Source organism: Litorerythrobacter xanthomarinus, assembly GCF_046254955.1.
Taxonomy (GTDB): domain Bacteria; phylum Pseudomonadota; class Alphaproteobacteria; order Sphingomonadales; family Sphingomonadaceae; genus Qipengyuania_C.
Genome location: NZ_JBJXRG010000002.1, coordinates 221,928 through 277,726 on the forward strand (window position 1 = coordinate 221,928; position 55,799 = coordinate 277,726).

Annotated in this window: 56 protein-coding genes (1 of these 56 only partly in view); 37 read left to right on the plus strand and 19 right to left on the minus strand. The window is 59.9% G+C overall.

The genetic code is table 11. From position 1 onward, the window contains the following. Nucleotides 1–180 precede the first annotated feature (180 nt). From ACEWMW_RS10360 to ACEWMW_RS10375, 4 genes are all read left to right on the plus strand, one after another. A complete protein-coding gene (locus ACEWMW_RS10360) occupies nt 181–357 on the plus strand; it encodes a DUF465 domain-containing protein (protein ID WP_409413857.1) in 177 nt (58 codons plus the stop codon). An 86-nt stretch (nt 358–443) separates the two neighbouring features. Next, on the plus strand, nt 444–1,667 hold the full coding sequence (nhaA, locus tag ACEWMW_RS10365; protein WP_409413858.1) for a Na+/H+ antiporter NhaA: 1,224 nt from the start codon (nt 444–446) through the stop codon (nt 1,665–1,667). A 98-nt stretch (nt 1,668–1,765) separates the two neighbouring features. Then, nucleotides 1,766–3,430, plus strand: coding sequence for a DNA repair protein RecN (gene recN, locus ACEWMW_RS10370; protein ID WP_409413859.1), 1,665 nt, complete (start codon nt 1,766–1,768; stop codon nt 3,428–3,430). A gap of 210 nt (nt 3,431–3,640) precedes the next feature. After that, nucleotides 3,641–3,838, plus strand: a complete 198-nt coding sequence (locus ACEWMW_RS10375) for a hypothetical protein (protein ID WP_409413860.1) — start codon at nt 3,641–3,643, stop codon at nt 3,836–3,838. A 22-nt stretch (nt 3,839–3,860) separates the two neighbouring features. Here ACEWMW_RS10375 and ACEWMW_RS10380 read toward each other — a convergent pair whose 3' ends face one another. After that, entirely contained in the window at nt 3,861–4,592 is a 732-nt protein-coding gene (locus ACEWMW_RS10380; protein ID WP_409413861.1) for a Crp/Fnr family transcriptional regulator, read from the minus strand. Nucleotides 4,593–4,696: 104 nt separating this feature from the next. Then, the gene (locus ACEWMW_RS10385) at nt 4,697–5,191 is read right to left on the minus strand and encodes a DUF2165 family protein (protein WP_409413862.1); all 495 of its coding nucleotides are present in this window, start codon (nt 5,189–5,191) and stop codon (nt 4,697–4,699) included. A gap of 59 nt (nt 5,192–5,250) precedes the next feature. Between ACEWMW_RS10385 and ligA the strand changes: the two genes are divergently transcribed. After that, nucleotides 5,251–7,314 carry an NAD-dependent DNA ligase LigA gene (gene ligA / locus ACEWMW_RS10390; protein ID WP_409413863.1) on the plus strand — a complete coding sequence of 688 codons (2,064 nt, stop codon included), beginning with the start codon at nt 5,251–5,253 and terminating at the stop codon, nt 7,312–7,314. Beyond that, entirely contained in the window at nt 7,311–7,817 is a 507-nt protein-coding gene (locus tag ACEWMW_RS10395; RefSeq protein WP_409413864.1) for a CinA family protein, read from the plus strand. The genes ligA and ACEWMW_RS10395 overlap by 4 nt, the downstream gene beginning before the upstream one ends. Here ACEWMW_RS10395 and ACEWMW_RS10400 read toward each other — a convergent pair. From ACEWMW_RS10400 to ACEWMW_RS10410, 3 genes are all read right to left on the minus strand, one after another. Further along, complete coding sequence (locus ACEWMW_RS10400) at nt 7,802–8,602, minus strand: enoyl-CoA hydratase/isomerase family protein (RefSeq protein WP_409413865.1); 801 nt, start codon at nt 8,600–8,602, stop codon at nt 7,802–7,804. The two genes, ACEWMW_RS10395 and ACEWMW_RS10400, sit on opposite strands and share 16 nt — an antisense overlap. 63 nt (nt 8,603–8,665) lie before the next feature. After that, entirely contained in the window at nt 8,666–9,565 is a 900-nt protein-coding gene (locus ACEWMW_RS10405; protein WP_409413866.1) for a sterol desaturase family protein, read from the minus strand. A gap of 107 nt (nt 9,566–9,672) precedes the next feature. Next, a complete protein-coding gene (locus ACEWMW_RS10410; protein WP_409413867.1) occupies nt 9,673–10,704 on the minus strand; it encodes an AraC family transcriptional regulator in 1,032 nt (343 codons plus the stop codon). Nucleotides 10,705–10,813: 109 nt separating this feature from the next. Between ACEWMW_RS10410 and ACEWMW_RS10415 the strand changes: the two genes are divergently transcribed. Continuing rightward, nucleotides 10,814–11,065: a hypothetical protein gene (locus tag ACEWMW_RS10415; RefSeq protein WP_409413868.1), complete on the plus strand. Its 252-nt coding sequence runs from the start codon at nt 10,814–10,816 to the stop codon at nt 11,063–11,065. On the opposite strand, the gene ACEWMW_RS10420 is transcribed toward ACEWMW_RS10415, so the two are convergent. The 4 genes from ACEWMW_RS10420 to ACEWMW_RS10435 are packed head-to-tail and all read right to left on the minus strand — an operon-like array spanning nt 11,062 to nt 14,227. Continuing rightward, a complete protein-coding gene (locus tag ACEWMW_RS10420; protein WP_409413869.1) occupies nt 11,062–11,739 on the minus strand; it encodes a DUF2459 domain-containing protein in 678 nt (225 codons plus the stop codon). The two genes, ACEWMW_RS10415 and ACEWMW_RS10420, sit on opposite strands and share 4 nt — an antisense overlap. After that, on the minus strand, nt 11,712–12,623 hold the full coding sequence (locus ACEWMW_RS10425) for a 50S ribosomal protein L11 methyltransferase (RefSeq protein ID WP_409413870.1): 912 nt from the start codon (nt 12,621–12,623) through the stop codon (nt 11,712–11,714). Before ACEWMW_RS10425 ends, ACEWMW_RS10420 begins: the two co-directional genes overlap by 28 nt. Continuing rightward, complete coding sequence (gene bla, locus ACEWMW_RS10430) at nt 12,613–13,527, minus strand: subclass B3 metallo-beta-lactamase (protein WP_409413871.1); 915 nt, start codon at nt 13,525–13,527, stop codon at nt 12,613–12,615. Before bla ends, ACEWMW_RS10425 begins: the two co-directional genes overlap by 11 nt. Then, the gene (locus ACEWMW_RS10435; protein WP_409413872.1) at nt 13,517–14,227 is read right to left on the minus strand and encodes an SDR family NAD(P)-dependent oxidoreductase; all 711 of its coding nucleotides are present in this window, start codon (nt 14,225–14,227) and stop codon (nt 13,517–13,519) included. The genes bla and ACEWMW_RS10435 overlap by 11 nt, the downstream gene beginning before the upstream one ends. Nucleotides 14,228–14,358: 131 nt before the next feature. Between ACEWMW_RS10435 and sdhC the strand changes: the two genes are divergently transcribed. The 6 genes from sdhC (at nt 14,359) to accC (ending at nt 19,343) form a co-directional block, all read left to right on the plus strand. Beyond that, on the plus strand, nt 14,359–14,739 hold the full coding sequence (gene sdhC / locus ACEWMW_RS10440; RefSeq protein ID WP_409413873.1) for a succinate dehydrogenase, cytochrome b556 subunit: 381 nt from the start codon (nt 14,359–14,361) through the stop codon (nt 14,737–14,739). Between the two features lie 10 nt (nt 14,740–14,749). After that, entirely contained in the window at nt 14,750–15,136 is a 387-nt protein-coding gene (gene sdhD / locus ACEWMW_RS10445) for a succinate dehydrogenase, hydrophobic membrane anchor protein (RefSeq protein ID WP_409413874.1), read from the plus strand. Beyond that, nucleotides 15,136–16,965, plus strand: a complete 1,830-nt coding sequence (gene sdhA, locus ACEWMW_RS10450) for a succinate dehydrogenase flavoprotein subunit (RefSeq protein WP_409413875.1) — start codon at nt 15,136–15,138, stop codon at nt 16,963–16,965. Before sdhD ends, sdhA begins: the two co-directional genes overlap by 1 nt. Further along, complete coding sequence (locus ACEWMW_RS10455; protein WP_409413876.1) at nt 16,962–17,408, plus strand: type II 3-dehydroquinate dehydratase; 447 nt, start codon at nt 16,962–16,964, stop codon at nt 17,406–17,408. The genes sdhA and ACEWMW_RS10455 overlap by 4 nt, the downstream gene beginning before the upstream one ends. A gap of 116 nt (nt 17,409–17,524) precedes the next feature. After that, the gene (gene accB / locus ACEWMW_RS10460) at nt 17,525–17,983 is read left to right on the plus strand and encodes an acetyl-CoA carboxylase biotin carboxyl carrier protein (RefSeq protein ID WP_409414448.1); all 459 of its coding nucleotides are present in this window, start codon (nt 17,525–17,527) and stop codon (nt 17,981–17,983) included. A gap of 10 nt (nt 17,984–17,993) precedes the next feature. Next, nucleotides 17,994–19,343 (plus strand): acetyl-CoA carboxylase biotin carboxylase subunit, encoded by a 1,350-nt coding sequence (gene accC, locus ACEWMW_RS10465; RefSeq protein ID WP_409413877.1) that lies wholly within the window; start codon nt 17,994–17,996, stop codon nt 19,341–19,343. A gap of 14 nt (nt 19,344–19,357) precedes the next feature. Here the strand turns inward: accC and ACEWMW_RS10470 are convergent, their stop codons facing one another. Further along, the gene (locus ACEWMW_RS10470; RefSeq protein ID WP_409413878.1) at nt 19,358–21,571 is read right to left on the minus strand and encodes a putative bifunctional diguanylate cyclase/phosphodiesterase; all 2,214 of its coding nucleotides are present in this window, start codon (nt 21,569–21,571) and stop codon (nt 19,358–19,360) included. 178 nt (nt 21,572–21,749) lie between these two features. Here ACEWMW_RS10470 and ACEWMW_RS10475 point away from each other — a divergent pair, with 178 nt between their 5' ends. The 3 genes from ACEWMW_RS10475 (at nt 21,750) to ACEWMW_RS10485 (ending at nt 25,204) form a co-directional block, all read left to right on the plus strand. After that, nucleotides 21,750–22,745 carry a C13 family peptidase gene (locus ACEWMW_RS10475; RefSeq protein WP_409413879.1) on the plus strand — a complete coding sequence of 332 codons (996 nt, stop codon included), beginning with the start codon at nt 21,750–21,752 and terminating at the stop codon, nt 22,743–22,745. 101 nt (nt 22,746–22,846) lie between these two features. Next, nucleotides 22,847–24,043 (plus strand): acyl-CoA dehydrogenase family protein, encoded by a 1,197-nt coding sequence (locus tag ACEWMW_RS10480; protein ID WP_409413880.1) that lies wholly within the window; start codon nt 22,847–22,849, stop codon nt 24,041–24,043. 24 nt (nt 24,044–24,067) lie between these two features. Then, a complete protein-coding gene (locus tag ACEWMW_RS10485; protein ID WP_409413881.1) occupies nt 24,068–25,204 on the plus strand; it encodes an acyl-CoA dehydrogenase family protein in 1,137 nt (378 codons plus the stop codon). A gap of 111 nt (nt 25,205–25,315) precedes the next feature. Here ACEWMW_RS10485 and ACEWMW_RS10490 read toward each other — a convergent pair whose 3' ends face one another. Then, nucleotides 25,316–26,695: a peptidylprolyl isomerase gene (locus ACEWMW_RS10490; protein ID WP_409413882.1), complete on the minus strand. Its 1,380-nt coding sequence runs from the start codon at nt 26,693–26,695 to the stop codon at nt 25,316–25,318. Between the two features lie 137 nt (nt 26,696–26,832). Between ACEWMW_RS10490 and ACEWMW_RS10495 the strand changes: the two genes are divergently transcribed. From ACEWMW_RS10495 to creD, 3 genes are all read left to right on the plus strand, one after another. Continuing rightward, nucleotides 26,833–27,222, plus strand: coding sequence for a BlaI/MecI/CopY family transcriptional regulator (locus ACEWMW_RS10495; RefSeq protein ID WP_409414449.1), 390 nt, complete (start codon nt 26,833–26,835; stop codon nt 27,220–27,222). Beyond that, a complete protein-coding gene (locus ACEWMW_RS10500) occupies nt 27,219–28,859 on the plus strand; it encodes a M56 family metallopeptidase (protein ID WP_409413883.1) in 1,641 nt (546 codons plus the stop codon). The genes ACEWMW_RS10495 and ACEWMW_RS10500 overlap by 4 nt, the downstream gene beginning before the upstream one ends. 143 nt (nt 28,860–29,002) lie before the next feature. After that, the gene (gene creD, locus ACEWMW_RS10505) at nt 29,003–30,409 is read left to right on the plus strand and encodes a cell envelope integrity protein CreD (RefSeq protein WP_409413884.1); all 1,407 of its coding nucleotides are present in this window, start codon (nt 29,003–29,005) and stop codon (nt 30,407–30,409) included. Between the two features lie 80 nt (nt 30,410–30,489). Here the strand turns inward: creD and ypfJ are convergent, their stop codons facing one another. Continuing rightward, nucleotides 30,490–31,353 carry a KPN_02809 family neutral zinc metallopeptidase gene (ypfJ, locus tag ACEWMW_RS10510; protein ID WP_409413885.1) on the minus strand — a complete coding sequence of 288 codons (864 nt, stop codon included), beginning with the start codon at nt 31,351–31,353 and terminating at the stop codon, nt 30,490–30,492. Between the two features lie 106 nt (nt 31,354–31,459). Here ypfJ and ACEWMW_RS10515 point away from each other — a divergent pair, with 106 nt between their 5' ends. From ACEWMW_RS10515 to ACEWMW_RS10530, 4 genes are all read left to right on the plus strand, one after another. Beyond that, nucleotides 31,460–32,215: a 3-hydroxybutyrate dehydrogenase gene (locus ACEWMW_RS10515; protein WP_409413886.1), complete on the plus strand. Its 756-nt coding sequence runs from the start codon at nt 31,460–31,462 to the stop codon at nt 32,213–32,215. A gap of 119 nt (nt 32,216–32,334) precedes the next feature. Continuing rightward, nucleotides 32,335–33,108 carry an SDR family NAD(P)-dependent oxidoreductase gene (locus ACEWMW_RS10520; protein ID WP_409413887.1) on the plus strand — a complete coding sequence of 258 codons (774 nt, stop codon included), beginning with the start codon at nt 32,335–32,337 and terminating at the stop codon, nt 33,106–33,108. Between the two features lie 59 nt (nt 33,109–33,167). Further along, on the plus strand, nt 33,168–33,566 hold the full coding sequence (locus tag ACEWMW_RS10525) for an MAPEG family protein (RefSeq protein ID WP_409413888.1): 399 nt from the start codon (nt 33,168–33,170) through the stop codon (nt 33,564–33,566). A gap of 174 nt (nt 33,567–33,740) precedes the next feature. Next, nucleotides 33,741–34,325 (plus strand): J domain-containing protein, encoded by a 585-nt coding sequence (locus tag ACEWMW_RS10530; protein WP_409413889.1) that lies wholly within the window; start codon nt 33,741–33,743, stop codon nt 34,323–34,325. On the opposite strand, the gene ACEWMW_RS10535 is transcribed toward ACEWMW_RS10530, so the two are convergent. Both ACEWMW_RS10535 and ACEWMW_RS10540 read right to left on the minus strand, forming a co-directional pair. Beyond that, nucleotides 34,322–35,137 (minus strand): NTP transferase domain-containing protein, encoded by an 816-nt coding sequence (locus tag ACEWMW_RS10535; protein WP_409413890.1) that lies wholly within the window; start codon nt 35,135–35,137, stop codon nt 34,322–34,324. The genes ACEWMW_RS10530 and ACEWMW_RS10535 overlap by 4 nt on opposite strands. A gap of 13 nt (nt 35,138–35,150) precedes the next feature. Then, nucleotides 35,151–36,551 (minus strand): MmgE/PrpD family protein, encoded by a 1,401-nt coding sequence (locus tag ACEWMW_RS10540; RefSeq protein WP_409413891.1) that lies wholly within the window; start codon nt 36,549–36,551, stop codon nt 35,151–35,153. Between the two features lie 154 nt (nt 36,552–36,705). On the opposite strand from ACEWMW_RS10540, the gene guaB reads away from it, so the two are divergent. The 4 genes from guaB to ACEWMW_RS10560 are packed head-to-tail and all read left to right on the plus strand — an operon-like array spanning nt 36,706 to nt 40,609. Beyond that, entirely contained in the window at nt 36,706–38,160 is a 1,455-nt protein-coding gene (gene guaB, locus ACEWMW_RS10545) for an IMP dehydrogenase (RefSeq protein WP_409414450.1), read from the plus strand. Nucleotides 38,161–38,163: 3 nt separating this feature from the next. Further along, the gene (locus ACEWMW_RS10550) at nt 38,164–39,345 is read left to right on the plus strand and encodes an RsmB/NOP family class I SAM-dependent RNA methyltransferase (protein WP_409413892.1); all 1,182 of its coding nucleotides are present in this window, start codon (nt 38,164–38,166) and stop codon (nt 39,343–39,345) included. 12 nt (nt 39,346–39,357) lie between these two features. After that, entirely contained in the window at nt 39,358–39,909 is a 552-nt protein-coding gene (locus tag ACEWMW_RS10555) for a tetratricopeptide repeat protein (protein WP_409413893.1), read from the plus strand. 22 nt (nt 39,910–39,931) lie between these two features. Then, nucleotides 39,932–40,609: a glutathione S-transferase family protein gene (locus ACEWMW_RS10560; protein ID WP_409413894.1), complete on the plus strand. Its 678-nt coding sequence runs from the start codon at nt 39,932–39,934 to the stop codon at nt 40,607–40,609. 5 nt (nt 40,610–40,614) lie between these two features. Here ACEWMW_RS10560 and ACEWMW_RS10565 read toward each other — a convergent pair whose 3' ends face one another. Together ACEWMW_RS10565 and ACEWMW_RS10570 are read right to left on the minus strand one after the other, a co-directional pair. After that, a complete protein-coding gene (locus ACEWMW_RS10565) occupies nt 40,615–41,103 on the minus strand; it encodes an RNA pyrophosphohydrolase (protein WP_409413895.1) in 489 nt (162 codons plus the stop codon). Then, the gene (locus ACEWMW_RS10570) at nt 41,100–42,053 is read right to left on the minus strand and encodes an alpha/beta hydrolase (RefSeq protein WP_409413896.1); all 954 of its coding nucleotides are present in this window, start codon (nt 42,051–42,053) and stop codon (nt 41,100–41,102) included. Before ACEWMW_RS10570 ends, ACEWMW_RS10565 begins: the two co-directional genes overlap by 4 nt. Before the next feature lie 196 nt (nt 42,054–42,249). On the opposite strand from ACEWMW_RS10570, the gene ACEWMW_RS10575 reads away from it, so the two are divergent. From ACEWMW_RS10575 to ACEWMW_RS10595, 5 genes are all read left to right on the plus strand, one after another. After that, nucleotides 42,250–44,202 carry a 2-oxoacid:acceptor oxidoreductase subunit alpha gene (locus tag ACEWMW_RS10575; protein ID WP_409413897.1) on the plus strand — a complete coding sequence of 651 codons (1,953 nt, stop codon included), beginning with the start codon at nt 42,250–42,252 and terminating at the stop codon, nt 44,200–44,202. A gap of 1 nt (nt 44,203) precedes the next feature. After that, the gene (locus ACEWMW_RS10580; protein WP_409413898.1) at nt 44,204–45,253 is read left to right on the plus strand and encodes a 2-oxoacid:ferredoxin oxidoreductase subunit beta; all 1,050 of its coding nucleotides are present in this window, start codon (nt 44,204–44,206) and stop codon (nt 45,251–45,253) included. A 189-nt stretch (nt 45,254–45,442) separates the two neighbouring features. Next, nucleotides 45,443–46,384, plus strand: a complete 942-nt coding sequence (locus ACEWMW_RS10585) for a metal-dependent hydrolase (RefSeq protein WP_409413899.1) — start codon at nt 45,443–45,445, stop codon at nt 46,382–46,384. 24 nt (nt 46,385–46,408) lie between these two features. After that, a complete protein-coding gene (locus ACEWMW_RS10590; RefSeq protein ID WP_409413900.1) occupies nt 46,409–47,797 on the plus strand; it encodes a cryptochrome/photolyase family protein in 1,389 nt (462 codons plus the stop codon). 38 nt (nt 47,798–47,835) lie between these two features. Further along, entirely contained in the window at nt 47,836–49,068 is a 1,233-nt protein-coding gene (locus ACEWMW_RS10595) for a class I SAM-dependent methyltransferase (RefSeq protein ID WP_409414451.1), read from the plus strand. Between the two features lie 6 nt (nt 49,069–49,074). Here ACEWMW_RS10595 and ACEWMW_RS10600 read toward each other — a convergent pair whose 3' ends face one another. The 3 genes from ACEWMW_RS10600 to purF all read right to left on the minus strand — a co-directional run bounded on the left by ACEWMW_RS10600 (nt 49,075) and on the right by purF (nt 51,723). Beyond that, nucleotides 49,075–49,416, minus strand: coding sequence for a PilZ domain-containing protein (locus tag ACEWMW_RS10600; RefSeq protein ID WP_409413901.1), 342 nt, complete (start codon nt 49,414–49,416; stop codon nt 49,075–49,077). A 112-nt stretch (nt 49,417–49,528) separates the two neighbouring features. Continuing rightward, nucleotides 49,529–50,251 (minus strand): SDR family NAD(P)-dependent oxidoreductase, encoded by a 723-nt coding sequence (locus tag ACEWMW_RS10605; protein ID WP_409413902.1) that lies wholly within the window; start codon nt 50,249–50,251, stop codon nt 49,529–49,531. Next, nucleotides 50,251–51,723: an amidophosphoribosyltransferase gene (gene purF / locus ACEWMW_RS10610; RefSeq protein WP_409413903.1), complete on the minus strand. Its 1,473-nt coding sequence runs from the start codon at nt 51,721–51,723 to the stop codon at nt 50,251–50,253. Before purF ends, ACEWMW_RS10605 begins: the two co-directional genes overlap by 1 nt. A gap of 135 nt (nt 51,724–51,858) precedes the next feature. On the opposite strand from purF, the gene ACEWMW_RS10615 reads away from it, so the two are divergent. From ACEWMW_RS10615 to dnaE, 5 genes are all read left to right on the plus strand, one after another. After that, nucleotides 51,859–53,100, plus strand: a complete 1,242-nt coding sequence (locus ACEWMW_RS10615; RefSeq protein ID WP_409414452.1) for a lipoprotein-releasing ABC transporter permease subunit — start codon at nt 51,859–51,861, stop codon at nt 53,098–53,100. Continuing rightward, entirely contained in the window at nt 53,093–53,767 is a 675-nt protein-coding gene (locus ACEWMW_RS10620) for an ABC transporter ATP-binding protein (RefSeq protein ID WP_409413904.1), read from the plus strand. Before ACEWMW_RS10615 ends, ACEWMW_RS10620 begins: the two co-directional genes overlap by 8 nt. 96 nt (nt 53,768–53,863) lie before the next feature. After that, complete coding sequence (locus tag ACEWMW_RS10625) at nt 53,864–54,391, plus strand: hypothetical protein (protein ID WP_409413905.1); 528 nt, start codon at nt 53,864–53,866, stop codon at nt 54,389–54,391. After that, nucleotides 54,388–54,867 (plus strand): glutathione peroxidase, encoded by a 480-nt coding sequence (locus tag ACEWMW_RS10630; protein WP_409413906.1) that lies wholly within the window; start codon nt 54,388–54,390, stop codon nt 54,865–54,867. Before ACEWMW_RS10625 ends, ACEWMW_RS10630 begins: the two co-directional genes overlap by 4 nt. Nucleotides 54,868–54,929: 62 nt before the next feature. Then, nucleotides 54,930–55,799, plus strand: the 5' portion of a protein-coding gene (dnaE, locus tag ACEWMW_RS10635) for a DNA polymerase III subunit alpha (protein WP_409413907.1). 2,640 nt of this gene lie beyond the right edge of the window; the window shows 870 of its 3,510 coding nt (coding positions 1–870); the start codon lies at nt 54,930–54,932; the stop codon falls past the right edge of the window.

Below are 55,799 nucleotides of genomic sequence, written 5' to 3' on the forward strand. Positions count from 1 at the left end.
CCAATCGGGCGGATGCGCATTTACTTATTGCGGACCGGGCCCCTCTGGCGAGCGCTGCAAAGCGTTCGTGATGTCGGACCGCATCGGATTGCCGATGCGTTGCTGACGGGTCTCCTCCTCCCTCCCGAAAGCACCATCGGCTCTCCGATCGACTTTGGCCTTCTACTAAGGAGACTATCGATGATGGCCCGACTTTATCGTTTGACCGAGATTCACCAGAAGATCGATGAGCATTTGCGGCTGGAACAGCGCAAGCGAGCACCGGATTCCCTGGAGATGACACGCCTCAAGCGTTTGAAACTCCGCATCAAGGACCGGATTCAGTGGATGCTGGCCCGCAGGGCGGCAACCGCCTGACTTGATCATAAGAAGGGGAGGTGCCCAAAAGGGCGCCCCCCTTCGCTTTTTGCATTTCACTGAGTCAATCGATTACCGAGAGTTACATGGTCACTGCTATTGCCCCAATGCTTCGCGATTTTCTGAAAAAGGAAAGCGCTGCAGGCCTCATACTGATGGGGATGGCCGTGCTGGCTGTCATCGTCGCCAATTCACCCCTTGCGGCTCTGTATCGCGATTGGCTCGCACTGCCTGTAGTTGCAGGGATTGGCGGGGCCGTAATCGATAAACCGTTGATCTTGTGGATCAACGACGGATTGATGGCGGTGTTCTTCTTCCTAGTTGGACTCGAAGTTAAGCGTGAAGTCCTCACGGGCCAGCTATCAAGCTGGCGCGCTGCTTCGCTTCCACTGGTGATGGCAGTCGGCGGGATGGCCATCCCGGCGATCATCTTCGCAGCACTTAACTGGGGGGATCCGGTTGCCATCCGTGGTTGGGCCATCCCTGCTGCGACCGATATCGCCTTTGCGCTCGGCGTGCTCGCGCTGCTGGGAAGCCGCGTACCTGTCGCACTCAAAGCGCTCCTGCTCGCTGTCGCTGTTATCGACGATATCGGAGCAATTGCGGTAATAGCTCTTTTCTACACGGAAGGCGTGCAGACGCAGATGCTGATCGGCGCCGCCATAACACTTGCCGCGATGATTGCGCTGAACCGGGCCCGTGTCGCCGACAGCTGGCCCTACGTATTGCTGACTGTCATTTTGTGGGTATTCGTGCTGAAATCCGGCGTTCATGCAACGCTCGCGGGTGTGGCTGCGGCGATGACGATCCCGCTTGAGGCACGCGGCCAGCAACCGCTAGAGCGAATGGAGCACGCGCTTCACTACTACGTCGCTTTCCTCATCATTCCGATCTTCGGATTCGCCAACGCAGGCGTATCACTGGCAGGCGTGTCATTTTCCGATCTACTCGCGCCGCTTCCCCTGGGGATCGCACTGGGTCTCCTGATCGGCAAGCAGCTCGGAATATTCGGCTTTGGTTGGCTGGCGATCAAGGCAGGCGTGACCGAGATGCCCGAAGAGGTGAATTGGAGGCAACTCCATGCGATGAGCCTGCTGGCAGCAATCGGGTTCACCATGAGCCTGTTTATCGGCAATCTTGCTTTCGCTGACCCGGCATTGATCAACCAGGTGAAGATCGGGGTGCTATCCGGATCGCTTATCGCGGCTGTTACGGGATACTTCCTGCTCAAGTCGGCATTGCCGGATCCCGCGCTTTCAACTGACCGCGCTGGACCCGACAAACAGCGCGCGCCGAGTTCATCAGGCTAGAAGGTCCAAAGCGCCGGCGCGAGCTCCTGCAAATGATCCACAAAGTGCATCGTGAGATGCGGTGACGGAGCCATCGGCTTGAGCTATTACCGGATGTAATGCTCACCCGCCTGTCCATTCGCAATGTTGTTCTTATCGAGGCACTCGACCTGGACTTCTCCGGCGGTCTAGGCGTGCTTACCGGGGAGACCGGGGCGGGCAAGTCAATCCTGCTCGACGCACTGGGGCTGGTGCTTGGAAACCGGGCCGACGGCAGCCTGATACGCGCTGGCGCGGAAAAGGCTTCGGTCACGGCCACCTTTGAATTCGCCCATATGCCGCCAGCCGTGGCGGAGCTTCTGGAGGATTCGGGGATCGAACTGGAACCGGGCGAGGCGGTGATCTTGCGGCGTAATCTCGCAAGCGATGGGCGCAACAAGGCCACGGTCAACGACCAACCAGTCGGTGTCGCGTTGTTGCGGCAATTGGGCGACCTACTCGTCGAGCTTCACGGCCAACATGACGATCGCGGCTTGGTCAATCCGCGCGGTCATCGCAAGCTCCTGGACCGATTTGCGGAAATCGATTCTGCAGCTCTTGAGCGTAACTGGGCGCATTGGCACGAAGCGAGGGCGCGCCTCGATGAGGCGAGACATGAAGTCGACCAGATCCGCGAGGATCAGGACATGCTATTGGCACATCTCACAGAGCTGACCGAAATTGCGCCCCAGGCGGGAGAAGAGGCCCGCCTCGCCGAAGCACGAGCGGCAATGCAAAAGGGCGAGCGGCTAACCGAAGACCTCGACGAGCTGCGCGCGCTTTGGGACGGTTCGGATTCACCTCTGGCAATATTGCGGAGCGCTGCGCGCAGGCTCGACCGGATTGCTCCAGAACACGAACTGCTTGCCGAAGCGCTGGCGGGCCTTGACCGCGCGATCATCGAAGCGGGCGAAGCCGAGGACAAGCTGTCACACGCGGCGCAAGCCTTGATTCACGACCCAGAAGAACTGGATCAGGCAGAAACCCGCCTGTTTGAGCTCAGGGCGCTGGCGCGAAAGCATCGGTGCGAGGTTGACCAGCTTCCGGAGAAGATGCGTGAGATGCGCACCGCGCTTGATGCCATCGAAGGAGGCGAAGCACAGCTCGATGCGCTCGAAGCAGCAGAACGCGAAGCTGGTGATGCATTTCGCGTCCTCGCCGCAAAAGTGCATGAAGCGCGGATCTCGGGTGCCAAGAAGCTCGATAAGATGGTGGCGCAAGAGCTGGCTCCGCTGAAGCTCGACTCCGCGAAGTTTCTCACTGCGATCGAGAAACTGCCAGAGGAGCGCTGGGGCGCCCATGGTATGGACGGCGTCGAATTCATGATCTCGACCAATCCGGGTGCCGATTTCGCTCCGCTTACGAAGATTGCCAGTGGCGGTGAGCTTTCGCGCTTTATCCTGGCGCTCAAGGTTGCGCTTGCGGAGCAGGGCGGGGCGGTGACCATGATCTTCGACGAGATCGATCGCGGTGTGGGCGGCGCGGTTGCTTCAGCGATAGGCGAACGGCTCGGACGCCTGGCGGATGGCGGGCAGGTGCTCGTGGTTACGCATAGTCCGCAAGTTGCGGCGCGGGGCGGCGCGCACTACGTGATAGCAAAATCGTCCGAAGGCACTGTGACACGAACCTCCGTCGCGCGCCTGGAAGCGGCGCAACGACAGGAAGAGATCGCCCGGATGTTGTCGGGCACTGCGACAACTGACGAAGCCCGGGCACAAGCCGAGAAACTGATGGAGGGAGTCTAGTACTCCAAGTCGATCGTTCAAATTGAACGGGTTTACCGACGTCATTCAGGAAACTGCGCAAATACTAACAAATGTGAATGCGAAGATCTGTCAAAGGGGTATCTAGGCAGCGTGGCCAGAGTCGAACCTGACGTGGCCCGAGGCAGTCTCTCACTTTTCGCTCGATTTGAGCAACCCGAGACTGCGTACAATCTGGTTGGAGGGGCCCGCATGAAGATTTACCGGGTGGTGCCCGCACTTAGCTCTACGGATGAGAATCCCGTGATCGAGTTTTTTGGCGATGAGCCGACAGAAGTATTCCAGTTGCTGAAAGATGCGCGACCCGATCGCCATTATCATCTGTGGGAAGGCGACCGATGCCTGGGCTTGTTGCGCAGGAATGGAAACGGTTTTTGGGAATTACGCTAGAGAGAAGTCCCGTTCGCGAGGCTTAGAAATGCTCGTCGAACCAATCCAGATCGAGATCCTCGTAACGGTTACGGAACTGGCCGATCTCCGTCAGGCGATCCCTGTCCAGGATTTCGATTTCACTCTTGTCCCGGCTTATCAGACCATCTTCATCCAAAGCGCGAAATAGGCGATTGACCTGGATCGAGGTCAAACCGATCGCCTCACCGATTTGGGTCTGTGTCAGGCCGATGTCGAATGCTTTGCCCGGATCCGGAACAGCGAGGCTGTGCCTGGCCTCGATTTCGAGGATCAGCGAAGCGAGCCGCGATTTGCCGCGCGTCCGGCCTACCGATACCAGTCGGTCATTCAGGATCGCGCTTTCAAGTGCTGCGAAAGTATAGAAGATCGCGGCGATCCTCGGCATGTCGGTGAAGGCTTCGATCAAATGGCGCCTGGGGAAGACGTAGATCGTCGAAGGCGCATTGACTGTGATCGTTTGCGTCGCGTGTTCGAAAGGAACGTTCGCCGTGCCGACAATGTCCCCCGCATAGTAAAGCCGCGTTATCGCCCGATCGCCGCTTGGCAATTCCAGCGACGCAAAGAGGCGCCCTTCCTCGACGATAAAGAGCTGGTCAGGTTCGTCGAAGTCTCCCGCGACGAGATCCTTGCCTGCTTCGCAAGTGACCTTCACCGAAGAAAGGTTCTCGATAACCTCTGTCTCATCCGACGTCAGGGGAGAAAGGGTGCCGTACTTCGCGAGCAAATTCTTCATGTGACTCAAATACCCCGTAAAGCAACGACTTGGGAACTTAGCAAATGCTAGTTTGGAAGTCGAAGGTAGACTTTGTGTCGGACGAAAACGCTTTGCCTATCTCTTCAATCTGCGTGTTCTTCGCGGATGCTGAGGTAGATCAACACGCTCATGCCCATCGCTCCGTAAAAGAACGAGCCGTAGAACGGACCTTCGCCCAATGGCATCTGCCACAGTTGATATCCGGCGACTGCCAGCCCCTGGAACAGGCCCCACCAGTTGATCACCGCGCAGCCCATCCCGATCTTGCCCCAGCGCTTTGCAGCCGCAAACTCGACCGCAGCGCCGTTCCGCGCGCGCCACATGGCCCAACCGCCGTACAAGCCCAGCAATCCTGCGGCGAATTCGAGCGCGAACACCAGCACCATCGCCGGGTAAATCAGGATGGCTGGCGGTACCGGCAGCAGCGTGACCGGATAGGCCTCCTGGTCGGCATGGCTGGTGGTGTAGACGAAGAAATCGAAAGCCTGCGGTAGGTTGGCGATGTTGTGCAGGACATAGAGCAGAGCCATCAGCCCCACGCTCGCCGTAATCAGAGCCTTGAGAATACGATCGGTCATGTGAATCTTCCCCCAATGCGCACTTTTCCCCGCACGCATGCTCATGCATAGCTGAGTCGATGGGAATCGAGCAAATCTCCGAAGCCGAGGCGGCTAATGAGCTGATGCGGCTGGCAAAGCAAATCGCGCATCATAACCGGCTTTACCACGCGAATGACGATCCGGAGATTACCGACCAGGAATTCGATGCGCTCGTACGCCGCAATGCGGAGCTGGAAGAGGCTTTCCCGCATCTGGCGCGCGAGGACTCGCCCAGCAAAGCGGTCGGCCATGAAATCGCGGCATCGGCGCTAAGCAAAGTGCAGCATGAGGTTCGCATGATGAGCCTCGACAACGCCTTCGACGACAATGAACTGGCGGAATTTTCCGCGCGGGTCAGGCGCTTCCTCAACTTGGCCGAAGACGAGCCGGTTGCCTTCACGGCTGAAGACAAGATCGACGGACTCTCGTGCTCGCTGCGGTATGAAAGCGGCAAGCTTGTCCGGGCGGCAACGCGCGGTGACGGACAAGTGGGCGAGGATGTTACCGCGAATGTCCGCCATATCGCCGATATCCCGCAGGAGCTGGCCGGGAACGTGCCGGAAGTCTTCGAAGTGCGCGGCGAAGTTTACATGTCGAAAGCGGATTTTGCTGCGCTCAATGCTGCGCAGCAGGAAGCGGGCGGCAAGCTCTTCGCTAATCCGCGCAATGCCGCCGCTGGATCGCTGCGGCAGAAGGACGCGAATGTGACGCGAGAGCGCCCGCTGAAGTTCTGGGCGCATGGCTGGGGCGCGGCGAGCGAAGTCCTAGGCGAAACGCAAGTCGACGTGGTGCGCATGATCGAAGGCTGGGGATTGCCAATATCGCCGCTGTTCAAGCGCTGCGAAACGCTTGAGGAAATGCTGCAACATTATCGCACAATTTCCGAAGCGCGCGAGCAGCTACCCTACGAAATCGACGGGGTGGTATACAAGGTCGACCGGCTCGACTGGCAGGAGCGGCTTGGCTTCGTCGCCAAGGCTCCGCGCTGGGCAATCGCGCGCAAGTTCCCCGCCGAACAGGCCGAGACCACGCTTGAAGCGATCGACATTCAGGTCGGCCGGACTGGCAAGCTGACACCTGTGGGAAGGCTCGCACCCGTGCTGGTTGGCGGGGTCACCGTCACCAACGTCACTTTGCATAATCGCGACGAGATCGCACGGCTCGGCGTGCGTCCGGGTGACCGGATTGTCGTCCAGCGCGCGGGAGATGTGATTCCGCAGGTGGTCGAGAATCTCACCCGCGATGTTGAGCGTGAGCCGTTTGTATTTCCCGATGCCTGCCCTGAATGCGGCAGCGAAGCCGTCGCCGAGGAGGGCGAGGTTGACGTGCGGTGCACCGGAGGATTGATCTGTCCGGCGCAGCGCACCGAGCGGCTCAAGCATTTTGTCAGCCGCGGCGCGCTCGACATCGAGGGGCTCGGCGAGAAGACCATCGACCAGTTCTTTGCCTTGGGCTGGCTTGAAAGCCCGGCGGACATCTTCCGCCTGAAGGACCGACAAGATGACATCCTTGCGCAGGAGGGCTGGAAGGAAAAATCGGTCGAGAACTTGCTTGCCAGCGTTGAAGCCAAGCGCGAACCCGACGCGGCGCGCCTGCTGTTCGGGCTGGGTATCCGCCATGTCGGCGCGGTGACTGCGCGTGATTTGATGAAGAATTTTCACGAGCTACCAACACTGCGCGTAATTGCGCAGGAAGCGCATGCGGGCGACGAAGAGGCCCAGGCCGCGCTTACCTCGATTGACGGTATCGGCTCGGCAGTCGTGGGCGCGCTCGGCGATTTCTTCCACGAGGAGCACAACGTCCAAGTCTGGGAGGATTTGCTCTCGCAAGTCTCGCCGCCGCCCTATGTGGTCGAAACCAAAGACAGCGCTGTAGCGGGCAAAACGGTGGTGTTTACCGGCAAGCTCGAGACCATGAGCCGCGACGAGGCTAAGGCGCAGGCCGAGCGATTGGGCGCCAAGGCCTCCGGATCGGTCAGCGCCAAGACCGATCTGCTGGTGGCGGGACCAGGCGCTGGATCGAAGCTCAAGAAGGCTGCCGAGCTCGGCATTGAGGTGATCGACGAAGCGGGCTGGGCCGAAATTGTGGCCGCAGCGGGATGAGCCTGCTGGCCGAACTCCACCCGCAGGCGCTGCGTATTGCCGCGCTCCTGCGCCGGCGCGAAGAGAAGGTGGCAGTGGCCGATGGGGCTACGGGTGGATTGCTGGCGGCGAGCCTTCTCACCGTACCCGGTGCGCTTGATTTCTTCGTTGGGGGAGGGGTGGTCTATTCACTCCGTGCCCGCGACGTGCTGTTCGATCTTCCGCGCGAGGCGTACAGAGGCATGCGCGGGACAAGTGAGGAGTATGCGGTGCTCCAGGCCCGCGCGATTCGCGATAACTTCGGCGCCGATTGGGGCCTGGCCGAAAGCGGCTCGGTCGGGGGGTCGACCCATCCCACCGGCGCTCCCGCCGGACGGAGCTGCGCCGCCGTGGCCGGCCCGCATGGTGAGTGGACGCAGGTCACCGAAACGAGCCTCGACGACCGCATCGCCAATATGGAGGCGTTCGCGCGGGCGACGCTTGGGCTTCTCGAGCAAACGCTCGAAGCTCAGTCCATCACATAGTTGGGCGGACGCCTTTCAAGAAACGCCTGCATCCCTTCGCGGAAATCCGGGCTGGCCGATGTCATCAGCTGGTTGCGGTTCTCGATCGCCATGGCAGCTTCGAGGCTGGGCGCGTCGACCGCAAGGCCAAGTCCTTCCTTGGTCATCCGCAGCCCCATGGGTGACGCGTTCAGCATCTCATCGACATAGCTCTGCGCAGCGGCCTCCAATGCATCATCGGGCACCACTTCGTTGACCAGCCCGACCGCAAGTGCACGCTCGGCATGGATAAATCGCCCGGTCAGCATGAGTTCGCTTGCTAACGAGAGCCCGACAATTCGCGGCAGGAAATAACTCACGCCCATGTCGCAGGAGGACAGACCCAGCTTGATGAAAGCGCAGTTCATCTTCGTGCTTTCGCCCGCGATACGAATATCGCTCGCGAGCGCGAAAGCGAAGCCTCCGCCGCAGGCTGCGCCCTGGACGCACGCGATGATCGGCTGCGGGCAGCGGCGCATCTTCACATAGACGTCGGCAAGATAGCCTTGGAAGCCGTAACCGCCACCGAAAGGAATGGTCTCGTCATTGCTGCCGTGCCGTTCCTTGATGTCGAGCCCGGCGCAAAACGCTTTGCCCGCACCGCGCATCACCACGATTCGAACCGAGCGATCGTTGAACAGGCTACCGAAATAGTCGTCCAGTTCCTCGACCATCTTGAGGTTGATTGCATTGAGGCTCTCGGGACGATTGAGGGTCAGCCAGTCGACCTCGCCGCGCTTTTCTACCGTGATCGTTTCGTAAGCCATGCGCAGAATCCTTTCGCCCGCCGCGATAGCACGCAGCGGGCGTCAGGCAATTGAATGACGGCGCTAGGCCGGGATCGCACCCATCACGCCGAGACCGCTCGAGAGGGTCATGACACTTGCAAACACTGCCATCGCAGAGACCGAGATCACCTCTGCCGGGCGTCTTGCGATCTGGATCGGCTTTGCAACGCGCCGGAACTCCTCCTTGTAGCGCGGGTGTTCGGTGCCCATCATCCGGTCCCACCAGGTGAAATAAAGGCCGAAATTGTGGCGCCCTTCACTGTGGTGCAGGTCGTGATGCGTGGTCGTCGTGAGCCAATCGAGCCAGGGCGTGTCGACCCAGCCTGCCGGATGGATCTCGACCCCCGAATGTCCGATAGCATTGCGAATAATCATCCAGGCAAGGAACACGAACACGACCGTACCGCCGTAGGCGATGCCCATCGTGCTGGTTGCTAGCAGGAATATCGGCATGAAGGCTGCTTCGGTCACTGCTTCGAACGCGCTGAAGCTGTAGGCCGCCCAAGGAGTTGGCGTGCGCGACTTGTGGTGATGCAGGTGCATCAAGCGGAATACGCTCTTGTGGTGCAGTGCACGGTGCATCCAGTAGAAGTATGCGTCATGGGCGACGATGATCGCTGCCAATTGCAGGGCGAAGACCCAGGCAGGGACCAGGTCCAGTTGGAGATAGACCAGTCCCGCCTCGATCATGAGAACTGTGGTGAGGCCCGTCACACCGAAGAAGAAGACTGTCCTGATCGAAGAGGAGATTTCGCGCAAGTAGTCTTGCCGCTTGGCGCGGCGGCTCTGGATGCGACGGGCCTCGCTCCACCGATGCGCCAGCCACAGGATGATCGTCAGTAAGCCTGCTGCGACCAGATAGCGGCCAAGGTCAAAGGTGAAGACGGCGATGAAATGCTCTTGCACAAGCGCGAGCCAGTTATCGGTGGTTTGGGGCTGCATGATACTCTCCAATCGGTTTCGATCTGGAGTGATGATGCTCGTTTGCGCCTGGGAATGCCTCGCAGCGGCGAAAAATGCCGTTCAATTGCGAAATTGTTCGGTGATTTTCAGTTCTGTTCGATGGAATCGCGGCGGAATTCTGTGGGAGTTGAACCGGTTAGCTCGCGAAAGGCGCGATTGAAGGTCGGGAGCGAATTATACCCTAGATCCATCGCGATTGTGAGGACAGGCAAGTCCACCTTGCTCCGATCGGCCAGAATCGACCGGGCTTCTTCAATTCTGTGCAGGTTGAGATAGGCCGAGAAGTTGCGATGGCCGAGTCGCTGGTTGATCAATGCCCGCAGGCGATGCTCAGGCGTGTCCAGCTTCTCGGCCAATGTGGATATCGTCAGACCCGGAGTGCGGTATTCGCCCGCTGCCATGGCCGCGTCTAGCTTCTCCTTGAGCACGATTTCGACCGGCGAGAGATCGCTTGCCTGAGGATTCGAAGAGGTCGACCGGGTGGTCTCTACTAGGAGTTCGGGATCGGTCCGCAGCAGGGCAGAACCGGCAAACAGAACCAGCGCAAGGATGGCCGTCACACTAATCAGTTGCAACGCCGGGAAGGGATTGTCCGATCCATATATCAGTTCGAAAACAAGCACTGCACCTGCTTGCACAGCCACAAGCACGGGGAGCCAAAGGCGAATGAGACGGCGGCGCTCGATAAGGTCGTCCGCGCGTCCCGACCACGCCGTAAACCCGACATCGATTAGCAAAGCCAGTGATACGGTGTGGTTGAGGATGAAACCCCAATAGTCCCACCCAGGGATGAAATGCGCCATGATCCAGCTTGCGAGATAGACGACGGCAAGAACCGCAAGCCACCTCTTGCCAACCGCTCGCTCGAACAACAATCTTGAGAATAGCCAGGTCCAAAATGGGGTCGTGATCGAAAACAGGTCGACCAATGGACGAATGCTGTCGGGTGCGCGCAGATCGGGAGAGCTGTTGAAAACGTAGCAAGCACCCCCAAGCAGCATACCTGATAGTGCGATCTGGAGAGGCCGGCGCACTGCGCCTGAATTGATCAGGACCAACAGCATTAGTGCCGCGCCGATCGTCATTAGTCGCAACGCAATCTGGAGATCGAATGGCATCGGTGAGCGCTTAGCGCAACCAATCCCCATCTTCCAAGCTCACTGCTGCGGGAACCCACTGCGAGGTCCTGCATTGAGATACCAGGGGGCCCGCTAAGGAGATGAAACCGTGGGACTTTCCGCTATTGCCAGCCTCCTTCTCAAATTCGGATTGGCCTTGGTGGTTCTCAACGAAATCCGCGGTATCATCATGGCGGCCCCGCTTATTTGGGGGCTCTACACCGCCGGCGGCAGCGCCTGGGATTGGTTCATCACCTTGTGCCTGCTTGCCGGGATCGCCGTTTCGGTGATCGTTCCGCTGATGCTCGCGGCATGGGCAAAGGAAAAACTCGAAAAGAAAAACGCGAGCGCCGCCGGCTAGGGCCGCTCGACCCATTTCATCACTCCGCCCGAGAAGGGCGTCCACAGCCCGATTTTCACTCCTGCAGCCGCTAGCATGTCTCCGGTCCATTGGTTGCAGGTATTGCCCACGTGATAACTGCCACCGGTTTCGTAGAACACGTCTTGAGAATAGTAGCCCGGGTACTTTGCGCGCTCCTCGGCAGGCAGAGACTGCGCCTCTATTGCTTCCACCAACCTGATGTACTCATCCGCTCGCAGGGTGATGGGCCTGAAGTTCTCGCCTGGAGCTGGGCGGACATAATGTGAGACGTGCATGAGTGCCTCACTACCAGTAATCGCATGCCAGACCGTGATCGGTTTGAGATCGGCCCATGTCGGGGTGTTTAGGAACACGTCACGCTGCCCCCAACTCACCGATATGTGTGTGTAAGGCCGGTCTTGGTGCTCCAGATCGCTCGCCGGGAATTCCCTGCGCCAATCCTTTTGCGGCGTCACCAGTGGCAACACCAGCTCGGTATGCACGCCGTTTGTCGCGGCCATGATTTCGATCCCGCTTTCCGGCTCGGTCCAATCCCCATTGCGCGGGACCGAAGAGCCAATCCAGCCTGCCAGCACGAACAGGCCGAGCGCCAGCAGCAGGACTGCGAGGGTGCGGCCAGCCAGGATCAGCGCAGGTTTCGTTTTCGCAGCCAAAGGATCGACCAGTCGCCGTTGACGAGGCGCGCCGCAAGGCGGAAGCCCGCCTTGCGATATGCTCGCCGGACCGCCGCTTCCTGCGTTTCGAGCAGGCCCGCCAGCAAGATCGAGCCGCCCGGTGCGGTCGCGTCGGAAAAGTCCGGTGCAAGTTCAACCAGCGGTGCGGCAAGGATATTGGCAATCAGCAAGTCATAGGGTGCGCGCGAGCGGAGCAGGGGATCATCCATTCCCGGCGCGATCACGGGTGTCATCTCTCCGACACCGGCGCCCGGGGTAATTCCATTCGATTCCATGTTGCGCAGGATCACCTCGAGGCAGACCGGATCGATATCCGAGGCCGTGGCTCTCGCAGAAGGCCACAGATACATGGCCGCGAATGCCAACAGTCCGGTGCCGGTGCCGATATCGGCAATGTCGCGTGCAACCACGCCGCGCCGCTTCATTTCGGTCAGCATCGCGAGGCAGCCCGCGGTTGTCGCGTGCTGCCCAGTACCGAATGCCTGGCTGGCGGGTATGCAGAATGAGCGGACTGATGCCTCGTCTGAGGGCGGAAAGTCAGGCGTATGGACGAAGAAATTGCCGGCGCGGATCGGCTCGACGCCTTTCTGGCTCTCGGTGACCCAATCGGTATCGGGTAGTTTCTCACTAATAATCTTTGGCGGATCACCCTTGAACAGCGCAGCGACTGTCTTGCGATCCTGGGCATTTGGCTTGCGCGGGATATAGGCATCGAGACGCCAATCGTCCGGCTTGTCATCGGCAATCTCGAAGCCGCTTACGACGATTTCGGGATCCCAATCGAGCGCTCCGCCATGCGTGTCCAGCGCCGCTTCGACTAGCGGTTTTGGCGCGAACGCGGTGAGTTTCCAGCTATCCGCCATTGCGCTCTTTGACGAGGCGCCGATCCAGTGCAGCGCCCAATGCTTCGGCGTATTCTTCGCATGCACTTGGCAAACCGAAAGTGCCGTCGCGCATCTTGGCTATCATCTTGCCTGACGAGGGGTGAGGCGTGACCAGCAAGTCGCACGGCAAGTCGCGCACCTTAGCAATGCTGGCGCGAAAGTGTGCCAGATACTCAGGGTGGTCGGAAAAGCGATACGCATCGGAAGAAACGGGAGACAGGCTGTCGACATAAGCGATCCGCCGGCAAATCGGCGGTTCGCCAGCAAGGTTGCACGCATTCCAGGTCCAGCTGATTGCACCCGGGGTATGGCCCGGGGTTGTGTGAGCCATTATCTTAATCGGCCCTAACTCGATCAGGTCTCCATCGCCCATGATCTTGCTGACGGATACGGGCGCCATATCGGGGTGGTTGGAAAGCGCTTGCGGGTCGGCCTTATCGACGACTCCGGATCGCAGCACCGAAGCTGCCGCGGCAGAGGCAACAACTTGAGCACCGGTAGCTTCGGTGATGGCGGCGTGACCGCCAATGTGGTCGAAATGCTCATGGCTCATCAGCAGGTATTGAACATCCTCAGGCTCAAAACCGAGTTCGCGGATATTGGCCAACACGTGTGCAGCGGCATTCTCCACTCCCGAATCGATAAGGATGTGGCCTTGTTCGCCTGTGATGAGCACCGCTGAGATACCGCAAGTGCCGACATACCAGCTGTTGCCCAGAATCTGGAACGGCGGTGCTGGTTTCGCCCAGTCGTCCCAATCTTCGCAAGTTTCGAGAAATGCCTGCGGATCTTTGGGACCCGGCAGGGGTGCATCGCCAACTGGAGCCGTGGCGCAGGATGCGACCAGAATTGAGGCAAGGGCGGCAGTGATCCTAGCGAACATAGCTCGCACCATTGGCATCGATCACTGCGCCAGTCATGCTAGCAGGAGCATCGAGCGCGCAGAATGTGGCTATGGTCGCGATTTCCTTGGGTGTTGCTACGTCGCCGAGGGGGATGTCTTTGAGCAGATCCGCGCCGCCACGGCTGTCAAGGTAATCCCCTGCCATCGATGTGTCGGTAAAGCCCGGCGCGACTGCGTAGCTGAAGATGTGTTCGCGGGCGTAGGCGCGGGCTATAGTCTTGTGCATCGCCAGCATCCCGCCCTTTGATGCGGCATAGTGCCAGTGCCACGGACTATCTCCGCGATGCCCGGCGCGGCTGGCGACATGAACCATCCGCCCACCGCGGCCCTCCTCGCGCCAGTGTTGGACTGCGAACCGCGAAAGCTGGGCCGAAGCGGTGAGATTGACGGTCATCGTTCGCTCCCACAATTCCAGCCAATCGGCATCATCCGAGCGCAAAGGATTGGCCTCGAAGATTCCCGCATTGTTAATCAGGATGTCGATCCTGCCGCCTGCCTGCGCGAGAGCATCGTCCCATAGCTGGCCCGGTGCCTTCGGGTCCGTGAAATCGGCCGTTATAGAGCTAACAGTACTCTGCTTGCTGGCATGCCCGATGACCGTGGCGCCGCGTTTCTCGAGCGCGGCGCGGATCGCAGCACCGATCCCTCTCGAACTTCCGGTGACAAGGACATTTGGCATAGCGCACCTTATTCTCAGTTTTGACAGGCAAGTCGAGCGTTTGGTGGCCAAACGCGCCTTGCCTCATGCGGCCCATGCGCTAAGGGAAAGCGCAATTCGTAGCAAACCACGCTGGAAATAAGGGCTATTTCATGGCTGAACGTCCCATCGCTCCGCACCTCCAGATATGGAAATGGGGTCCGCATATGCTGGTCTCCATTCTTCACAGGATCACGGGCGACGGAATGGCGATTGTCGGTCTGTTCGTGTTGCTATGGTGGCTCGGCGCTCTTGCGAGCGGACCGGATTATTACGCGACCTTTGCCGAGTGGATGACATCGCCGCTGGGCATGGTGGTGCTGGTTGGCCTGAGCTGGGCGTTCTTCACCCACATGGTTTCCGGCCTAAGACATTTCGTGCTCGATATCGGTGCCGGTTACGAGCTTGATACCAACAAGATGTGGTCCATCGCTTCGCCAATCCTCGGGATTGCGCTGACAGCGATCTTCTGGGCCGTGATGCTGAACAAGTAGGATTTGACCGATGGGTAACGGAACTTCGATCGGACGCGTGCGCGGGCTTGGCTCGGCGCATGAGGGTGCACATCACTGGCTTGTCCAGCGCTTCACCGCCATCGGCAATCTCGTGCTGGTCTTGTGGCTGGTTGGCAGCATCGTGCTGCTGCCCGATCTGGGCTATGCAACGGTGAGCGATTATCTTGCGCACCCGATCGCAGCGACCGCGATGGCGCTGCTGATCATCTCGACATTCTGGCACGCCAAGCTGGGGCTGCAGGTCCTCGCGGAAGATTATGTTCATTCCGCAGGCAACAAGTTTGCCGTCCTGACGCTGCTCAACCTTGCGACGATCGGGGGAGGGGCCTTCGGTCTCTTCTGCGTCGCCCGTCTCGCGCTTGGGGGTGTTGCCTGATGCCTGCTGATACTTTCGAAATCGGTGGCAAATCCTACCCCATCGTTGACCACACCTACGATGTTGTCGTGGTGGGCGCAGGTGGCTCGGGCCTGCGCGCTACGATGGGCGCTGCCGAAGCGGGCCTGCGCACCGCGAATATCTCCAAGGTTTTCCCCACGCGCTCGCACACTGTGGCCGCGCAAGGCGGGATCGCCGCTTCGCTCGGCAACAATTCGCCCGACCACTGGTCGTGGCACATGTACGACACCGTCAAGGGCTCTGATTGGCTCGGTGACCAGGACGCCATCGAATATATGGTGCGAGAAGCACCGGCTGCGGTTTACGAGCTTGAGCATGCCGGTGTGCCTTTCAGCCGCAACGACGATGGCACGATCTACCAGCGCCCCTTCGGCGGCCACATGCAGAACATGGGTGAGGGGCCTCCGGTGCAGCGTACTTGCGCTGCAGCGGACCGTACCGGCCATGCGATGCTGCACGCGCTCTACCAGCAAAGCCTGAAATACGACGCGGACTTTTTCATCGAATACTTCGCGATCGACCTGATCATGAAGGACGGCAAATGCGTCGGCGTGATCGCGCTGTGCCTTGACGATGGGACGATCCATCGCTTCCGCGCTCATGCAGTGGTGCTGGCAACGGGCGGCTACGGCCGCTGCTATTTCACCGCAACCTCGGCGCACACCTGCACCGGCGACGGCGGCGGCATGGTGCTGCGCGCCGGACTGCCATTGCAAGACATGGAGTTCGTCCAGTTCCACCCCACCGGGATCTACGGCGCCGGCGTGCTGATTACCGAAGGCGCGCGCGGCGAGGGCGGCTACCTCACCAACTCTGAAGGCGAGCGCTTTATGGAGCGTTATGCGCCCTCTGCGAAAGACCTCGCCTCGCGCGATGTCGTCTCGCGCTCGATGGCGCTGGAAATGCGCGAGGGGCGCGGTGTCGGCGAAGATGGCGATCACATCTACCTCCACCTTGATCACATCGATCCCAAGGTGCTGGCCGAACGGCTGCCGGGCATCACCGAAAGCGGCAAGATTTTTGCCGGTGTCGACCTGACGCGCCAGCCGCTGCCGGTTACGCCGACGGTGCATTACAACATGGGCGGCATTCCCTGTAATTATCACGGCGAAGTCGTGACCATCGGCGCGGATGGCGATCCGGAAACCGTGGTCGAAGGCCTCTTCGCAGTTGGCGAAGCGGCATGCGTCTCGGTCCACGGCGCGAACCGCCTCGGCTCGAACTCGCTGATCGATCTCGTGGTGTTCGGGCGTGCAACAGGCCACCGCCTCAAGGAGCTGGTCAAGCCCGGTACCTCGCATGACGAACTGCCTTCTGACAGTGCGGAAATGGCGCTGACCCGGCTCGATACCTTCCGCAACGCCTCTGGCGCTTCAAGCACTGCCGAGATACGCTCTGACATGCAGAAGGGTATGCAGAAGCATGCTGCCGTGTTCCGCGACAGCAAGCTGCTGTCCGAAGGTGTTGACGTCCTTAAGCAGGTCAACAAGAAGCTGGAAGACGTCGCGGTCACCGATCGCTCACTGATCTGGAACACCGATCTCGTCGAAACGCTCGAGCTCGACAACCTGATGGCGCAGGCCAATGTCACCATTGCCTCTGCCGAAAACCGCAAGGAATCGCGCGGCGCGCATGCGCATGAGGATTTCCCCGATCGTAACGACGGTGAGTGGATGAAGCACACAGTAGCCTGGTTCGAAGGCTGGGGCGGCAAGAGCGGAGACGTGAAGATCGATTATCGCCCGGTCCACGAATACACGCTCACGGACGATGCGGATTACATCGAGCCCAAGGCGCGGGTGTATTGAGCGCGGCGGACGTACCCCTGATCTATGTCCTGAACGGGCCGAATCTCAACCTGCTCGGCATGCGCGAGCCGGAGATTTACGGTTCCGATTCACTTGATGATGTCCACGCCATGCTCGAGGAAAAAGCAGGCGAGCTCGGCGTTGCGATCGAGTTTCGCCAATCCAACCACGAAGGCGAGCTGGTTGACTGGTTGCATGAAGCGCACGCCGCTGGGGCAAGGGCGGTCCTGCTCAACGGGGCAGCCTATACCCATACATCGATCGCGCTGCTCGATGCGATCAAGGCGATCGATGTACCCGTGATCGAGGTGCATCTTTCCGATCCGGCCCAGCGAGAGGAATTCCGCCATATCTCCTATGTCGGGATGGGCGCGGCCGACGAAGTCAAAGGCCTCGGCGCGCAAAGCTATGTTGTTGCATTGGAGAAAGCTGCGGCGCTCTAGCGATTTGCTGTCAACCCCTTGCCAGCCAGCTTCCGCCCGCGCATAGGCCATGGCCGGACTTTCAATGAGAGGCATTTATGGCCGATAGCAAGCGCCCTGCAGCCAAATCGCAGGGCATGAACGTCGATACCAGGCTCGTACGCGAACTCGCGGAGATGCTGGGCGAAACAGGTCTTACCGTAATCGAAGTCGAGGATGGCGATCGCAAGATCAAGGTCTCGCGTGGGGGCGGTTTTGCCGCAGCCCCTGCGCCTGCTCCAGCGCCCATGATGGCCCCGACTGCCGCCGCTCCGGCAGCAGCTCCGACTAGCGAGAGTGAAGCGGCGCCAGCTGCCGATACGGCAGACGCGCTGAAATCGCCGATGGTCGGTACAGTTTATCTCGCTCCCGATCCCGAGGCAGACAACTTCATCGCCGTGGGCGACAGCGTCAAGAAGGGTGACACCTTGCTGATCGTGGAGGCCATGAAGGTCATGAACCCGATTCAGGCCGATCGCGATGGTACGGTGAAAGCGATCTTGGTCGACAACGCCCAGCCGATCGAATTCGATCAGCCGCTTGTCGTAATCGCCTGAGCCAAGATTGATGAGTATTACGCGTATCCTGATCGCCAACCGCGGCGAAATCGCGCTTCGCATACATCGCGCGGCGCATGAAATGGGTATTGAGACCGTTGCGGTGCACTCCACCGCCGACGCAGATGCGATGCATGTCCGCCTGGCGGATCACGCGGTGTGCATAGGGCCGCCGCCTGCCACCAACAGCTATCTCGACATTGCAGCGATCATCTCTGCGGCCGAAATCAGCAGGGCCGATGCGATCCACCCTGGCTATGGCTTCCTTTCGGAAAATGCGAAATTCGCGGAGATAGTCGAAGCACACGACATCGCTTGGATCGGACCCAAGCCCGAGCATATCCGCACCATGGGCGACAAGGTTGCCGCCAAGCAGACTGCCGGCGCGCTGGGCTTACCGTTGGTGCCCGGCTCCGATGGCGCAGTGTCGGACTATGGCGAGGCGCGCAAGATTTGCGCAGACATCGGCTATCCCGTGATCATCAAGGCTGCATCGGGGGGCGGGGGCCGCGGCATGAAGGTTTGCGAAAGCGAAGACCAGCTCGAGACCCTGATGAAACAGGCTGGCAGCGAGGCGAAGGCCGCGTTCGGAGACGACACGGTCTACATCGAGAAATACCTCGGTAATCCGCGCCACATCGAGTTCCAGGTTTTCGGCGATGGGGAAGGCAACGCGATTCATCTTGGCGAGCGCGACTGTTCGCTCCAGCGCCGCCACCAGAAGGTGCTGGAAGAAGCGCCTTCGCCGGTGATCTCGGATGAAGACCGCATGCGCATGGGCGAAGTCTGCTCAAAGGCCATGCGCGACATGGGCTATCGCGGCGCAGGAACGATCGAGTTCCTATGGGAGAACGGCGAGTTCTACTTCATTGAGATGAACACGCGCCTGCAAGTTGAACATCCTGTGACCGAAGCAATAACCGGGGTCGACCTGGTGCGCGAACAGATCCGTATCGCAGCGGGCAAGCCCCTCTCGGTTTCGCAGGATGAGCTCGAGTTTCATGGCCATGCGATCGAATGCCGGATCAATGCCGAGGATCCCTTCACCTTCGCCCCGTCACCGGGTGAGGTCACCTATTACCATGCCGCTGGCGGCATGCATGTTCGGGTCGATAGCGGGCTCTATGCGGGGTATCGCATTCCGCCCTATTACGATTCGATGATCGCCAAGCTGATTGTCTACGGCCGTACCCGCGAAGGGTGCATCATGCGCCTGCGCAGGGCGCTCGAGGAGATGGTGGTCGAGGGCGTGAAGACCAACATTCCGCTGCATCAGGAACTGCTGCGGCAGGATGACGTGATCAACGGTGCCTATACGATCAAGTGGCTCGAGGAATGGCTCGAGACGCGCGAGAGTTAAACCGCGATCGCCGATTATCGGTGCAGGTTCCTGAGCGCGTAGGGTACCGGATCGATCGGCTCGGAGTTTGGCGGCGGAATGGTCGCATGTTCGACATTTTCCGGTGCTGCATCGAAGCCCAATTCAGCCAGTTGTGATGCGGGTACCCTTTGCCGCGTGCACCATCCGTCTCCGCCGTCGCTGATCAGCGGCGTTTCGAAACTCACTGCCTGCCATTCACCTTCCGAGCGTTTCACTTCGGCAACCACGAGCTGGCCACCGCCGAGGTCGATGATGTATTTGGTGCCCAACTCAACGTCGGTCAGTCCCTTGATGCGGGCACCTGTCTGCGAAAGATTGACGATCGTCGCCGTGTGTTGCTCGTCGCCTACCACGATATTGACCCGCCGCATCATAGATCGGCGGTTTGCCCGTGCCTGACTGGTGCCATTGGGCTCTATCCAGATTTCGCCGTTTTCGACCATCGTGAGGACATTGTCATTGGGCATGGCCTTGCCGTAGATATAGCCCTGAACGGTCGTCACACCGCGATCGCGCACGAAGCTTAGCTCATCGGGCGCTTCGATACCTTCTGCGGTTGTTTCCATCTCGAGCGATTGTGCCAGCCGCACGATCGCATCGATGATTGCTGCGTTGCTCTTGATACTGCCGTCGACCGCGCCCCGGATAAAACTCTGATCGATCTTGATCTTGTCGAAGGGGGCATCCTGAAGGTAGCCGAGCGAGGAGTAACCCGTACCGAAGTCGTCAAGTGCGAAGCGGACGCCAAGTTCCTTGATGATTTCGAAGCGCTTCACCGTGCCCTCGCCATCGCCTAGGAACACGCTTTCGGTGATCTCCAGCTCGAGGCGGTCCGGCTGCAGACCGGCATTGGCCAGCGCGCTGGTGATTACGCCCGGCAGGTTCTCGGTCATGAACTGGACAGGCGAGACGTTGACCGCCACGCGGATATCATCGGGCCAACCTGCCGCATCATGGCAGGCTTGGCGCAAGGCCCACTCACCCAATGGGATGATCAGGCCGGTTTCCTCAGCGACCGAAATGAACAGCGCAGGGCTTACCATTCCGCGTTCGGGGTGATTCCAGCGCAGCAAGGCCTCGAAACCCTTGACCCGGTTTTCTATTGGGCAGGTGAGAGGTTGGTAGTGCACTTCGAATTCGCCGCGTTCGAGCGCTTTGCGCATCTCTTCTTCGATCTGGCGGCGTTCTTCGGCCTTGCTGTGCAGTTCGCTCGAATAGAAGCGGAATTGGCCGCGTCCGCCTTCCTTGGCAGCATAAAGCGAAAGGTCGGCACTCCGCACGAGTTCGTCAACATCACTTCCGTCATATGGGAAGATCGCAATTCCCACCGATGCCCCGATGACGCAGCTATTGCCTTCAATAAGATAGGGTTGCGACAGCATCTGGATGATGTGACTGGCCATGCTGCCCAGTTCGCTGCGGTCATCCTGGTCAGGTAGGATGATCTGAAACTCATCGCCGCCCAGGCGGCCGATCTCACCCTTTTTACCGACGATACGCTGCAAGCGTTGGGCAACCTGCTGCAGGAGCGCGTCGCCCGCCGGATGGCCGAGCGTATCATTGATGTGTTTGAACCGGTCGAGATCTAGCATCATCAGCGCGCAGCTGCGGTTGGCAACCTTGTAGGCAGTCAGCAGCGAAAGCAGCCGGTTGGTCATGCGAAAACGGTTGGCTAGCCCAGTGAGCGAATCAAACTGTGCTAGCCTTGTGGCGTCGGCGCGTTCACGGCGAGACAATGTGATATCGCTGGCATTCCCACGGTACCCGACAAAATCGCCCGCCGCGTCGAATTGCGGCCTGCCGCTGATCGCCCACCAGATTTCCTTGTCGCTGGTCCGGACTTTCACTTCCTTCTCGGTGAAGGTGTTTTTCGCGCGGATGAGGAAGGTGAGCTGTGCTCCGCTGGGCTCGTGTGAAGCGACTTCGCTTGCCGGGCTGCTTTCGAGATCGAGTAGCGATGCAAGCTGCGTGCCCAGCAGGTCGTCAATTTCTTGACCGAGAGAATTCGCCGCCTGCGTGGAGATATAGGTTAACTCACCTTGGGCATCGGTGGCCCAGAACCAGGAGAGTCCGGATTGCTCATAGTCGGAGAAAATGGCCAGTTTTTCGCGCGCGAGGTCGCCATCCGCGCTGCCCTTGCTGCGCAGGCTGAACAACCCAAGGCCGCCGCGTAGGCCACCGGTTCCTTCTCTTTGTGAACGAGGCATTGTCGTTCCGCTACCAAATTCCCCTAATATCCAGTGAAGGGGCAGTTAACCGGTTTGCCTTTAGGAATGCCTAACGTCAGGCGGGCCCTCACGATGGTATTTTAGGGGCAATCGCGTAAGAATTTGCTGGACATTAGCCTGTTGACGAAATGGCCCCTCTCGCGGCAGCTTGGACGATATGGGGCTCGTCAAAGGGAATCGGATAGCTGCATTCGCTGTCTTCTGCGCGGCGTTGACGTTGTTCACGATCCCGACCGCTGCGCAGGAGGAACCCGCGCAGCCTCCTCCGCACACGACCGGATGGCCCGGGCTGGGGACAGGCACGACCGCTCAGGAAACCATGGAAAGCCTCGCACGTGCGCCGGAGCTGCGCCGGGATATCAGTGCCAAGGAATTGCTGCGGGAACGACGACGGCTCGACCAAGCGTTGGGGGCGCTGAGACCCGGAACTCCGGGGACGGTAGACGCCTATGTTGTGGCGGTTGCGCTCGATAGCGATCCGGTATTCGCCCGCGAGGCGCGCGAGGCCGGGAAAGTTCTTTCGCGCAGGTACAATGCGCAAGGCCGCACCGTAGTGTTGGCCGGTCCAGATGGGCGCAACAGCGCGCTTCCACAGGGGTCTATCCGCAGCCTCGTCCTCGCATTGGCACATATTGCCGAGGTAATGGACGAAACCGAGGATGTGCTTGTGCTCTATTCAACGAGCCATGGCGCGCCGCAGGGGCTTGCATATCATTACGGGGATACGGGCTTCGGAATACTCTCACCGGCGAAATTGCGTGACGTCTTGCTGGAACTCGATATCCGCAGACGTATCCTCATCCTCAGTGCCTGTTACTCGGGCATCTTCGTCGATCCGCTTTCCAGTCCCGATACCGCGATCCTCACTGCCTCCTATGCCAATCGCCAGTCTTTCGGATGTGAAGCGGAGAACGACTGGACATTTTTTGGCGATGCATTGATCAATCGGGCGTTGCGCAAGCCGGTCGATTTGCAAACGGCCTCGGCAGAGGCGCACAGCGATATAGTCCGTTGGGAATCGAGCAAGCGCTTGTCGGCATCGTTGCCGCAAACGGTGGTTGGAGTGGGTGTCTCGCACTGGCTTCCCGCGCTCGAAGCGGGCATCCCGGCCACGGCGACCGAACCTGTCGGACGACCTTCCGTAGGGGAATAGCGGGATTGCGCGCCGGGCATCCAAAAAAGCCGGTTTCCTCCCTTTTCTGCCGCTGACGGTTGTGTCAGTAAAGCACCCGATTGGCTGAGGAGGCCCGAAGAATGAATCTGGATTTCACGCCCGAAGAGAACGCATTTCGCGATGAAGTGCGCAAGTTCATTGCGGAAAACCATCCAACCGATCTGCAGGTCGACGGGATGCGCGATGACATTCCACCCAAAGATATGGTCGCCTGGCACAAAATTCTTGGCGAAAAGGGCTGGTCGGTCCCGGCATGGCCCGAACAGTACGGCGGCACAGGCTGGACCCCGACGCAGCGCTATATCTGGTCGGAAGAGAACGCCCGCGCCAACACCATCATGCCGCTTCCGTTCGGCGTCTCTATGGTCGGTCCGGTTATCTATACCTTCGGCAACGAAGAGCAGAAAGAGCAGCATCTGCCCGGTATTCGGAGCGGCGATGTGTGGTGGTGCCAAGGCTATAGCGAGCCGGGCGCAGGATCGGATCTCGCCTCGCTCAAGACCACCGCAGTGCGCGATGGCGATCACTATGTGATCAACGGCCAGAAGACCTGGACCACGCTTGCGCAGCACGCAGACTGGGGCTTCTTCCTGTGCCGCACTGATCCCGATGCCGCCAAGCCGCAGGAAGGCATCAGCTTCATCCTCGTCGACATGAAGACGCCGGGTATTGAAGTGCGCCCGATCAAGCTGATCGACGGCGGTTACGAGGTCAACGAGACGTGGCTCACCGATGTGCGTGTGCCGGTCGAGAACTTGGTCGGCGAAGAGAACAAGGGCTGGACCTACGCCAAGTTCCTGCTGGCGCATGAGCGCAGCGGCATTGCCGGAGTAGCGCGGTCCAAACGCGGTGTTGAGCGCCTGCGCGAGATCGCTCGCAACGAAGAGCTGAACGGTGGCCCGCTGATGGAAGACTACAATTTCGCCAGCAAGGTGAGCCAGCTCGAGATCGACCTTGCGGCGCTCGAAATCACCGAGCTTCGGACTCTGGCCGGTGAGCAAGCCGGCCGCGGTCCCGGACCGGAAAGCTCGATCCTCAAGATCAAGGGCACCGAGATCCAGCAACGGCTGACCGAGCTGACTTTAGAGGCCGTCGGCCATTATGGCACACCGTTCTATCAGGGCATCAGCGATCCCGGATCGAATGAATATCCGATCGGGCCCGACTACGCGCAGCATTCGGCAGCGACATATTTCAATATGCGCAAGACCTCGATCTACGGCGGATCGAACGAGATCCAGCGCAACATAATCACAAAGATGATCCTCGGCCTCTAGGCCGATCGATCAGGGAGACATTCAGTGGATTTCAACTTCACCGAAGAGCAGGACATGGTGCGCGACGGACTCTCGCGACTGGTCCGTGAAAGCTATGATTTCGAAACTCGCCGCGGTGTCGTAGCCAGCGAAAGCGGATGGCGACCCGAAATCTGGGCGCAGCTGGCTGAGCTCGGCATCCTGGGCATGCCATTTTCCGAGGAAGACGGCGGCTTCGGAGGCGGCGGGCTCGATTCGCTCGTCGTTATGGAAGAATTCGGCAAGGGGCTAGTAGTAGAGCCATTCGTCCCCACGGTTGTTTGCGCGGGCGGCTTCCTCAAGCATGCCGGGACAGCCGAGCAGAAGGCCGAGCACATTGGCGGGATCGTTTCGGGCGAGCGGATTTACGCCTTTGCCTATGCTGAGCCGCAGGGTCGCTACGACCTATCCGATTTGCAGACGACCGCGAAGAAGGACGGTTCGGGCTACACGCTCAACGGTCACAAGGCGGTGGTGATCGGCGCGCCATGGGCAACGCATCTGGTGGTGACGGCTCGCACATCGGGCGAGCGGCGGGACAAGGATGGTATCTCGGTCTTTATCGTCGAGAAGGGCGCCGATGGCGTCGTCACCCGTGATTACCCGACGGTCGACGGGCGCCGCGCGTCGGAAGTCTATTTCGAGAATGTCTCGGTAGCGGGAGACGCACTGATCGGTGAAGACGGCGCGGCATTGCCGCTGATCGAGCTGGTCACTGACGAGGCTATTGCAGCGCAATGCGCAGAAGCATGCGGCGCGATGAAGGTCGCCCACGCCATGACGGTAGAATATTCGCGTCAGCGCAAGCAATTTGGCGTGCCGATTGGATCATTCCAGGTGCTGCAGCATCGCATGGTCGACATGTTCACCGAATATGAGCAGTCGGTTTCGATGACTTACCTGGCGACGCTCAAGCTCGAGGAGAGCGAGCGCGACCGAAAGCTCAATGTCTCGGCGGCCAAGGTCAGGGTGGGGCAGGCCGCGCACTATATCGGACGCGATGCGATCCAGATCCATGGCGGTATGGGCATGACCGACGAGCTGGCAATCGGCAGCTATTTCAAGCGGCTGACGATTTTCGATTCCGAGTTCGGCAATATCGACCACCACATGAAGCGACACGTAGCGCTATCAGCGGGCTAAACCTGCCTCAAAACAGCCATTTCTGCGTCATTCGTCCTCGAATATGAAGGCTCATGTCCGTCGTCGTCATTTCTTGAACTGACGGTTTTGGATGCAGGCTTGGTCGTCAATCTATGGGGCCTCGACCCGTTGCATGTCGACGATCTTGACGGGTGATGCCAGCATCTGGCCCTTGAGGAATCCTTCTCCCTTGTCGGGATCGGTCTCGGTCGCATGGATAGCGTGGACGACATCCATTCCGTCGACAACGTAACCGAACACGGCAAAGCCGTCGTGCATGGCGGGGTCGTCGGCATCGGGGTAGGCATCGAGCCCGCGCTGGTCGCGGATCATGATCGAGAAATCACCCGTCGCCGTGCCCGGCTCAAAGCGCGCCATCGATAGCGCCCCATCGGTATGGCTGAGGCCTGTTTCGGTGGTCGGTTCGTGCGGAATGCCGGGGAGTACGCGGTCGGGCCGGTTCTGCGTGCCGCATTGCAGGAAACCGGCAGGTTGCTCGCCGCCCTTGACGCGCATCGCGCGATAGCACCGCGTGTCATCATAGCGATCCTCCTTCACATAGCGCAGGAAATTGCCTGCGGTGATCGGGGCGCGCTCGGTTTCCAGCCGCACCGTGATTTCGCCCATCGCCGTTTCGATCACGACATCGACCGTCTCGTAGACTTTTGGCGGCACGCCCGGGGCTGTCGCCGCACGTTCGTCGACTTCGAACTTCATCACCACCGTGCGCTGATCATCCGAAAAATCGTTGTCTGACACAACATAGAGGAAAGTACGGTCGGCATTCTCGCGCACTGCGAGGCCCGAAAAATTGTCACTCGCGAGGGGGGGCTCCCAAATCGCGACAGTCTCGAAGAGGCCTTCTGGTCCAACAGCGACAATGCGGGTCTGAGAAGGGGAAGCGGAGCTATCGCCAAACAGATAGAAGCACACGCCACTTTCCGCGCAATCGGAGCCTTTGGCATTACCGAATTGCCCGTTTAGCGAAGCAGGAAGCGAAGTTGCCGGCTCCCCGGCTTGGGGCAATGCGTCGCCATCCAGCGCATCGTAAGCGATGTGGCGTGGGTCTGCATCGAAGCCCACAGACCAGTCGCCCGCTGGCAGCATCGTTAGAGAACTTGCCGCACCGGCATCGTTGCGCAGGCGCTTGCCTCGCTCATCGAGGAGTTCACCCGTTTCGATCTCAATCAGGTCGGCCAATTGCCCCAATATTTCATCAGGCGTGATGATCAGCCAGTGGTTATCCTTGCTGACGGAATAGAGCTGGCCATCATGCCATTCGAGACCGGTGAGACCGCCGACCTCATCCTCGCCTGGATCTATTTCCAGCCCTCCCAGATAGGTCAGCTCGCCCAGCGTGATGTTACCGGCATCGGCGGGATCGAGCGCGACTGGGAGCGTTTGCGGCATGATCGCTTCGCTGGCCACGACCGGGGCGGATACAAGAAGAGCTGGTACGGCGAGCGTCAAGAAGCGGGAAATGCAAGTCATTCGTCCATGGTGATTGGTCGCTGGCAGATTTTCAAGCGATATGAATTTCTGTTCATATGGGCTTCAGGTTTACACCCGTAGTCGTCATGACTACAGACGTAATCGATCATCTGGATCGCGGATCCGGGGAGGACGCAATGGGACGGCGAGATACCGCACAGCCAGAACGCATAAGCGAGGCTGAGCATGCAGTGATGGAAGCGCTGTGGAATCACAGCCCCGCGACTGCCGCCGAAGTGTGCGAGGAAGTCTGCAAGGCTCGCGGTTGGAGCCTTGCTACGGTCAAGACTCTGCTTTCACGGCTTGTTACCAAGAATGTCGTGGTTACCGAGCCCGACGGTCGCAGGTTCCTTTACTCACCATCTATTGCCCGATCGGACTACGTGGGCGGGGAAAGCCGGAGGCTGGTCGATCGGCTGTTCGGGGGAAGGGCGGCCTCGCTGGTGGCACATCTCGCCGAGCAGGAAGCACTGAGCGACGAAGACCTCAACGAAATCGAAAACCTGCTAAAGGAGCTGCGCAAATGAGCTGGCTTCTCGACACGCTCGTCTGGACAGGGGCACTGATTGCTTTGGTCCTATTGCTGCGGCGCCCGGTGGCGCAGCATTTCGGGGCGACCGCAGCCTATGCCTTGTGGCTTTTGCCGATGGCGCGGCTTGTCCTTCCGCCGTTCATCCTCCCTGCATCGATGGCTCCCGCTCAAAGCGAGCCGGTTGCCGTTGAGGTTGCGGCGGGGGCGGAAGCCATGGAGATTGTGATTCCTGTGGCTCCTGCAGGTGGGGTGCCGGCAGCCTCCGTGCAAACCTCCGAAGCATCGTGGATTGTGTCGCTGGACTGGGGCTTGATCGCAACGATCATCTGGATTGCAGGTGCAATCACGTTTGTAGCGCTGCGGGTGCGAGCCTACCATCGGATGCGCTCGGTGCTTCTGACCAATGCCGTGAATGTCGGTGAAGCCGGTGCGGTTCGCCTGGTCGAAACGCCCCTTACCGAGGCGCCGATCGCATTCGGAGTCAGAGACAAAGTCATCGCTCTTCCGGAAGGATTTCTGGACCAGCCAGATGTGGCCGCTCGCAATCTCGCGCTTGAGCATGAATTGGCGCATCACCGCGGTAATGATCTCCTGATCAATTTTGCCGTGCAGCCCCTGTTCGCGCTCCACTGGTTCAATCCGCTTGCATGGCTGGGATGGCGCGCGCTGCGTTGCGACCAGGAAGCGGCGTGTGACGCCCGCGTCGTCAGTGAACGCAGCAGGCAGGAGCGGGCGCATTACGCAGAAGTGATCGCTAGTTTTGCGACGGGACCCAAACTGACGCTGGCCGCGCCGATGGCGTGCCCCGTGATTGGAGATAAATCGATAATCCATCGACTGAGGAGTTTGACGATGAATGACGTTTCACCGCGTCGCCGCAAGGCGGGCAAATTCGGACTGGCTGCAGCGGCATTGGCGATACCCCTAACCGCGACGGTTACCTATGCCGAAGTTCTTGCTCCCGAGACGGCGCAGGAAGCTCCGCCCGCGCCGGAGGCTCCGCTCGCACCGTCAACGACCTTGGCACCATCTGCGCCGCTTGCTCCGGCTGCCCCCATGGCTCCGCTGGCACCCGAGGCTCCCATGGCACCGCTCGCTCCTATGGCGATGCAGGCTGTTGGCGAGGCCGCAGAAGAGGGCGAGAAAAAAGAGCGCCGCGTCTATGTGATCAAGAGCGAAGAGCACAAAAGCGGGGGCGATGGGCATGCAGACCACAAGGTCCACAAGGTCCACAAGGTGAAGGTCCATGCTTCGGCGGGCGAGAAGATGAGTCCTGAAGAGCGTGCCCGCATGAAGGCCGAGGTCGCCGAAGCCATGGCCGAGATGAAAATCGAGCTGGCCGAAGCACGCGAAGCCCACAAGATCGCGATGATCGAGATGAAGGATTCGATGGGCGAGATGGTCACCATTGAAGCCAATTGCGAAAGCAGTGAACCTCTTTCCGAGAAGCTCGCGAAAAACGGTAAGAAAGTCATGGTCGTCTGCGAAACGGCCGTGATGGGCCAGGCGCGGGAAGCGCTGAAGCAGGCGCGCGCTTCCATTGCAGCGCAATCGGATATGGATGCGGAAATCCGCGCGACAGTGCTTGAGGCACTGGATGAGGAAATCCGGAATTTCGACAACGAAGGCTAGATCGAGTCCCCCTTGATAATTGGCCATTCGTAGGCGGCAGGAGTGTCCCCTCCTGCCGCCGCTTTGGCATAATGCATGGGTTCACAAAGCATTCAGTTCATCGCTTATAGACCACGCTTCATCGCAGCGATGAGGAGCGAGAGATGGCCGTTGAACGAACCCCGGGAATAAAGCTTTTGTTTGTGGCGCTGATCGGTGCAGCGCTCGTGATCCCGCTCCTGATGGTCTATGGCCTCGTCTCTGACCGCCAGCACCAGTCGCGCATTGCCCAGCAATCAATCACCGCAGGCTGGGGCGGCGAGCAAGTGATCTCCGGGCCAGTTCTCGTCATACCGTACATTGAAGAGCGTATTCAGAACGAAGTGGTGGACGGCAAGACCACCACGCGCACGATCAGGGCCCGCGAACAGCTTTACCTCTCTCCTGAACAGCAAAAAGTCGCGACAACGATCGATCCCGATCTCAAACAGCGATCAATCTACAGCGCCGTTATCTACACTGCGCAGCTAAGCGGCGAGGCCCGGTTCTCGCTGACCGACGACCTCTCGCGCCTAGGAATTGAACGTGAGGACTTGCGCCTCGATGAAGTCGAACTGCGCTTCGGCTCTTCCGATCCGAGGGGTCTGCAATCTGACGCGGAGGTCACACTCAACGGAGAGGCGCTCGTGCTCAAGCCTGGCAACGGTGTAGCTGCAAGCGGTGGCTCGGGCTTTCATGCACCGCTCGAATGGAATGGTTCCGACCCGCTGTTAATCGACTGGTCGTATAGCCTGCGCGGTAGCCATGGGCTCAGCCTTGTTCCGCGCGGTGGCAATACTGATTGGCAAGTCCGCTCGACCTGGCCGCATCCCAGCTTTGTCGGCAGCTTCCTGCCTGATGAGGAAGGCAAGGAAATTTCCGCTGACGGCTTCGTCGCCAATTGGTCGGTTTCAAACCTCGCTCTTGGGCAGGCCATGGCGATGACTTCTGATCCCGGCCCGCCGATGATCACTGATGGGGCGGTGGAATATGCGCAGGCAGCGGTAATAGAGCGCGCCGGCGCCTCGGGTGGCCCAAGTATGGCTGCTACCATCCGCTTGGTGGAGCCGGTTGATCTTTACAGCCGGGTCGATCGCGCGGTGAAGTACGGCTTTCTATTCATCGGCTTCACTTTCCTCGCCTTTTTCATGTTCGATGTTGTTGGCGGAGCGCGGGTCGCTGCGGCGGAGTACCTGCTCACCGGTGCCGGGCTGACGCTGTTCTTCGTGCTGCTGCTCGCATTTGCTGAGGTGATCGGCTTTGCCCTGGCGTATGTCGTGGCCAGTGCCGCGATCATCGGACTGCTGACCGCCTATAGCGCGGCGGTCCTGGGCAGCTGGATGCGGGCGAGGGTAATCGGAGCGTTGCTGGTCGGCCTCTACGCTCTGCTCTATGTGCTGCTAAACCTCGAGGCATGGTCCTTGCTGATCGGATCGGTGCTGCTCTTTGTGGCCCTCGCCGGGGTGATGTACGCCACCCGCAAGATCGATTGGTCGAGTGTTGGGCGTAAAGCCGAAGAGGCCGAAACTTAGAGCTCAGCTGACCAAACCAAAAGAAGGCCCGGGGCGCTCCGCAAAGCATCCCGGGCCTTTCTTTCGCCTAGGGCCTAAGCTCAGCGAAATTCCATATAGCGATCGCACACGCTGTCATTTGACGAGTTCATGCCCAGCCGCAGTGCTTCCATCCGCTGCCTGCTGGTGCCATGCGTGAAGCTCTCGGGATTGACCCGCTGACCGGCCTGCCGCTGGAGCGTATCGTCACCGATGGCGCTGGCGGCTCTTAGGCCCTCTTCCATGTCACCCGGCTCGATCAGGTTGCGGTTCTTGCCCGCCCAGACCCCGGCATAGCAATCGGCCTGCAGCTCCATGCGGACCTGCAGCTCGTTGGCATTACGGCGGTTCTGTTGCTGCGCGCTACGGATCTGTCCGGCGACACCGGTGAGGTGCTGGATATGGTGGCCATATTCATGCGCCATCACATAGTAGCGGGCGAAATCGCCGCCTGCGCCCATGCGGCGCTCCATAGTGTTGTAGAAACTCGTGTCGAGATAAATACCCTGATCGGCGGGGCAATAGAACGGCCCCATGGCGGAGCTGGCTGCACCGCAACCCGAGTTAACGCTGCCGCTGTAAAGCGTGAGCAGGGGCTGCTCGAAGCGGATGCCCGCGGCGCGGAATTCCGGCTCCCATGTCTCGTTGAGCGATGCCAGCGCATTGCACGCCTCGAGAGCGTACGGCCCGCTTTCGCACACTTCCGTCGGATCGGAGCTTTGGGTGACCTGATTGCCGCCGGTCGCGTCTTGCACGCTTTCGACCACGCCGATGGTCTGCATCGGATCGGCACCAAAGAGGAAATAGGCAATGGCTGCAATCACGATCGTGCCGCAACCGATCCCGCCACCGCGGCCTCCGGGAAAGCCGCCACCGCCGCCTCCGCGGACACGTATGTTACCCGGGTTAAATCGCTTGAGTTTCATGGCTTTCCTATCTCCCGCCGCATCAGGGACGCGTTAGCACTGGACTTCGGCGACGACTCGCGCTCAAGACCGATGTCACACAATAGCCAACATTCAGGAGAACGGAATGTTCCTTTCCGGCAAACGCGCACTTGTTACGGGATCCACATCGGGGATCGGTTTGGCGATTGCCAGGGCTCTGCGCGCAGAGGGCGCAGAGGTGATCCTGAACGGGTTTGGCGACGAAGGCGAGATCGCTGCATTGTGCGACGAGCTGGGCGCCACCCATTCGGGTGCCAACCTGCTTGAGGTCGGCGAGATCGAAGCGATGATGGCCGAAGCAGGGGCGCTCGATATCCTCGTCAATAATGCGGGGATGCAGCATGTCTCGCCGGTCGAGGAATTTCCGACCGACAAATGGGAACAGGTCATCGGTCTCAATCTGACCGCCACCTTCCATACCACGCGGCTCGCTGTTTCCGCGATGAAGGATAAGGGGTGGGGCCGGTTGATCAACACCGCCAGTGCCCATTCGCTTACCGCATCGCCGTTCAAGAGCGCTTACAATGCCTCGAAACATGGCGTGGCAGGCTTCACCAAGACTGTCGCACTCGAGCTGGCGCAGACCGGCGTAACTGCCAATTGCATCAGCCCGGGCTATGTCTGGACGCCGCTGATTGAGGGCCAGATCCCCGATACGATGAAAGCGCGCGGGTTGACCCGTGACGAAGTGATCAACGATGTGCTGCTGGCCAAGCAGCCGACTAAGAAATTCGTCCAGCCCGAAGAGATCGGCGCGCTCGCCGTTTTCCTCTGCCGCGAGGAAGCGGGGAATGTCACCGGCGCAAACTGGTCGATCGACGGGGGCTGGACGGCCGAGTAGCTCACAATCGGGCCACATTTCGGTGCCGATGCCAACTGGTCCTAGTGGATCAGCCAGTTCCGATTAGGACATGCCCAGTCCAGTGATGTGCTTCAGGGCAAATCAGCGGGACACTCCCCATGGGAATATTGGACAAATTTCGGCTCGACGGCGAGGTCGCTGTCGTTACCGGCGCGGGCAAGGGTATCGGCAGGGCGATCGCGATTGGTCTCGCCGAAGCGGGGGCCAGCGTGGTGGTCTCTTCGCGCACGCAATCGGATCTCGATGCCGTTGCGGCAGATATCCATGCAAATGGCGGAGAGGCGCTGGCATTTGCGGCTGATGCCACAAGCAATGACGAGCTGGAAAAACTGGCCGAAGCGGCTGTCGCGACTTTCGGTAAGCTCACCATTTGGGTCAATAACGCTGGCGGTATCCCCGACGGCACTCCGCGCTACTTGACGCGGACGGCCGAAGAGAATTTCGACGCACAAATCGCGCTCAATCTCAAAGCCGTGTGGATGGGCGCAAAGGTCGCCGCAGCGAAGATGGCGGATGCGGGCGGGGCGATCATCAACATATCCTCGCGTTCAGCCTATGGTCCGCAGGTCAAGAACGGACCTTACGGAGCGGCCAAAGCAGCGGCCAATAGCCTCACCAGCACGCTGGCGGTCGAACTCGCTCCCGCGATCCGCGTCAATGCGATCGCACCTGGTCCCATCCCCACCGAAAATTTCGACGAATGTATGGGGACCGATACTGACGAGAAGCGCGAGAAGCTGCTGGGCATGATCGGTATTCCGATGGGACGCTACGGTGATCCTGAAGACATAGCTTCGGCGGTCGTGTTCATGGCTTCGCCCGCATCGAGCTGGGTCACAGGGCAATGTCTTTATGTGACTGGCGGGCGGTAAAGCTGGGGAGTTGCAACGGCTGCTAGGCGTCGAGGTTAACGAGAGGAAGTACAGACCTAATGGATCCTTATACCTACGTCGTGATCGTGAGTGCGCTGGCACTCCTCGCCTATTATTTCACGCTCCTGCAGGCCGGGCTCGCTCGCGGACGCTTCAAGATCGAAGCGCCTTCGCATAGCGGGCCGCCCGAGTATGAACGCTATGTGCGGGCGCATCATAATACGCTCGAACATCTTGTGCTCTTTTTACCCGGGCTGTGGCTGTTCTCTTATGCAGTGAGCCCGTTGTGGGCGGCAGGAATTGGCATCATTTGGCCACTAATGCGAGTGGGCTATGCGCTTGGCTATTATGCAGCGCCGAATAAGCGACTGCGCTGGATCTACCTCAGCATGCCGCCCATTTACGTTTTCGTCCTCGGCTCGCTCATCGCAGGCATAATCGAACTGCTCGGCGTCTGAACCGGCCACCAGGCCAAGCGCCCTTGTCGCGTTTGTCCTATCACCGCTTTCGCGCTGCCATCACAGGCGAGATGGATTCTCGAATTCGTCACTTTTCAATGCGATGGATTCGAGAAAGCTTTGTCGATAGGCCATAGTGCGGTTAGTTCGTCGGCATTCGGTGGAGGATTGGCGTTGGAACAAAGTAAGGTATCGGTCGATTATTACGACGTGCTTCAGGTCGATCCGGGCTGCGATGCGCGCATCCTGGAGTTGGCATACCATCACCTTGCGAAGATCTATCATCCCGATCATGTCGAAACCTCGGATGTCGACAAGTTCAATTCGGTAGTCGAGGCATACCGAGTTCTGCGCGACCCGGAAAAGCGCGCCGAGTATGACAAGGAAAACGGCATCGCCGCCAAGGAAACGCCAACACCCCGTTCTCCGATCGACCCCGAACTGCAAATTGACGACAAAACCGCGCTCGATGATGCCGAAGCGCACGAGACCATCCTGCTGCACCTCTACAAGCGCCGAAGGGAGCAACCTTCAGATCCGGGAATCCTCGGCTGGCTGCTTCAGGAAGCGCTCGGCTGCACCGACGAACAGTTTGAGTTCCACGCCTGGTACCTGAGGTCCAAAGGGTTCATCGAAGTAACCGAGCAGACGGCGCTAGCGATCACCATCGAAGGCGTCGATCACATCATCGCGACCGGCCGGCGAAACGAAGAGCGCAAACTGCTGACAAAACACGCCGAAGAAACTGACGAAGGCTAGGCGCCGCGGCGTTTTTTCAGGATCGCTTCGGTGCGCTCAAAATCGCCCGGATTGTCCACATCGATCGGCGCATCGGCGAAGGGCATACGCACCGCCTTCACATCGATCTTCCAGCGCTTGGAGAGATAGTTTGCCATACCGTCGAGAGTGGCGAGCTTGAACTTGTACATCAGCATGAAGGGCAGACCGAATGCCTTCATGATCCGGCTCGGTCGCTTTCCGAACTGACCGCCTGTTTCGAACACCTTGGCGGCATCAATAGCGCGCTGGGTCTTGGCGGCGTAGAGATTGCAACTCGACCAACCGCCATCCTTTAGCTCATGGAAGGCGCGCTTTCCGTCGGGATAAGCTTCGAGAATGGTTGAAGCCGGGGTCATGCCGACGCCAGCGTCCATCTCGCTATCGAGCACTGCCCGGCAGAAATATTCGAACATCTCTGATGTGTGCAGTGCATTGTCTCCAGTCGACACGACGAGCGGGTAGGGGTCCGGAATCGCTTCGGCGCCCGCCATGATGCTGGCAAACAGGTTTTCGCCTGCCGGAAGGAAATGCAGGCGGCCCGCATCCATCATTTCCGAAAGGTATGGGACCTGGCGCAGCAGGTCTTCGCTTTCGATCGAGACCCAGATATCGCCGGCGCTCTTGCTGCCCGAGATCTCGCGCACCACGCGCTGAAGCATGATTTCTCCGTCAATCTCGACGAGGCATTTGTGACTCACGCCCCGGAGCGCCGCGACCGCATCTTCTGGACCGGCCCGGCTCGCAGCGAGGACCAGGACTGTCGCTTTGTTTTCAGTCGCTTGAGATGCCATCGGCTCGCTCTCCCTATGCCTGCAGCGCGCCGGTGAGGTGGCGCAGGGGGCGCTCCGCGTCAAGGTTGCCCAGAACCTCCAGCAACGCCTCGCGCTGGGCAAATTGCGGCGCAGCATCAAGGCAGCCTTCAAGCTTAGCCCACAGCTGCGCATCGCTCATGGGAACAGCTTTGCTGCCTACCGGCATGGGGACCGACGTGCTGAGTGTCTGCCCGTTATTCAAAGTGACGTGTACCTCGGTCGGGAATTCGCTCTCGAGTAGTTCGACATATTCCTTGCGGATCTTCGGCATCTGTTCGCGCACTTCCGGTCGCTGGATACTCTCGGGCAGGTAGTCGCTCAAGGTGCTCGCACCAGTGACCAGCGCTCCCGCCATCGAATATTCGAGGCTGAACTTCGCTTCGGAGGGAGTCTGCGGGTTCTCATGCATCAGGTTGCGCAGGTGCGCCGCAGGCGCGCGAACCAGCACGTGATCCACGTCGTCAGGACCAAATCCGTGCGCTTCGCGTAGCTCGAGGAGCCCATCGAGCGAACGGTGCAGGCTCCCGCAGTTGGGGAAACGCTTCACCTTGAGCCCGTGTTCGAGGACGTGGAGCGGTTCGCCGATATTCTCGGTGCTGAAACGCATCGTTTGGCCGTGTTCAGCCTTGCCTTCCATCTCCCGAGCAAGGTCTTCAACATCCTGCCCAACCATCAGAGTGCGCATGCCTGTCTGCCCGTCTAGCGTGGCTTCGCCTGCGGTCAGCCCTGCGCGCGCAAACAGTGCAGCCTGCACTCCGCCTGCAGCAGCGAGGCCGGCGTGAAGCGGCTTTGTGTCGGATCCGAACTGGCTCATGAAGCCGCCGGCAAGGCTGGTCGAGATCGAGACTGCGATTGCCGCATGCGTTGCATCGAGACCGAGCATCCGCGCGCAGCCTGCAGCAGCGCCGATCGCACCGAGCGTTCCGGTTGCATGCCAGCCTCGGCTCCGGTGGAACGGGTTCACTGCCTGCCCGACCAATCCCATGATCTGTAGCCCGGTGATATACCCGTCGAGCACGTCACCGATGCTCGATTCCTCAAGATCGCCGATCGCCAGTAGTGCAGGGATCAGGACCGCGGATGCGTGCGCCTTGGCCGGGTCGAAATTGTCGTCAAAGTCCATTGCGTGAGCTGCGGTGCCATTGAACAGAGCTGCATTGGGGGGCGACAGCGTTTGTGGTTGCAATACCGCCACGCTTGGCCCGCTTCCCCACGTGGAGACCAGCGGCCACAGCTTCGCAGGAGCGCTGTCCGCCGCGCCCGGCACCATCACGGCAACCGTGTCGATCAGCGACCGGCGCGCAATATGGAGCGCTTCGGAAGGCCATTCGCGCGGACAATCGGCGAGCCACTGACCGTAGGCGGCCAACGGGGAGGAGGAGTCGCTGGTCATTTGCAGCGCTTTTCCGCGAAAACGGGGCGAAAAGGCAAGCGCTTCCTCGTTTCATCCCCATGCGCCGATAATATCGCGGTCACCCCCTAGCACCTGCGCCAAACCGCGTTTACATGGGCCGCCACGAATCGTTCCGCGCATGAAAGTGGCAACCATGGATATCCCGATCGGCCTTACCTTTGACGACGTGCTTCTCCGGCCTGGAGAAAGCGACATCCTGCCGTCGATGGCAGATACGTCGACACGGCTGACACGCGATATAGCGCTCAATATTCCCGTCATCTCTGCCGCCATGGATACGGTGACCGAAGCCGATATGGCGATTGTCATGGCGCAGCTCGGTGGGATCGGCGTGCTGCACCGCAATCTAGAGATCGAGGAACAGTGCGCGGCGGTCCGCGCGGTGAAACGTTTCGAAAGCGGTATGGTGGTAAATCCGATCACCATTTCCCCGGGCGCGACATTGGGCGAGGCGCAGGCGCTGATGACGCAGAACCGCATCAGCGGTATCCCGGTCACCGATGGCGATGGCAAGCTGGTGGGCATTCTCACCAATCGCGATGTGCGTTTCGCGGAGAATCCGAACCAGCCCGTGCGCGAGCTTATGACGACAGACAATCTTGCGACTGTGCCGCTCGGTACCGGACAGGAAGAGGCACGCCGCCTGCTGCACCAGCGCCGGATCGAAAAGCTGCTGGTAGTCGACGATGATGGCCACTGCGTCGGACTGATCACGGTCAAGGATATCGAGAAAGCAGTCAATTATCCCGATGCGACCAAGGACGCGAGTGGAAGGCTACGCGTTGCAGCGGCGACGACCGTGGGCGACAAGGGATTCGAGCGAACCGAAGCGCTGATTGATGCGGAAGTCGACGTTGTTATCATCGATACCGCGCATGGTCATAACAAGGACGTTGCGCGCGCAGTCGAGCGAGCCAAGAAGCTCTCGAATTCGGTCCAGATCGTGGCTGGCAATGTCGCGACTGCCGATGCAACTCGTGCGTTGATCGATGCAGGCGCGGACGCAGTCAAAGTGGGTATCGGACCTGGATCGATCTGCACTACCAGGGTGGTGGCTGGCGTTGGTGTGCCGCAGCTCACCGCGGTGATGGAAAGCGCCGAAGAAGCCGCAAAGTCGAGTGTACCGGTGATTGCGGATGGCGGCCTGCGCACTTCAGGCGACGCGGCCAAGGCGCTGGCAGCGGGCGCATCGACGGTGATGATCGGTTCGATGCTGGCAGGTACCGAAGAGGCGCCCGGGGAGACCTTCCTCTACCAGGGCCGTAGCTACAAGGCTTACCGGGGCATGGGCAGCGTGGGCGCGATGGCGCGCGGCAGCGCAGACCGCTATTTCCAGCAGGACGTTTCGGCGATGAAGCTGGTACCCGAAGGGATTGAGGGGCAGGTGCCCTACAAGGGCCACGCGGCCGACGTAGTTCACCAGCTTGTTGGCGGGATCAAGGCGGCGATGGGCTATACCGGCTCCGCCACGATCCCCGATCTCAAGCAGCGCGCGAGGTTCGTGCGCATCACCAATGCCGGATTGCAAGAAAGCCATGTCCACGATGTGGCCATCACCCGAGAGGCACCCAATTATCCGACGCGTTGAACCATGACGCCGGCGGCGCGGGTCCAGGCCGCCATCGAACTGCTTGATGAAATCATTGCTGCCGCTTCCGGCGGGGGTGCACCAGCGGATCGCCTTGTCGCAAACTACTTCAAGACGCGCCGCTATGCGGGTTCGAAAGACCGCCGCGCGGTGCGAGAGCTTGTTTTCGGCGCGATAAGAGCGTGCGGACCGATGCCCAAGAGTGGCCGGGCCGCGATGCTGAGTTTCGCCGAAACTGACAGCACGATCACACCGCTGTTCGATGGCTCGGGGCATGGGCCGGAATCACTCGGCCAGGGTGAAAAACCAGCCAAAGGAGGTATCGCGCCCGATTGGCTGGTCGAACGCCTGGCAGCCTCGGACATTTCGGGAGACGAAGCTGCCGCGCTGCTGGACCGTGCACCGCTCGATATTCGCGTGAATACGCTAAAGGCGGATCGCGCTTCGATTGAGTTACCGGACGTTGGCGAACTTCTCGCGGCACCCCAGGCAGTGCGCTTGCCCGCGGGCACGGCAGTCCAGAGTTGGTCGGCCTTCCGCGAGGGTCAGATCGAGATTCAGGATCATGGCAGCCAGATTGCCTGCCTGGCGGTCAATGCAAAGCCTGGCGATACAGTGATCGATCTGTGCGCCGGTGCGGGCGGCAAGACGCTTTCGCTCGCCGCAAGCATGGAAAACAGTGGCCGCTTGATTGCGTCCGATACCGACCGGGGCCGGCTGTCGCAGCTTGCGCCGCGAGCCGAAAGGGCCGGCGCAGGAGTTATTGAGGCGCGCCTGCTCGATCCGGGCAAGGAACTGGAAGCGCTTGACGATCTGACGGGCGCAGCGGATGCGGTACTCGTTGATGCGCCCTGCTCGGGCACGGGCACATGGCGCCGCAATCCGGAATCGCGTTGGCGCTTGACGCCCGTTCGCCTCGCCAGGCTCGTCGAAACGCAAGCCAATCTCCTGCGTTTAGCTGCGCAGCTGATGAAGCCCGGCGGCAGATTGGTCTATGTGACCTGTTCGCTGCTCGACGAGGAGGGAGCGGAGCAGGTTTCCGCCTTCCTTACCGAACATGGTCAATGGACTCGCAAGCAGCTCGATTTGCCGCTAGGTACCCACCGCGGCGAAGGTTACCGCCTCACGCCGCATCGGGACCAGACCGACGGATTTTTCATCGCCTGTCTCGAGAACTCGTGTTAGCCTTGCTTCACCATGGCAAGGTTCGGAACTGACCGGCTAGGAAGCCCCTTGGAGACGATCATGCGTTACGCCCCCGCTGCTGCTGCCCTTTCGCTGCTGCTAGCGGTGAGTGCGAGCGTGGGATCGGGTGCTGATCGGGCACCGGATCCAAGAGCCGTACTGCTGCTGAGCAAGGGCGATGCGGCGATGGCGGCGGACAATCCCCAGGCGGCGACCGATGCCTATGAAGCCGCCCTGGCGGTCGATCCTGCCTATACTCCAATCCTCTTGAAGCTGGCAGAGGCTGCTCGGGCTGAAGACCTGCAGGGCAAGGCAATACGATACTACCGCGAGGCTCTGGTGCGCGATCCGGATAATTTCGCCGCGATGTCAGGCGAGGGTGAGGCGCTGCTAGAAAAAGGTGCTGTCGAGAAGGCGCGCCGCAATCTCGCCAAGCTGCAATCGATGTGCGGTGAGCGCTGCAATGAGACACAGCGTCTGGCAGTAGCGCTCGAGCGCGGTCCGCAAGAGCGTGTGCTGACCGCAGAAGCGCTGTTGCCCGATCAGGTGGTTGTCCAGAACTGATTTTCAGGCCAAAGCGTGATCCATGATTACGCTTCATCATCTCGAATATTCGCAAAGCTTTCGTATCCTCTGGCTCCTTGAAGAGCTGGGCGCGGAGTACGAACTCAAACTGTACAATCGTGATCCCGAGACGCGATTGGCCCCTGATGAATACAAGGCGATCTCGCCGCTAGGCACCGCGCCGGTCATCACCGAAGGGGAGTTCACACTCGCCGAGAGCAACGCGATCATCGACTATATCCTCGATTCACATCACGAAAGTGACATGCGCCCGGGCCCGGGCCATCCGGATCGCGCGAGAAATCTGTTCTGGTTTCACGCCGCGCAGGGCTCGCTGATGTCGGTGCAGTTCATCGAGATAGCACTGACCTCAATCGAGATGAATGTGCCATTCTTCCTCAAGGGACTGTTCCGCAGCGTGTTCAACCGCGTGCGCAGCCTCCTGATCAAGCCGCGGCTCAAGCGCCTGTTCGACCTGATGGAGAAGGATCTGGGCCAAAAGCCATGGTTCGCCGGTGATGCTTTGGGTACGTCCGACATCACGCTCAGCTATCCGATGCTTGCCGCGCATAACCTGGGACTGTTCGAGGGAACCTATCCCAACATTGTTGCCTGGATTGAGCATATCCAGGCACGGCCGGCGTGGAAGGCTGCCCGCGAGAAGGATGGACGCGACAGCGTGATTTTCACGTTTGACTGATAGCGTCAGATCAGCTCGCGGAACGCTTCGTTGACCTTGCGGTAAACGCGCTTCTTGAACGGCACAATCAGGGCCTCGATCTCTTCGGGATCGACCCATCTGAACTCGCAAAATTCCGGCGGGTCGTGCGCCTCAAGGTCGATATCCGCATTGCTGCCGGTGAAGCGAGCGAGGAACCAGACTTGCTCCTGTCCGCGATACTTCCCGCCCCATAGCTTGCCGATCAGATCATCGGGCAAATCGTAGCGCACTTCCTCGTCCATCTGCTTGAGGATGGTGACGTGCCGTGTCTGCGCGCCCGTTTCCTCGGACAATTCGCGTAGCGCCGCCTGCTCGAGGTCTTCGCCATCATCGACACCGCCCTGCGGCATTTGCCAGAATTCTCCAGGCGCACCGGAATTTTCCTTATAGTCGATCCGCTTGCCGACGAAGACCTTACCTTCGGCGTTAACCAGCATGACCCCGACGCAGGGGCGGTAACCCAACTTGCTCATGCGGAGTGCCGCTCCAGCATCAATTTCATCGCTGCGAAAATCGATTCAGTGTCAGCCTGATAGCTTGGCACGGCTTGGCGTAGGTTGGTGAATGAATGCGTCGCACCTTTCATCTCCAAGAACACGAGATCGATTCCGAGGTTCGCGAGCGCTGCAGCGTAAATCCGGCCCGAATCTCGTATTGGATCAAGCGAGGCTGTCGCCAGCACCGTTGGCGGAGTTTTCGTCAGATCGCCCAGCATCGGAATGGCGCGTGAATCATTATAATCTGCCGCATTGTTCGCTGTGAAGAAGTCCATCGTACGGGCGGTAAGCAGGTATCCGTCCGCATTTTCCGCGAGGCTTGGAGTGTCCGTAGCATCCGCCGCCAATGGGAAAATCGGGACCTGAAGAACGACAGGTACCGGCGCAGGCGCCTTAGCCAGCTGTTGCGCGATAACAATCGAGGCATTGCCGCCCGCGCTGTCGCCGATTGTGACGATACCGGTTGCGGAGCGTCCAAGCTCTGCCGGGCTGCCCGCGATCCACCGTGTCGCCGCTTCGCAATCCTCGATCGCAGCAGGGAACGGATGCTCAGGCGCCAGCCGATAGTCGACCGCCACCACCGGAAGATCCATGTGATGCGCGATTTCGGTGCACAGATTTTGATGGGTATCGAGATCTCCGATCACGAAGCCGCCGCCGTGATAAAAGACGATCACCGGTCCAGGCTCGCGCTCTTCGCGCGTATCATACAGCCGCAGTGGGATATCGCCTCCCGGTCCCGGACACGACAGATCCTTGATCACCGCGAGTTCGCGAGCCGGTCGGTCTGCCATTGTGTGCAGCGCCAAATAGCCCGCGCGCGCCTCTTCCAGCGTCTGCTCGTCGATCGGTGGTGCTCCAGCTTGCGCGAGCAAGTCGAGCAATGCCTTCACGTCTTTGCGAATATATGGCGTGCTTTCGGTCATACTCACTCCCTGTACGTAGCGATTCACTACCTAATTCATCAGTTAGGCGTGCTGCGCGGCCATTTCCACTCGACATTTTGTCCAAGGAGGAGAAAATGTTGATTGCGGGGCAGGGGGACGCGACATACGTGCCTCTGTCGACTAGGAATGGTCTATTAAGACCGGCGCTATCAAAGGCGCGCGATAAGGAACGAATATGGCGACCACAGCCGCCGAACGGCCCGAGCAGGACGGGCTCCCCGATTCTCCGGAAGCAGTAGTAGTTCGTTTTGCCGGCGACTCCGGTGACGGGATGCAGCTGACGGGTGGTCAGTTCACCTTGTCGACCGCACTGGCGGGGAACGACCTCGCGACCTTCCCCGATTTCCCGGCAGAGATCCGCGCGCCGCAAGGCACGCTGTTCGGCGTTTCGGCCTTCCAGATCAACTTTGGCAGCCGCGAGATCAACACTGCGGGCGATGCGCCCGATGTGCTGGTGGCGATGAATCCGGCAGCGCTCAAAGTTAACATTGGTGCGCTCAAGCCGGGCGGATTGATCATTGCCGATACCGGCGCGTTCACGAAGCGTAACCTCGACAAGGCAGGCTACGACGAAAGCCCGCTGGAGAATGACAGTCTCTCCAAGTGGGAAGTGCTGGCGTTTGATATCTCCGAGAAGACCATTGAGGCGGTGAAGCCCTACGGCCTTGGTAACAAGGACGCACTCCGCTCGAAAAACATGTGGACGCTGGGATTGGCGCTGTGGATGTTCGACCGTCCGCGCGATCCGATCCACGATTGGCTCAAGGCCAAGTTCAAGTCCAAGCCCGACATTGCCGATGCCAATATCGCCGCGCTCGATGCGGGGCATGCCTATGGCGAGACCGCGGAGCTTTCCGGTCCGCTGCGCCAGGTCCATGTCGATCCGGTTCCTTCCAGCCCCGGCCTCTATCGCACGATTACGGGAGCCGAAGCGGTTTCGCTGGGCCTAGTCGCTGGCGGTCAGCTGGCCGAACTCCCGCTGTTCTTTGGCGGCTATCCGATCACGCCGGCTTCGGCGATCTTGCATCACCTAGCGCGGCTCAAGGAATACGGCGTCACCACCTTCCAGGCGGAAGACGAGATCGCTGCGATCTGCGCGGCCATCGGCGCGAGCTACGCCGGGCAGCTGGGCATAACCTCATCCTCCGGCCCCGGCATTGCGCTCAAGACCGAAGCGATGGGCCTCGCGATCATGACCGAGCTTCCGCTGGTGATCGTCAATTCGCAGCGCGGTGGCCCTTCAACTGGCCTTCCGACCAAAACCGAGCAGAGCGACCTCTACCAGGCGGTCTATGGCCGCAATGGCGATGCGCCGATCCCGGTCGTATCCGCATGCAGCCCAGGCGATGCATTCGAGTGCGCGATTGAGGCGTGCCGCATCGCCGTTCAGTATATGACCCCGGTCATTCTGCTCACCGATGGTTATATCGCCAACGCGGCTGAGCCGTGGCTGGTGCCGGATCCAGCAAGCTACGAGCCGTTTCCGGCCAAATTCCTCGAGGAAAAGAACGCCAAAAATTCCGAGGGGGGCGACGAACTGCTGCCGTACAAGCGCGATGCCAAGGGCGCGCGGCCCTGGATCAAGCCCGGCACGCCGGGCCTGATGCACCGGATCGGCGGGATCGAGAAGGCCGCCGATACTGGCCATATCGACTATTCGCCCGACAACCACCAGGCGATGACCGACGCGCGCAAGGATAAGGTGCTCAGCGTCGATGTGCCCGATCAGGAAGTCTGCCTTGGCGAGACTTCGGGCAAGCTCGCCGTTGTCGGTTGGGGCTCTACCTTCGGGCCGATCCACCGCGCGGTCGACAACTGCCGTCGCAAGGGGATCGACGTCAGCCATATCCATGTGCGTCATATCTGGCCGCTGCCGCGCAACCTTGGGGAGCTGCTGCGCAGCTATGACCAGATCCTCGTGCCTGAGATGAACACGGGCCAGTTCAAAACCGTGCTGCGCGACCAGTATCTGGTCGATGCACAGCCGCTGACCAAGACCAGCGGACAGCCCTTCGCGATCGCCGAACTGGAAGAGGCTATCGGTAAGTTCTTTGACGAGATTCCCGGCAATGAAGGCGGCCAGGTGCCGGTCAATGACGACCAGCTACCGAGCCCGGAGGCGGATTGAAATGAACGCACCTGTTAAGATCGAAACGACGCTCAAGGATTGGGAAACCGATCAGGAAGTTCGCTGGTGCCCTGGCTGCGGGGATTACGCCATCCTCAAGGCGGTGCAGCGCACTCTGCCGCAATTGGGCGCGGATCCTGCCAACACCGTCTTCATTTCGGGCATCGGCTGCTCAAGCCGGTTTCCCTATTACATGGAGACCTACGGCTTCCACACGATCCATGGCCGCGCACCGGCGATTGCGACGGGCGTGAAGCTCGCCAATCCCGATCTCGATATATGGCTGGTGACGGGCGACGGCGACGGGCTCTCCATCGGCGGCAACCACCTGATGCATGTCCTTCGCCGCAATGTGAACATGCAGATCATGCTGTTCAACAACGAGATTTACGGCCTTACCAAAGGTCAGGCCTCACCCACCAGCCGCGAAGGCACCAAGTCACCCTCAACCCCGATCGGGAGCTACGATCATCCCGCACGTCCGGCCGCATTCGCGCTGGGCAGCGGTGCGCGCTTCATCGGGCGCGGTTTCGATGTATCGAAGAACCTGCCCGATGTGCTCAAGGCGGCGCATGCCCACAAGGGCGCGGCCTTCATTGAGATCTTCCAGAATTGCATCGTCTATAACAAGGACGTGTTTGATGATTTCGCCGCTCCCAAGGGTGCGGAAGATCGCCAGCTGTGGCTGGAAGACGGCAAGCCGATGCTGTTCGCCAAGGATAGCAAGGGAATTGCGCTCAACCGCGAGAAGCTGTGCCTCGAAGTTGTCGACGTTGCTGCTGATGGTGATGGAAATCCCGATTGGGAAGGCGCGGGCGTGATCGTCCATGATGTCACCAATCGTTCGGTCGCGCATATGCTGATCGAAATGCCATTTGGACCGTTCCCGATGGCGCTGGGCGTGCTCTATGACGATCCGCGCCCGACATTCGAGAATGCGGTTGCGCTGGAGCGCGAGAAGGCGACCAGCGGCAAGCAGCCGAACCTGGCCAATCTGCTCGGATCGGGACAGACATGGACGGTGGATCCGAACGAAGGGCATCCGGCCTGAGCTGCAACTTTCCTACCTGGGCAAATCGCGGCTATCGTGACTTGATGGCAATTCTCGCAAATTCGAGCAAGGATCTGATTTTCTTGCCTGAACGTGATCGTGATTTCGCCCCTTGGACAGTGCTCCATGTGCTCCATCGCGTAGGATTTCTGCCCTTAAGTAGCGAAGCGATAGGGCAGACCAAAACTCATGGATAACCTAACGCACAGCCTCGTGGGCGCACTGCTCGGGCAGGCGGGGCTTAAGAAGAAGACCGGGCTGGCGATGCCGGCGCTCATAATCGGTGCGAACCTGCCCGATGTCGATGCGGCGTGCTTCTTCTGGCTCGATGGAACCGAGCACCTCGGTTTCCGGCGCGGGATCACCCATGGCCCGCCCGCGATGGTGTTGCTGCCGTTAGTGCTGGCGGGGCTGCTGTGGGGCTGGGACCGCTGGCAAACTTCACGAGGGAAGCGACCCGAGGGCAGGCTGCCAGTCAGCTTCAAATGGCTGTTCCTGCTCAGCTTCATCGGCTGCCTGACGCACCCAGCGCTCGACTGGCTCAACGTCTATGGCATCCGCTTACTGGAGCCATTCACGTCGCAATGGTTCTACGGCGACACGCTGTTCATCATCGATGTATGGCTATGGGCGCTGATGGGCTTCGCGACCTGGTTATCGCTGCGGCGGGAGAAGCGCGGTGGTGATTGGATCAAACCGGCGCGTATCGCGATTGCGGTGAGCTTGGCGTACATCGGGATGAACGCGGTAATTACCTCGCGCGAAGAGGCTAGGTTGACTTCCAGTCCAACAGGCACCGAGACGGTGATCGCCAGCCCGCTCCCATTCAATCCGTTTGCTCGTGAAATGATAAGCGGTGGGAACGGCCTTTACACGCTTGATAGTGACCGGACGCTACCAGGAGTGCCGCTCGACCGATGCGATCTCGCTTCGGCTCGGGAGGGCGATCCTGGAGTCGATGCCTTCCTTTTCTGGTCGCGGACACCGTTTATAGAACCGCGCGAAGATGGCTCATACTGGCTTCGGGACGCCCGTTTTGCAGATCCGCAGGTCGGAGATCGGTTTGCTGTTGAACTGAAGCCGGGTTGTGATCTGGCGTCGAACTCAGGCTCTGAACTTCCGGAACCCTGACGCATCTCTGGTGGTTAGGTCTTTATGAGCTCTCCCCAAATCGTGTGGCTACGGCGCGACCTGCGCATGGCGGACAACCCGGCGCTTTATGCTGCGGCGAGCCAAGGCCCTGTGATTGCGGTCTACATTCTCGACGACGAGACGGCAGGCGATCGTGCCTATGGCGGGGCTTCGCGCTGGTGGTTGCATCATTCCCTGAATAGTCTCTCCCGCAGCTTCGCCAAGCGCAACGCGAAGATCATCCTTCGTCGCGGCGATGCAATCGAGGAGTTGGTCAAGATCGCGGAGGAGACCGGTGCCGAAACTATCCATGCCAACCGCCATTACGAGCCGTGGTGGCGCAAGGCACAAGGTCAGCTGGCCGATAAACTCGACCTCCAGCTTTACGACGGGAACTACCTGCTTCCGCCCGGCTATGTGACCACCGGATCGGGCACGCCGTACAAGATATACACACCGTTCTCGAAGGCGACGCTGGAGCAGCTTCCGCCGCGCGATGAACTGCCCGAGCCCGAAACGCTCTCGTCGCCCGATAAGTGGCCCGCCAGCGACAATCTGGAGGATTGGAACTTGCTCCCGACAAGCCCGAACTGGGCGACGAGCATTGCCGACTTCTGGGATGTTGGCGAGGATGCAGCGCACGAGCGGCTTGAGTGGTGGGCGGATGAAGTCGGTGACTACGATGACGGGCGTAACCTGCCTTCCCAAGATATCACTTCGCAGATGTCGCCGCACCTCCATTGGGGCGAGATATCGCCGGTCCAGATCTACCATCGCTTCAAGGACAAACGGTCAAACGGTTGGCAGACCTACCTCAAGGAACTGATCTGGCGCGACTATGCACAGAATGTCATCTGCCAGTTCCCCGCCTATCCCAAGGAAAGCTACCGTGATTACGACGAGCGCACCCTGTGGCGAAATCCCAATGCGGGTCACCTGATCGAGGAAGATTTGCGTGCGTGGCAGCGCGGCCAGACCGGCTACCCGATCGTTGATGCCGGGATGCGGCAGTTGTGGCAGACGGGATGGATGCATAACCGCGTGCGGATGATCGCGGCGAGCTTCCTCGTGAAGCACCTGCTGATCGACTGGCGCCACGGCGAACGCTGGTTTTGGGACTGCCTGGTTGATGCTGATTACGGCAATAACGGCGTCAACTGGCAGTGGATCAGCGGCACGGGCGTCGACTCGAACATGTTCAGCCGAATCATGGCGCCACTGAGCCAGTCCGAGAAGTTCGACGCTGCGGCCTATGTCCGCGAGTATGTGCCCGAACTGGCGGATCTTTCCGACAAGGTAATCCACGATCCCGAAGCGCATGACTGCCTGCCGGAAGGTTATCCCGCCAAGATCATCGGTCACCGCGAAGCGCGCGAGCGGGCACTCGAAGCCTATCGGCAGAGCAAAGGCTAGGCTTGTCCAGCATTGTCCGGCTCGGCATAGTTCTAACCATGAAGGCAGAAGGCATCAGGGGCGAGCGATTGCTTGCGGGCGCGCAGCGCTTCGAGCGCCGTCCGGGACCCTTTGCGCGGCTGCTGGCGCCCGGATTTCACAAGGTGCTCGACCGGATCGACGCGGGTCTCGCAACAGGGTCACTCACCGGGATCCTGCCCGATGGTACGACGCGGATGCTGGGAGGCCGCAATCCGGGCTTCGACTGTTTGGTGCATCTGCACGACTGGCGGGCCTTAATGCGCCTTGCCACAAATGGCTCGATCGGTTGGTATCAGGCGTGGGAAGCGGGCGAATGGTCAAGCCCTGATCCGGTGCCGCTGTTCGCGCTATTCATGGCCAATGGCGAGACGCTTGGCCCTACGGCGCGCGCCAAGGGCTTCTGGCGCATCGGGGCCAAGATCGCGCACTGGCTCAATCGTAACACGCAAGAGGGGTCGCGGCGCAATATCCAGGCGCATTACGACCTTGGCAACGATTTCTACCGCGCTTGGCTAGATCCGAGCATGACGTATTCCAGTGCCATCTTCCGAGATTCGAGTGATCTGGAAGCGGCCCAGCTTGCCAAATGGCGAGCCTTGTCAGATCGCATTGGCAACCCGGAAAGTGTTCTGGAAATCGGCTGCGGGTGGGGCGGCCTATCGGGATTTCTGGCGGATAATGGCGCGGCGGTCACGGCCATCAGCCTTTCGGACGAACAGCTGGCCTGGGCGCGCGAACACCACCCGGACGTCAACTTTCTCAACCAGGACTACCGCGACACGAATGGGGAATTCGATGCCATCGTCAGCGTGGAGATGGTCGAGGCGCTAGGGCGCGAATACTGGCCTACCTATATGGATTGTATCGCGCGCAATCTGAAGTCGGGCGGCAAGGCGGCGATCCAATACATTTCCATCCGTGACGAACTGTTCGATGCTTATGCGGCGAGTGCCGATTTCATCCAGGCCTATGTCTTTCCGGGCGGGTTACTAATCCGCACCAGCGAATTCCGTCAGCTGGCGGAAGAGCGCGGACTCAAGTGGTCAGATCAGGCGGATTTCGGGCAAGACTATGCCGAGACCTTGCAGCTGTGGCGCAAAAACTTCGACCATGCGGTTACAGAGGGCATTTTGCCTGAGGGCTTCGACGAGCGCTTCCAACGCTTGTGGCGCTATTACCTGATGTATTGTGAAGGCGGGTTCCGCGGCGGCGGGATCGATGTCCACCAGGTGACGCTGGTCGCGACCTAGCGGCGACTACCTGTAAGCGCCTTCACCCGCATAGCGAGCGAGAATGTTCTCGTGAACGACCGGGCTGAGCAGTTCGGAGAATGCACAACCGACCTGGCAGTTGTCCCACCATACAACCTGCGCCTGGAGCGATTCGAGACCGGGAAGGGTGAGCCAGCAAACCTGGCCTTCATGCATGCGCGAGATGGCCGAGGCCGAGAAACCCGAGATGGAAAGGTCATGGACCACGGTCTGGAATGCGCGCCCACCCGATGCACGCAGCTGGCCTGGTATGGTCAGCTTGGTGCGCGGTGCGCAGCGATCTTCTTGAGCGGCGACGTCATAGCGATCCTGGGATTCGAAAGTCACGGAGCCATTCCCCTGCAAGTGTTGCTCGTGTGGAACAGGCTTTAGACCGCCTTCTCCGACACGCTTACGCACGAATGACGGCAATTGGTGACGGGAGTATCGCCAAACAGGGTTAATCGTGATTAACGACTCGCTCGCGGTGGCGAGTCTCAAAGTCTTCGGTCATCAAGCCGACGAGCCGTGACGCCACAACTTCGGGAGATTTGACAGTCGCGGGGTCCTCGCCGGGATAGGCCTTGGCGCGCATGTCGGTTCGCGTTGCACCGGGATCGACGATTGCGACGCGGATCTCGGATATCCGTTCGACTTCCTCGGCATAGCTGTCGAGCAGGTTCTCGAACGCGGCCTTGGTCGAGCCGTAAGCAGACCAATAGGGCCGGGGTGAAGCGCCAACGCTGCTGGTGAGGCCGATCACGCGTCCGGCCTTCGAGCGCTTGAGCATGGGATCGAACGCCGCCAGCAAAGCCTGCGGCGCGATATAATTCGTCGCGATCGCCTGGCTGAACTGCTTGGCATCAATTTGCGTAACCGGTGTCAAAGTTGGCAAGTAAGCCGCTGAGAGAACGAGGATATCGAGTGCATCCCAACGGCCACGCACGGCGCTGGACAGGCGCGTTATGCCCTCGGGCTCTGACATGTCCAAAGGGGCGATGGTCGAGTTGCCACCAATTGCATGGATATCATCTTCAACCGCTTCGAGCGCTTTGACGTCGCGCCCCGTCAAAATCACATGCGCGCCCGCTGCGGCGAGCGCCTTGGCTGTTGCGGCACCAATTCCCTTGCTTGAGCCGGTGACGAGCGCAAGCCGTCCTTCGAAAGGCAAATTCTCCGGCATCAAGCCACCTTGTGGACGGGGAAAGAGAGCTGCGCCGCGTCGTCCTCTTGCCGATTCAGATCGGTCAACGAGGTTGGGTAATCACCGGTGAAGCAGGCATCACAGAACTGAGGGCAACTGGAATCGCGTGTTTCGCTACCGACAGCGCGGTAGAGGCCGTCGATCGAAACGAAGGCGAGGCTGTCCGCCTTGATAAATTCCCGCATCGGTTCGACGTCCATACGCGCGGCAAGCAGCTTCGAACGCTCGGGCGTATCGACACCGTAATAGCAGCTATGCGCCGTGGGTGGGCTGGCCACGCGGAAATGAACTTCGCTTGCGCCGGCATCGCGCATCATTTCGACGATCTTCATCGAGGTAGTGCCGCGGACAATGGAGTCGTCGATCAGTACGATGCGTTTGCCTTCGACCAAACCGCGATTGGCATTATGCTTGCGGCGAACGCCCGAGTGGCGTGCGCTGTCTGATGGCTGGATGAATGTCCGGCCGACATAGTGCGAGCGGATGATGCCCAATTCGAAAGGCACGCCCGATTGCTGGGCATAGCCGATGGCAGCGGGTACGCCGCTATCGGGCACGGGCACGACGAGATCGACGTCGACCGGCGCTTCCTTTGCCAGTTCCTCGCCGATCGCCTTGCGCGCCGCGTAGACCGATCGTCCGTCGAATATCGAATCCGGACGGCTGAAGTAGACGTGCTCGAAAATGCAGGGCCGGGATTTATGTTTGCCGAAGGGATGGATCGATTCGATCTCGCCATTGAAGCCGACGCGGACCAATTCGCCCGGCTCGACCTGGCGCACGAATTCGGCCCCAACGACATCGAAGGCAACACTTTCGCTGGCGAATACGGTCGCATCGCCGATGCGGCCCATCACCAGAGGACGGATACCAAGGGGATCGCGGCAAGCGATCATACCTTGCGGTGTCATCACGATCAGCGAGTACGCACCTTCAACGAGGCGCAGGGCATCGACCAGCTGGTCTATGATGGTCGGATAGCGGCTTGTCGCAACGAGGTGGATGATGACCTCGGTATCCGAAGTCGATTGGAAGATGGCACCGCGCCCAACCAATTCCGCTCGCAAACTCGCTGCATTCGAAATGTTACCATTGTGTGCGACCGCAAATCCGCCAGCGGCCAAATCGGCGAATAGCGGCTGCACATTGCGTAGCCCTGCGCCGCCGGTGGTTGAATAACGAACATGGCCCGCAGCCATATGCCCTGGAAGCTCGGCAATTGCCTCGCTTGACGAGAAGTTTTCAGCAACATGGCCAAGACCGCGCAGAGAAAAGAACTCCTCGCCGTCAAAACTGGTAATCCCGGCGGCTTCCTGTCCGCGATGCTGCAAGGCATGAAGCCCCAGTGCAGTCAGGGTCGAGGCATCCGTGGCGTTAATAGCACCAAACACGCCGCATTCTTCATGGAGCTTATCGCCGTCATCGTCACGGAAGGGGTGCGTGAGGTTCATCGCTAGGTGGCCCGGTGCTGCGCGCTGTCCGCTGGCTCAATGGCGATGTTGCGATTGGATTACAAGGGGACAGAACCGCTTCAGCCACGCTTTTCGCGTTGCACGCGATTGCCTGCCTCCTTAAAGCCGATGGCAATGATCCTCTCCCCCTTCGAATGGACCATCGCAAAGCGTTACCTCCTTCCCGGCCGGGGGGAGGCGTTCATTGCCCTGGTTGCCGGAATCTCGGTCGGCGTTGTCATGCTTTCTGTGGCCATGCTGGTGATCGTGATGAGCGTGATGAACGGCTTTCGCGCCGAATTGCTCGACAAGATCACAGGGCTGAATGGCCATGCGATTGTGCAGGCCTATGGCGGCAGGCTGGATGACTGGGAAAACGTTCTCAACGATGTACGCGATACGCCAGGCGTGACGAGCGCATCGCCGTTGATCGAGCAACCGTTGCTGACCAGCTTCAACGGCCGCGTCGAGGCGGTATTGGTGCGAGGCAACATCCAGCCCGACATCGATGCGCTCGAAGATAAGGTCATCTTCGGCAATCTTGATGAATTGCGGGCCGGAGCGAGCAATGTCGCGATTGGCGTGCGGCTTGCCGAGAACATCGGCGCGCGGGTTGGCGATACCATTACGATCATCAATCCGCAGGGGCGCTCGACGCCGTTTGGCACGGTGCCGCGTCAGATTGGGTACCGGGTGGCTGCCATCTTCGAGGTCGGAATCTACGATTACGACCAGGCGTTCGTGGTAATGCCGTTGCAAGACGCGCAAACTTTGCTGCTGATCGGCGATACCGTCGGCATGATCGAGGTGACTGTGGAGGATCCCGACAATGTGGGCGAGATTCTCGAACCCGTTGCTGACAAGCTGACGGGCAGGGCAGTTGTTGCCGATTGGAAGACCATCAACGCATCACTGTTCGAAGCTTTGCAGGTAGAGCGGGTGGCGATGTTTTTTGCCTTGTCATTCATGGTTTTGGTCGCCGCATTTAATATTCTGTCTTCGCTCGTAATGCTGGTCCGTGCCAAGACCCGTGACATTGCAATCATGCGAACGATGGGGGCGACGCGCAAAAGTCTTCTCAAGATATTCGTCACGACCGGGTTTACCGTGGGTGCAATCGGCACGGTCGCTGGGCTGCTCCTCGGGTTCATCGTGCTCTTCTTCCGCCAGCAGATCGTGCGCTTTATCGAGATCGTGACGGGCCAGAACCTGTGGGACCCGTCGATCCGCTTCCTTACCACGTTGCCTTCGCGAACCGATCCGGTCGAAGTGGCGGCGATTGCAACGCTGGCATTGGTGATGAGCTTCCTCGCCACGCTATATCCCGCTTACAAGGCCTCGAGCACCGATCCGGTGCAGGTGCTGCGCTATGAGTAGCCCGATTGTCGAACTCCGCGGCGTTACACGCAGCTTCGAGCAGGGAGGGGTTCGGATCGATGTCCTGCGTGGCGTCGATCTCAAAATCCAGCCCGGCGAGATCGTTGGCCTATTGGGACCATCCGGTTCGGGAAAATCGACGCTATTGCAGGCCGTCGGTCTGCTCGAAGGCGGTTTTGGCGGCCATATCGCCATTGCGGGCCAGAGTGCCGAGGCGTTGTCGGCATCCGAGCGGACCGAACTCAGGCGCAACCATCTCGGTTTTGTCTACCAGTTCCATCACCTCCTGCCCGACTTCAATGCCAAGGAAAATGTTGTCCTTCCTCAGCTGGTTGCGGAGAAGCCGCGCGGCGAATGTGAAGCGCGGGCCGAAGAGTTACTTACAGCTCTGGGGCTCGGCGAGCGCATGACACACAGGCCCAGCCAGCTTTCCGGCGGAGAGCAGCAACGTGTTGCCGTCGCGCGTGCTCTAGCGAACAGGCCTGAGCTCGTCTTGGCCGATGAACCTACCGGAAACCTTGATGAGGTTACCTCTGACAAGGTTTTTGCTGAGTTCCTATCACTCGTGCGCGGTGAAGGCAGCGCGGCACTGGTGGCCACGCATAACGAGCGGTTGGCCTCCAAGATGGACCGCGTGGTCAGGCTCCATGAGGGCCACCTCGAATAGGGTAGCTGGTCGAATTGCATCGGTAGTCTGCCGAGCGAGCCTTTGAACAGCAGCTGCAATTCCTTTCTATGCCGGCAGTAAAAGAGGGGACACGCTATGATTACGATCCTTGCGCCTTTGGCGCTCTTGCAGGCTGCTTCCGGACAAGCCGCGCAAACTCCGCCACCACCACCGCCTGCTTGCGACAAGGAAACACATGCGGGTTTCGATTTCTGGGTCGGCGAATGGGATGTCTATCCTAGCGGCACCGACAACAAGGTCGCGGACAGCAAGATTGAGCGCAAGCACAACGGCTGTGCTGTGATCGAGAGCTGGATGCCGCTCAACGGTGCAGGCGGAACAAGCCTCAACAATGTCGATGCTTTGACAGGCCACTGGCGCCAGAAGTGGGTCGGGTCGAGCCCGGGAGCTGTCGAGTTTTCTGGCGGTGTCGTGGACGGGACCATGGTACTTACCGGCACCTGGCCGTCGCCGGGAGCGCTGACGACCTTGATCCGGATGACTTACACTCCAAATGAAGATGGCAGCGTGCGGCAGCACGGAGAAGCCTCGACGGATCATGGTGTTTCGTGGCAGACGAGCTTCGACTTTATCTACCGGCCCAAGCCAAAGGAACAGACATGACCAGCATCGCCGATTTCACGGTCACCACGAACCGCGGTGAAGAGCTCGATCTTGCCGAAAAGAAGGGAAAGGTTCTCCTCGTGGTGAACACGGCGAGCAAATGTGGTTTCACGCCGCAGTATGACGGGCTCGAGAAGCTCTACCAGCAATTCAAGGACGACGAATTCGAGGTTCTCGGCTTTCCCTGCAACCAGTTTGGAGCGCAGGAGCCAGGCTCGTCCGACGAAATCGCAGAATTTTGCAAGCTCAACTTCGGTGTCACGTTCCCGTTGATGGAAAAAGTCGACGTGAACGGCGATGACGCCTCACCCCTGTTCGACTGGATGAAGTCAGAGGCACCGGGTTTGATGGGCTCGAAAACGGTTAAATGGAATTTCACCAAGTTCCTGATCGACCGCGAGGGAAATGTGGTAAAACGCTATGCCCCGCAGGACACGCCGGACCGCATTGCCAAGGATGTGGCGAAGCTGCTCTGACGAGAGTGTAAAACAAGCGATTGGCTGTTGGCGAATCTGCCAAGGGTACTCATAGTCGCCCGATGCCTTTCGCCCCCTTTGTACCGCTGCGAGTCTTGTCGAGCTATTCGATGCTCGAAGGCGCGATCGATCCCAAGGCAATTGCGAAGCTCGCCAAGGAGCGCGGCTTTCCTGCCATCGCTATCGCCGATCGCAACGGTCTCTATGGCGCGGTCATGTTTGCCAAGGCGTGCAAGGACGAAGGCATCCAGCCCATCATTGGCGCACTTTTGGGCGTTGCTCGCCCGGTCGATCTGGGCGGCGGCGGGGATATGCCTCCGGTTGATTACCTCCCGCTCTATGCGCAAGACGAGCGTGGTTATGACAATCTGTGCCATCTCGTCAGCAAAGCCCATCTCGACCGTCCGCTCGAACTTGAACCGCATATCCGCCTGTCCGAAATGGAGGGCCGCACCGATGGCCTGATCGCGCTGACGGGCGCAAGCGAGGGGGGACTGACCAAGCTCCTTGCCGAAGAGCAGAATTCGCACGCCGAGGGCTTTCTTGACCGGCTGCAAGCGCTGTTTCCGGAACGGCTCTATCTCGAGCTCGCCCGCCGCGGCAATCCGGCCGAGGTAGCGGCAGAGAAAACGCTGGTTGACCTGGCTTACGAGCGTGATTTGCCACTGGTCGGCACCAATCCCGCCAACTTCGCCGAACCGCATATGCACGACGCGCACGATGCAATGCTATGCATAGCCGGTTCGACGCATATCGAGGCTGAGGATCGCGCGCGGTCCAATCGCGATTCGTGGGTCAAATCGCATCTGATGATGGAAGAAGCGTTCGACGATCTTCCCGAGGCGACCCAGAACACGCTCGTAATTGCACAGCGTTGCGCTTTTGCGCCGCCGTATCGCGATCCGATCCTTCCCAGCCTTGCCGGTGACATC

Coding starts and splice junctions, on each gene's coding strand:
- ACEWMW_RS10360 (WP_409413857.1), top strand. CDS start 181: ATGATGGCCCGACTTTATCGTTTGACCGAGATTCACCAGAAGATCGAT.
- nhaA (WP_409413858.1), top strand. CDS start 444: ATGGTCACTGCTATTGCCCCAATGCTTCGCGATTTTCTGAAAAAGGAA.
- recN (WP_409413859.1), top strand. CDS start 1,766: ATGCTCACCCGCCTGTCCATTCGCAATGTTGTTCTTATCGAGGCACTC.
- ACEWMW_RS10375 (WP_409413860.1), top strand. CDS start 3,641: ATGAAGATTTACCGGGTGGTGCCCGCACTTAGCTCTACGGATGAGAAT.
- ACEWMW_RS10380 (WP_409413861.1), bottom strand. CDS start 4,592: ATGAAGAATTTGCTCGCGAAGTACGGCACCCTTTCTCCCCTGACGTCG.
- ACEWMW_RS10385 (WP_409413862.1), bottom strand. CDS start 5,191: ATGACCGATCGTATTCTCAAGGCTCTGATTACGGCGAGCGTGGGGCTG.
- ligA (WP_409413863.1), top strand. CDS start 5,251: ATGGGAATCGAGCAAATCTCCGAAGCCGAGGCGGCTAATGAGCTGATG.
- ACEWMW_RS10395 (WP_409413864.1), top strand. CDS start 7,311: ATGAGCCTGCTGGCCGAACTCCACCCGCAGGCGCTGCGTATTGCCGCG.
- ACEWMW_RS10400 (WP_409413865.1), bottom strand. CDS start 8,602: ATGGCTTACGAAACGATCACGGTAGAAAAGCGCGGCGAGGTCGACTGG.
- ACEWMW_RS10405 (WP_409413866.1), bottom strand. CDS start 9,565: ATGCAGCCCCAAACCACCGATAACTGGCTCGCGCTTGTGCAAGAGCAT.
- ACEWMW_RS10410 (WP_409413867.1), bottom strand. CDS start 10,704: ATGCCATTCGATCTCCAGATTGCGTTGCGACTAATGACGATCGGCGCG.
- ACEWMW_RS10425 (WP_409413870.1), bottom strand. CDS start 12,623: ATGGCGGATAGCTGGAAACTCACCGCGTTCGCGCCAAAACCGCTAGTC.
- bla (WP_409413871.1), bottom strand. CDS start 13,527: ATGTTCGCTAGGATCACTGCCGCCCTTGCCTCAATTCTGGTCGCATCC.
- ACEWMW_RS10435 (WP_409413872.1), bottom strand. CDS start 14,227: ATGCCAAATGTCCTTGTCACCGGAAGTTCGAGAGGGATCGGTGCTGCG.
- sdhC (WP_409413873.1), top strand. CDS start 14,359: ATGGCTGAACGTCCCATCGCTCCGCACCTCCAGATATGGAAATGGGGT.
- sdhD (WP_409413874.1), top strand. CDS start 14,750: ATGGGTAACGGAACTTCGATCGGACGCGTGCGCGGGCTTGGCTCGGCG.
- sdhA (WP_409413875.1), top strand. CDS start 15,136: ATGCCTGCTGATACTTTCGAAATCGGTGGCAAATCCTACCCCATCGTT.
- accB (WP_409414448.1), top strand. CDS start 17,525: ATGAACGTCGATACCAGGCTCGTACGCGAACTCGCGGAGATGCTGGGC.
- accC (WP_409413877.1), top strand. CDS start 17,994: ATGAGTATTACGCGTATCCTGATCGCCAACCGCGGCGAAATCGCGCTT.
- ACEWMW_RS10470 (WP_409413878.1), bottom strand. CDS start 21,571: ATGCCTCGTTCACAAAGAGAAGGAACCGGTGGCCTACGCGGCGGCCTT.
- ACEWMW_RS10475 (WP_409413879.1), top strand. CDS start 21,750: ATGGGGCTCGTCAAAGGGAATCGGATAGCTGCATTCGCTGTCTTCTGC.
- ACEWMW_RS10480 (WP_409413880.1), top strand. CDS start 22,847: ATGAATCTGGATTTCACGCCCGAAGAGAACGCATTTCGCGATGAAGTG.
- ACEWMW_RS10490 (WP_409413882.1), bottom strand. CDS start 26,695: ATGACTTGCATTTCCCGCTTCTTGACGCTCGCCGTACCAGCTCTTCTT.
- ACEWMW_RS10495 (WP_409414449.1), top strand. CDS start 26,833: ATGGGACGGCGAGATACCGCACAGCCAGAACGCATAAGCGAGGCTGAG.
- ACEWMW_RS10500 (WP_409413883.1), top strand. CDS start 27,219: ATGAGCTGGCTTCTCGACACGCTCGTCTGGACAGGGGCACTGATTGCT.
- creD (WP_409413884.1), top strand. CDS start 29,003: ATGGCCGTTGAACGAACCCCGGGAATAAAGCTTTTGTTTGTGGCGCTG.
- ypfJ (WP_409413885.1), bottom strand. CDS start 31,353: ATGAAACTCAAGCGATTTAACCCGGGTAACATACGTGTCCGCGGAGGC.
- ACEWMW_RS10515 (WP_409413886.1), top strand. CDS start 31,460: ATGTTCCTTTCCGGCAAACGCGCACTTGTTACGGGATCCACATCGGGG.
- ACEWMW_RS10520 (WP_409413887.1), top strand. CDS start 32,335: ATGGGAATATTGGACAAATTTCGGCTCGACGGCGAGGTCGCTGTCGTT.
- ACEWMW_RS10525 (WP_409413888.1), top strand. CDS start 33,168: ATGGATCCTTATACCTACGTCGTGATCGTGAGTGCGCTGGCACTCCTC.
- ACEWMW_RS10535 (WP_409413890.1), bottom strand. CDS start 35,137: ATGGCATCTCAAGCGACTGAAAACAAAGCGACAGTCCTGGTCCTCGCT.
- ACEWMW_RS10540 (WP_409413891.1), bottom strand. CDS start 36,551: ATGACCAGCGACTCCTCCTCCCCGTTGGCCGCCTACGGTCAGTGGCTC.
- guaB (WP_409414450.1), top strand. CDS start 36,706: ATGGATATCCCGATCGGCCTTACCTTTGACGACGTGCTTCTCCGGCCT.
- ACEWMW_RS10550 (WP_409413892.1), top strand. CDS start 38,164: ATGACGCCGGCGGCGCGGGTCCAGGCCGCCATCGAACTGCTTGATGAA.
- ACEWMW_RS10555 (WP_409413893.1), top strand. CDS start 39,358: ATGGCAAGGTTCGGAACTGACCGGCTAGGAAGCCCCTTGGAGACGATC.
- ACEWMW_RS10560 (WP_409413894.1), top strand. CDS start 39,932: ATGATTACGCTTCATCATCTCGAATATTCGCAAAGCTTTCGTATCCTC.
- ACEWMW_RS10565 (WP_409413895.1), bottom strand. CDS start 41,103: ATGAGCAAGTTGGGTTACCGCCCCTGCGTCGGGGTCATGCTGGTTAAC.
- ACEWMW_RS10570 (WP_409413896.1), bottom strand. CDS start 42,053: ATGACCGAAAGCACGCCATATATTCGCAAAGACGTGAAGGCATTGCTC.
- ACEWMW_RS10575 (WP_409413897.1), top strand. CDS start 42,250: ATGGCGACCACAGCCGCCGAACGGCCCGAGCAGGACGGGCTCCCCGAT.
- ACEWMW_RS10580 (WP_409413898.1), top strand. CDS start 44,204: ATGAACGCACCTGTTAAGATCGAAACGACGCTCAAGGATTGGGAAACC.
- ACEWMW_RS10585 (WP_409413899.1), top strand. CDS start 45,443: ATGGATAACCTAACGCACAGCCTCGTGGGCGCACTGCTCGGGCAGGCG.
- ACEWMW_RS10590 (WP_409413900.1), top strand. CDS start 46,409: ATGAGCTCTCCCCAAATCGTGTGGCTACGGCGCGACCTGCGCATGGCG.
- ACEWMW_RS10595 (WP_409414451.1), top strand. CDS start 47,836: ATGAAGGCAGAAGGCATCAGGGGCGAGCGATTGCTTGCGGGCGCGCAG.
- ACEWMW_RS10605 (WP_409413902.1), bottom strand. CDS start 50,251: ATGCCGGAGAATTTGCCTTTCGAAGGACGGCTTGCGCTCGTCACCGGC.
- purF (WP_409413903.1), bottom strand. CDS start 51,723: ATGAACCTCACGCACCCCTTCCGTGACGATGACGGCGATAAGCTCCAT.
- ACEWMW_RS10615 (WP_409414452.1), top strand. CDS start 51,859: ATGATCCTCTCCCCCTTCGAATGGACCATCGCAAAGCGTTACCTCCTT.
- ACEWMW_RS10620 (WP_409413904.1), top strand. CDS start 53,093: ATGAGTAGCCCGATTGTCGAACTCCGCGGCGTTACACGCAGCTTCGAG.
- ACEWMW_RS10625 (WP_409413905.1), top strand. CDS start 53,864: ATGATTACGATCCTTGCGCCTTTGGCGCTCTTGCAGGCTGCTTCCGGA.
- ACEWMW_RS10630 (WP_409413906.1), top strand. CDS start 54,388: ATGACCAGCATCGCCGATTTCACGGTCACCACGAACCGCGGTGAAGAG.